At 71.7% G+C, this 57,256-nt stretch carries 47 protein-coding genes and 1 riboswitch (1 of these 48 cut by a window edge); of the genes, 15 read left to right on the forward strand and 32 right to left on the reverse strand.

The annotated features are described in order from the left end of the window. Nucleotides 1-101 precede the first annotated feature (101 nt). Nucleotides 102-953 carry a sulfurtransferase gene (locus ACWGKT_RS38990; protein ID WP_453277392.1) on the reverse strand — a complete coding sequence of 284 codons (852 nt, stop codon included), beginning with the start codon at nt 951-953 and terminating at the stop codon, nt 102-104. Between the two features lie 321 nt (nt 954-1,274). Here ACWGKT_RS38990 and ACWGKT_RS38995 point away from each other — a divergent pair, with 321 nt between their 5' ends. Further along, nucleotides 1,275-2,078 (forward strand): VOC family protein, encoded by an 804-nt coding sequence (locus tag ACWGKT_RS38995; protein WP_235454982.1) that lies wholly within the window; start codon nt 1,275-1,277, stop codon nt 2,076-2,078. Nucleotides 2,079-2,102: 24 nt separating this feature from the next. On the opposite strand, the gene ACWGKT_RS39000 is transcribed toward ACWGKT_RS38995, so the two are convergent. Genes ACWGKT_RS39000 through ACWGKT_RS39020 form a run of 5 tightly spaced genes read right to left on the reverse strand, consistent with a single transcriptional unit; the run spans nt 2,103 to nt 7,792 of the window. Further along, nucleotides 2,103-2,753: a thymidine kinase gene (locus ACWGKT_RS39000; RefSeq protein WP_235454983.1), complete on the reverse strand. Its 651-nt coding sequence runs from the start codon at nt 2,751-2,753 to the stop codon at nt 2,103-2,105. A 58-nt stretch (nt 2,754-2,811) separates the two neighbouring features. Next, nucleotides 2,812-4,056, reverse strand: a complete 1,245-nt coding sequence (locus ACWGKT_RS39005; protein ID WP_453277393.1) for an alkaline phosphatase family protein — start codon at nt 4,054-4,056, stop codon at nt 2,812-2,814. Beyond that, nucleotides 4,056-4,643, reverse strand: a complete 588-nt coding sequence (locus ACWGKT_RS39010) for a DUF5998 family protein (protein WP_356154875.1) — start codon at nt 4,641-4,643, stop codon at nt 4,056-4,058. The genes ACWGKT_RS39005 and ACWGKT_RS39010 overlap by 1 nt, the downstream gene beginning before the upstream one ends. A gap of 10 nt (nt 4,644-4,653) precedes the next feature. Further along, nucleotides 4,654-4,923 (reverse strand): hypothetical protein, encoded by a 270-nt coding sequence (locus ACWGKT_RS39015; RefSeq protein WP_453277394.1) that lies wholly within the window; start codon nt 4,921-4,923, stop codon nt 4,654-4,656. 22 nt (nt 4,924-4,945) lie between these two features. Further along, complete coding sequence (locus tag ACWGKT_RS39020) at nt 4,946-7,792, reverse strand: bifunctional acetate--CoA ligase family protein/GNAT family N-acetyltransferase (RefSeq protein WP_453277395.1); 2,847 nt, start codon at nt 7,790-7,792, stop codon at nt 4,946-4,948. Nucleotides 7,793-7,970: 178 nt separating this feature from the next. On the opposite strand from ACWGKT_RS39020, the gene ACWGKT_RS39025 reads away from it, so the two are divergent. Further along, nucleotides 7,971-8,252, forward strand: coding sequence for an HPr family phosphocarrier protein (locus tag ACWGKT_RS39025; protein WP_235454988.1), 282 nt, complete (start codon nt 7,971-7,973; stop codon nt 8,250-8,252). Between the two features lie 232 nt (nt 8,253-8,484). Here the strand turns inward: ACWGKT_RS39025 and ACWGKT_RS39030 are convergent, their stop codons facing one another. From ACWGKT_RS39030 to ACWGKT_RS39045, 4 genes are all read right to left on the reverse strand, one after another. After that, entirely contained in the window at nt 8,485-9,180 is a 696-nt protein-coding gene (locus ACWGKT_RS39030) for a GntR family transcriptional regulator (RefSeq protein WP_356154867.1), read from the reverse strand. A gap of 209 nt (nt 9,181-9,389) precedes the next feature. Then, nucleotides 9,390-10,145, reverse strand: a complete 756-nt coding sequence (locus tag ACWGKT_RS39035) for a M23 family metallopeptidase (RefSeq protein ID WP_453277396.1) — start codon at nt 10,143-10,145, stop codon at nt 9,390-9,392. A 12-nt stretch (nt 10,146-10,157) separates the two neighbouring features. Then, nucleotides 10,158-10,320: riboswitch (cyclic di-AMP (ydaO/yuaA leader) on the reverse strand. Between the two features lie 201 nt (nt 10,321-10,521). Continuing rightward, nucleotides 10,522-11,907 (reverse strand): M16 family metallopeptidase, encoded by a 1,386-nt coding sequence (locus ACWGKT_RS39040; protein WP_356154862.1) that lies wholly within the window; start codon nt 11,905-11,907, stop codon nt 10,522-10,524. Next, nucleotides 11,904-13,307, reverse strand: a complete 1,404-nt coding sequence (locus ACWGKT_RS39045; RefSeq protein ID WP_453277397.1) for a M16 family metallopeptidase — start codon at nt 13,305-13,307, stop codon at nt 11,904-11,906. The genes ACWGKT_RS39040 and ACWGKT_RS39045 overlap by 4 nt, the downstream gene beginning before the upstream one ends. 332 nt (nt 13,308-13,639) lie before the next feature. Here ACWGKT_RS39045 and ACWGKT_RS39050 point away from each other — a divergent pair, with 332 nt between their 5' ends. Beyond that, nucleotides 13,640-16,099, forward strand: a complete 2,460-nt coding sequence (locus tag ACWGKT_RS39050; RefSeq protein ID WP_453277398.1) for a DNA gyrase/topoisomerase IV subunit A — start codon at nt 13,640-13,642, stop codon at nt 16,097-16,099. On the opposite strand, the gene ACWGKT_RS39055 is transcribed toward ACWGKT_RS39050, so the two are convergent. Continuing rightward, nucleotides 16,100-17,215, reverse strand: a complete 1,116-nt coding sequence (locus tag ACWGKT_RS39055; protein ID WP_453277399.1) for a CobW family GTP-binding protein — start codon at nt 17,213-17,215, stop codon at nt 16,100-16,102. 322 nt (nt 17,216-17,537) lie between these two features. On the opposite strand from ACWGKT_RS39055, the gene ACWGKT_RS39060 reads away from it, so the two are divergent. The 3 genes from ACWGKT_RS39060 to ACWGKT_RS39070 all read left to right on the forward strand — a co-directional run bounded on the left by ACWGKT_RS39060 (nt 17,538) and on the right by ACWGKT_RS39070 (nt 18,594). After that, on the forward strand, nt 17,538-18,092 hold the full coding sequence (locus tag ACWGKT_RS39060; RefSeq protein WP_453277400.1) for a DUF6082 family protein: 555 nt from the start codon (nt 17,538-17,540) through the stop codon (nt 18,090-18,092). 150 nt (nt 18,093-18,242) lie between these two features. Continuing rightward, nucleotides 18,243-18,479, forward strand: coding sequence for a hypothetical protein (locus ACWGKT_RS39065; RefSeq protein ID WP_235454996.1), 237 nt, complete (start codon nt 18,243-18,245; stop codon nt 18,477-18,479). After that, on the forward strand, nt 18,472-18,594 hold the full coding sequence (locus ACWGKT_RS39070; RefSeq protein ID WP_356154847.1) for a hypothetical protein: 123 nt from the start codon (nt 18,472-18,474) through the stop codon (nt 18,592-18,594). The genes ACWGKT_RS39065 and ACWGKT_RS39070 overlap by 8 nt, the downstream gene beginning before the upstream one ends. Nucleotides 18,595-18,638: 44 nt before the next feature. On the opposite strand, the gene ACWGKT_RS39075 is transcribed toward ACWGKT_RS39070, so the two are convergent. Further along, the gene (locus tag ACWGKT_RS39075; RefSeq protein WP_453277401.1) at nt 18,639-19,805 is read right to left on the reverse strand and encodes a citrate synthase; all 1,167 of its coding nucleotides are present in this window, start codon (nt 19,803-19,805) and stop codon (nt 18,639-18,641) included. Nucleotides 19,806-19,917: 112 nt separating this feature from the next. Here ACWGKT_RS39075 and ACWGKT_RS39080 point away from each other — a divergent pair, with 112 nt between their 5' ends. The 4 genes from ACWGKT_RS39080 (at nt 19,918) to ACWGKT_RS39095 (ending at nt 24,653) form a co-directional block, all read left to right on the forward strand. Then, a complete protein-coding gene (locus ACWGKT_RS39080; protein ID WP_453277402.1) occupies nt 19,918-21,174 on the forward strand; it encodes a citrate/2-methylcitrate synthase in 1,257 nt (418 codons plus the stop codon). An 80-nt stretch (nt 21,175-21,254) separates the two neighbouring features. Continuing rightward, entirely contained in the window at nt 21,255-22,193 is a 939-nt protein-coding gene (locus ACWGKT_RS39085) for a sucrase ferredoxin (RefSeq protein ID WP_453277403.1), read from the forward strand. Between the two features lie 112 nt (nt 22,194-22,305). Continuing rightward, nucleotides 22,306-23,976, forward strand: coding sequence for an ATP-binding protein (locus ACWGKT_RS39090; RefSeq protein WP_453277404.1), 1,671 nt, complete (start codon nt 22,306-22,308; stop codon nt 23,974-23,976). After that, the gene (locus tag ACWGKT_RS39095; RefSeq protein ID WP_453277405.1) at nt 23,973-24,653 is read left to right on the forward strand and encodes a response regulator; all 681 of its coding nucleotides are present in this window, start codon (nt 23,973-23,975) and stop codon (nt 24,651-24,653) included. The genes ACWGKT_RS39090 and ACWGKT_RS39095 overlap by 4 nt, the downstream gene beginning before the upstream one ends. Before the next feature lie 40 nt (nt 24,654-24,693). Here ACWGKT_RS39095 and ACWGKT_RS39100 read toward each other — a convergent pair whose 3' ends face one another. The 3 genes from ACWGKT_RS39100 to ACWGKT_RS39110 form a co-directional block, all read right to left on the reverse strand. Beyond that, entirely contained in the window at nt 24,694-25,773 is a 1,080-nt protein-coding gene (locus ACWGKT_RS39100) for an ABC transporter substrate-binding protein (RefSeq protein ID WP_453277406.1), read from the reverse strand. Nucleotides 25,774-25,859: 86 nt separating this feature from the next. Continuing rightward, nucleotides 25,860-26,723, reverse strand: coding sequence for an ABC transporter permease (locus ACWGKT_RS39105; protein WP_356154827.1), 864 nt, complete (start codon nt 26,721-26,723; stop codon nt 25,860-25,862). Continuing rightward, nucleotides 26,713-27,528, reverse strand: a complete 816-nt coding sequence (locus ACWGKT_RS39110; protein WP_356154824.1) for an ABC transporter ATP-binding protein — start codon at nt 27,526-27,528, stop codon at nt 26,713-26,715. The genes ACWGKT_RS39105 and ACWGKT_RS39110 overlap by 11 nt, the downstream gene beginning before the upstream one ends. A 160-nt stretch (nt 27,529-27,688) precedes the next feature. Here ACWGKT_RS39110 and ACWGKT_RS39115 point away from each other — a divergent pair, with 160 nt between their 5' ends. Beyond that, nucleotides 27,689-28,381, forward strand: a complete 693-nt coding sequence (locus ACWGKT_RS39115) for a response regulator (protein WP_453277407.1) — start codon at nt 27,689-27,691, stop codon at nt 28,379-28,381. A gap of 65 nt (nt 28,382-28,446) precedes the next feature. Here ACWGKT_RS39115 and ACWGKT_RS39120 read toward each other — a convergent pair whose 3' ends face one another. The 6 genes from ACWGKT_RS39120 to ACWGKT_RS39145 all read right to left on the reverse strand — a co-directional run bounded on the left by ACWGKT_RS39120 (nt 28,447) and on the right by ACWGKT_RS39145 (nt 35,925). Next, entirely contained in the window at nt 28,447-30,039 is a 1,593-nt protein-coding gene (locus ACWGKT_RS39120) for a solute symporter family protein (protein ID WP_453277408.1), read from the reverse strand. Then, nucleotides 30,036-30,578 (reverse strand): DUF485 domain-containing protein, encoded by a 543-nt coding sequence (locus tag ACWGKT_RS39125; RefSeq protein WP_453277409.1) that lies wholly within the window; start codon nt 30,576-30,578, stop codon nt 30,036-30,038. The genes ACWGKT_RS39120 and ACWGKT_RS39125 overlap by 4 nt, the downstream gene beginning before the upstream one ends. 68 nt (nt 30,579-30,646) lie before the next feature. Then, nucleotides 30,647-31,327: a response regulator gene (locus ACWGKT_RS39130; RefSeq protein ID WP_453277410.1), complete on the reverse strand. Its 681-nt coding sequence runs from the start codon at nt 31,325-31,327 to the stop codon at nt 30,647-30,649. Next, nucleotides 31,324-32,475 carry a histidine kinase gene (locus ACWGKT_RS39135; protein WP_356154809.1) on the reverse strand — a complete coding sequence of 384 codons (1,152 nt, stop codon included), beginning with the start codon at nt 32,473-32,475 and terminating at the stop codon, nt 31,324-31,326. Before ACWGKT_RS39135 ends, ACWGKT_RS39130 begins: the two co-directional genes overlap by 4 nt. After that, nucleotides 32,472-32,996 (reverse strand): DUF1453 domain-containing protein, encoded by a 525-nt coding sequence (locus tag ACWGKT_RS39140; RefSeq protein WP_453277411.1) that lies wholly within the window; start codon nt 32,994-32,996, stop codon nt 32,472-32,474. The genes ACWGKT_RS39135 and ACWGKT_RS39140 overlap by 4 nt, the downstream gene beginning before the upstream one ends. A gap of 805 nt (nt 32,997-33,801) precedes the next feature. Beyond that, on the reverse strand, nt 33,802-35,925 hold the full coding sequence (locus tag ACWGKT_RS39145; RefSeq protein WP_356154802.1) for a DNA gyrase/topoisomerase IV subunit B: 2,124 nt from the start codon (nt 35,923-35,925) through the stop codon (nt 33,802-33,804). 442 nt (nt 35,926-36,367) lie between these two features. On the opposite strand from ACWGKT_RS39145, the gene ACWGKT_RS39150 reads away from it, so the two are divergent. Further along, on the forward strand, nt 36,368-36,598 hold the full coding sequence (locus ACWGKT_RS39150; RefSeq protein ID WP_453277412.1) for a DUF7455 domain-containing protein: 231 nt from the start codon (nt 36,368-36,370) through the stop codon (nt 36,596-36,598). Nucleotides 36,599-36,707: 109 nt separating this feature from the next. Here ACWGKT_RS39150 and ACWGKT_RS39155 read toward each other — a convergent pair whose 3' ends face one another. The 7 genes from ACWGKT_RS39155 to ACWGKT_RS39185 form a co-directional block, all read right to left on the reverse strand. Continuing rightward, on the reverse strand, nt 36,708-37,571 hold the full coding sequence (locus tag ACWGKT_RS39155) for a serine protease (protein WP_453277413.1): 864 nt from the start codon (nt 37,569-37,571) through the stop codon (nt 36,708-36,710). A 121-nt stretch (nt 37,572-37,692) separates the two neighbouring features. Then, nucleotides 37,693-39,243, reverse strand: coding sequence for an RNA polymerase sigma factor (locus ACWGKT_RS39160; protein WP_453277414.1), 1,551 nt, complete (start codon nt 39,241-39,243; stop codon nt 37,693-37,695). Between the two features lie 425 nt (nt 39,244-39,668). Beyond that, nucleotides 39,669-40,556 (reverse strand): FadR/GntR family transcriptional regulator, encoded by an 888-nt coding sequence (locus ACWGKT_RS39165; RefSeq protein ID WP_453277415.1) that lies wholly within the window; start codon nt 40,554-40,556, stop codon nt 39,669-39,671. Between the two features lie 162 nt (nt 40,557-40,718). Then, on the reverse strand, nt 40,719-43,334 hold the full coding sequence (locus ACWGKT_RS39170) for an ATP-binding cassette domain-containing protein (protein WP_453277416.1): 2,616 nt from the start codon (nt 43,332-43,334) through the stop codon (nt 40,719-40,721). A gap of 161 nt (nt 43,335-43,495) precedes the next feature. Then, a complete protein-coding gene (locus tag ACWGKT_RS39175) occupies nt 43,496-44,254 on the reverse strand; it encodes an NUDIX hydrolase (RefSeq protein WP_356156112.1) in 759 nt (252 codons plus the stop codon). A 131-nt stretch (nt 44,255-44,385) separates the two neighbouring features. Then, nucleotides 44,386-46,602, reverse strand: coding sequence for a glycogen debranching N-terminal domain-containing protein (locus ACWGKT_RS39180; RefSeq protein WP_453277417.1), 2,217 nt, complete (start codon nt 46,600-46,602; stop codon nt 44,386-44,388). A 356-nt stretch (nt 46,603-46,958) separates the two neighbouring features. Continuing rightward, complete coding sequence (locus ACWGKT_RS39185) at nt 46,959-48,611, reverse strand: DUF4192 family protein (protein WP_453277418.1); 1,653 nt, start codon at nt 48,609-48,611, stop codon at nt 46,959-46,961. Nucleotides 48,612-48,751: 140 nt separating this feature from the next. Here ACWGKT_RS39185 and ACWGKT_RS39190 point away from each other — a divergent pair, with 140 nt between their 5' ends. Further along, nucleotides 48,752-50,917 (forward strand): RecQ family ATP-dependent DNA helicase, encoded by a 2,166-nt coding sequence (locus ACWGKT_RS39190; protein WP_453277419.1) that lies wholly within the window; start codon nt 48,752-48,754, stop codon nt 50,915-50,917. 283 nt (nt 50,918-51,200) lie between these two features. Beyond that, nucleotides 51,201-51,821 carry a hypothetical protein gene (locus ACWGKT_RS39195; protein WP_356156100.1) on the forward strand — a complete coding sequence of 207 codons (621 nt, stop codon included), beginning with the start codon at nt 51,201-51,203 and terminating at the stop codon, nt 51,819-51,821. Nucleotides 51,822-52,240: 419 nt separating this feature from the next. Here ACWGKT_RS39195 and ACWGKT_RS39200 read toward each other — a convergent pair whose 3' ends face one another. From ACWGKT_RS39200 to ACWGKT_RS39210, 3 genes are all read right to left on the reverse strand, one after another. Continuing rightward, on the reverse strand, nt 52,241-52,873 hold the full coding sequence (locus ACWGKT_RS39200; protein ID WP_453277420.1) for a hypothetical protein: 633 nt from the start codon (nt 52,871-52,873) through the stop codon (nt 52,241-52,243). A 68-nt stretch (nt 52,874-52,941) separates the two neighbouring features. Then, a complete protein-coding gene (locus tag ACWGKT_RS39205) occupies nt 52,942-53,643 on the reverse strand; it encodes a ribonuclease HII (protein ID WP_356156094.1) in 702 nt (233 codons plus the stop codon). Nucleotides 53,644-53,725: 82 nt separating this feature from the next. Continuing rightward, nucleotides 53,726-54,349, reverse strand: coding sequence for a TetR/AcrR family transcriptional regulator (locus ACWGKT_RS39210; RefSeq protein WP_453277421.1), 624 nt, complete (start codon nt 54,347-54,349; stop codon nt 53,726-53,728). Between the two features lie 186 nt (nt 54,350-54,535). Here ACWGKT_RS39210 and ACWGKT_RS39215 point away from each other — a divergent pair, with 186 nt between their 5' ends. Further along, nucleotides 54,536-56,083 (forward strand): MFS transporter, encoded by a 1,548-nt coding sequence (locus tag ACWGKT_RS39215; RefSeq protein ID WP_356156089.1) that lies wholly within the window; start codon nt 54,536-54,538, stop codon nt 56,081-56,083. A 346-nt stretch (nt 56,084-56,429) separates the two neighbouring features. Here ACWGKT_RS39215 and ACWGKT_RS39220 read toward each other — a convergent pair whose 3' ends face one another. Further along, nucleotides 56,430-57,256: the 3' portion of an ADP-ribosylglycohydrolase family protein gene (locus ACWGKT_RS39220; protein ID WP_453277422.1), read on the reverse strand. Its footprint extends 94 nt past the window's final position; 827 of the gene's 921 nt are visible here — the last part of the coding sequence; its start codon lies off the right edge, out of view; the stop codon is at nt 56,430-56,432.

A 57,256-nucleotide genomic window follows, 5' to 3' on the forward strand; every position in this document is an offset into this window, starting at 1 on the left:
CAGACCTTTTCCGCCCCCCCCCCAAACCCCACGGATACCCCGCCTTACCCCCGGTGCGGGGGGGGGGCCCCCCCCGCGGGCGGACCCCCTCCTCGACACTGCTACTGCGGGTCCGGGCCCACGGCCACCGGCCGGGACGGATCCGCGGACCACTCCGACCACGAACCGGCGTACAGCGCCGCCTCGATGCCCGCCACCGCGAGCGCCAGCACCTCGTGGGCTCCCGACACGCCCGAGCCGCAGTACACGCCGACCTCCGTGTCCTGCGCGACGCCGAGCGACTTGAACCGCGTCCTCAGCTCCTGAGCCGGCAGGAACCGCCCGTCCGGCCCCACGTTCTCCGTCGTCGGCGCGGACAGGGCGCCCGGGATGTGCCCGCCCACCGGGTCGATCGGCTCCACATCACCCCGGTAGCGCTCCCCCGCCCGCGCGTCGAGCAGCACGCCGGAGCGGGCCAGCGCGGCGGCCCCGTCGGCGTCGAGGAGCCCCAGGGCGCCCGGCACCGGCACGAAGTCGCCCTCGGCCGGGGCGGGCACCCCCGTCGACAGTGGTCCTTCCCAGGACGGCAACCCGCCGTCCAGGACCCGCACGTCCGGGTGACCCGTCCAGCGCAACAGCCACCAGGCGCGGGCCGCCGCCCAGCCCTGGCCGCCGTCGTACACGACCACGGGGCGATCGGCCCACACGCCCGCGCGGCGCATCGCGGCGCCGAACTCCGCCGTGTCCGGCAGTGGGTGACGGCCGCGCGCGCCGGGGGGCGAGGCCAGTTCGCGGTCCAGGTCGACGAAGACGGCGCCCGGGATGTGCCCGGCCTCGTACTCGGCTCGCCCGTCGAAGGCCGGGGCGCCGGCGGCCTTCGCCAGACTCAACTGCCAGCGGACGTCGAGCAGCACCGGCGGGTCGCCCCCGGTCGAGTCGTGCGCGAGTTGGGCTGCGGTGATGATGGCTTTCATGGCCTCCACTCATACGCCAGGGGTGGCCGCATCGTCCAGGTCCGACTAATCTGCTCCGCCGGACAGCCCCGATCACCAGGCGTACGGGATCGGGCACATGCTGTGCAGCTGATGGACACCCGGCGGCAAACACCCGGAAATGGGTGCGAAACGGCGGACCGGGCATCCTCGCGGCGGTGCCGCGAGGCGGCGGCGCGGTCGCGAGAAAGCAGTGCCACCGAGGTGCGAGCATCGGCACGGGGCGTACCCGCTGCCGCGGCGCACCGGGTCCGGAGAGCGGAAGCGACACGGCCACCGCGAGGGGCCGGGGAGAGAGTGACGATGACCGAGGCACGGGGGTCGGCCGGCCCGAACAGCGGCACGCACGTTCGGCGCGCGCCCGGCACGCCCTGCTGGGTGAGTCTGATGGTGCACGCGCTGGGTGCGACCGAGGAGTTCTACGGAGCGCTGTTCGGCTGGGAGTTCCAGCCCGGGCCCCGGCAACTCGGCCCGTACGTGCGAGCGCTGCTCGACGGGCAGGAGGTGGCGGGCATCGGTCAGCTGCCGCCGGACCGCCATCTGCCGATCGCCTGGACGCCCTACCTCGCCTCGGACGACGTGGACCGCACGGCCGACCGGATCCGGGGCTGCGGCGGGACGGTGGGCGTGGGCCCGCTGGACGCGGCCGAGGCCGGGCGGATGGCGATCGCCTCGGACCCCTCGGGGGCGGTGTTCGGCATCTGGCAGCCCGCACCGCACCTCGGTACGGTCGTCACCGGCCTGCCCGGCACGGCCGCCTGGAACGAACTGCGCACCTTCGAGACGGCGAGCGTGGCCAAGTTCTACGAGTCGGTCTTCGGCTACGAGGAGGAGCCGGTGGTCTCCGCCGACTTCGACTACGTGACCCTGCACGTCGAGGGCCGCCCCGTAGCCGGTATCCACGGCGTGGGCCACTCGCTGCCCCGCGACCGGGGACCGCACTGGCTGACGTACTTCGAGGTCGCCGACACCGACGAGGCGCTGCTGCACGTGGCCGAGCTGGGCGGCCATGTGCTCAAGCCGGCACACGACAGCGCGCACGGCAGGGCGGCGACGGTGGCGGATCCGGAGGGCGCGGTCTTCTCGGTGATCCAGAGCCCGCACTGATCCCAAGGGCCCCGAGGCCGGTCGTCAGGCCGTCGACACCGGCAGGACGTCGGGCGACAGGGCCGCGGCGCGGGCCGACGCTGCCGTCATACGGCGCCGGTGGTGGCGCCGGCACAGCACCTCGTAGCCGATCTCGTCGGCGGACTGGTTGACGTCGCCGACGACCACCTGGGCGCCCTCGACGACCATATGGCCGCCGACCGTGCGCGCGTTGTGGGTCGCGCGGGCGCCGCACCAGCACAGGGCCTCGACCTGGAGCACCTCGACCCGGTCGGCGAGCTCCACCAGCCGCTGGGAGCCGGGGAACAGCTTGGAGCGGAAGTCGGTCGTGATGCCGAAGGCGTAGACGTCGATGTCCAGGTCGTCGACCACGCGCGCGAGCTGGTCGATCTGCTCCGGGGCGAGGAACTGCGCCTCGTCGGCGATCACGTAGTCCGCGCGGCCGCCCCGGGAGAGATGCTCGACGAGGTACGCGTACAGGTCCCGGCCGTCCTCGACCTCCACCGCGTCGGTGACCAGGCCGAGGCGGGAGGACAGCTTGCCCTCGCCCGCCCGGTCGTCGCGGGTGAAGATCATGCCGGCCAGACCGCGCGCGGAGCGGTTGTGCTCGATCTGCAGAGCCAGCGTCGACTTCCCGCAGTCCATCGTTCCGGAGAAGAACACCAGCTCAGGCATGGGAGGTTGAGCACCTTTCGGCGATACGGGGACGGTCGGCGGGCAGGGGTGCGGTACGTCAGGAGCGTACTTCGAGCAGCGGCACCAGCTGCTCGGCAGGGGTCAGCGAGCCGTGGTTGCCGACCATCGCCGACTCCTTGGGCTCCCGCTCCGAGGCGATGATCAGGACGTCGTCGTGCGCGGCCGCCACCACGTCGCCGATCCGGGCGTACACCCGCTCGTCGATGTGCGGGCCGAACCAGCCCGCCTCGATCGCCTCGTCCCGCGAGGCCACCCAGAACTGCTCGCCGAGCACCTCGCGCCAGCAGGTCAGGACGTCGTTCTCGGCGCCCGGCACCGCATAGACATGGCGGGCGCGGCCCTCGCCGCCCAGCAGGGCGACCCCGGCGCGCAGCTCCCAGTCCTCGTCGAAGTCGATGCGGTGCTGCTCGTCGAAGGGCACGTCGACCATGCCGTGGTCGGCGGTGACGTAGAGCGCGGTGCGCGGCGGGAGCTGCTCGGCCAGCCGCTGGACGAGCCGGTCGACGCACATGAGCTGGCCACGCCAGGTGTCGGAGGCGACGCCGTAGCGGTGCCCGGCGCTGTCCAGCTCGGCGTAGTACGTGTACACCAAGGAGCGGTCCCCGGCGGCCAGTTGCTCGGCCGCGAAGTCCATGCGCTCCTCGCCGGTCAGCCGCCCGTGGAACGTGCCGCCGCTGAGCGCGACCTTGGTCAGCGGGGTGTTCGCGAAGGTCGGGGAGGACACCTGGGCGGCGTGCACGCCCGCCTTGGCGGCCAGCTGGAAGACGGTGGGGTACGGCTGCCAGGGACCCGGCTCGGTGTACGGGTGCCAGCGGAGCTGGTTCATCAGCTGGCCGGTCTCGGGGTTGCGGACCGTGTAGCCGGGCAGGCCGTGCGCGCCGGGCGGCAGGCCGGTGCCGACCGAGGCGAGGGAGGTCGCGGTGGTCGCCGGGTAGCCGGCCGTGATCGGGCGTCCGGTGCCGCCGCGCGAGCCGGCGAGGAGCGAGGCCATGAACGGGGCCTCGTCCGGGTGCGCCTTCAGCTGCTCCCAGCCCAGGCCGTCGATCAGGAAGACGCAGTTACGGTCGGCCGCGGTCAGTTCCGTGATCGCGGCGGTCATGCCCGGTACGGCCATGCCGGCGGCCAGGGTGGGCAGCAGGTCGGCGAGCGAGCCGCTGCCGTACTCGGGGAGCGGCGCGCTGCCGAGGGCGAGGGGTTCGGGGTGGTCCCAGTGGGCGGGAGCAGGGGGTGTGAGCGCGGAGCGCTCTCGACCATGGGCGGTGGAGGGAGACGGGTGGGACATCAGCGCGTGATGTCCGCGGTCGCTTCGGAGACGGCCTGCGCGAAGGCGAGCGTCTGGCGCACCGTCTCCGGGCCGTCCCCGGCCTCGCTGACGCGCAGGCTGAGGTCGTCCGCCGTGGAGCTGCCCGTGTAGCCGTGGTCGGCCTCGCAGTTGGGGTCGCCGCAGGCGGCGGGCTCCAGGTCGAGGCGGGAGACGGCGCCCCAGCCGATGGTGAGCACGACCTCGCGCGGCAGCGTGCCCGGCGTGTACTGCTCCGGGTTGGCGACCACACGGCTGACCACGACGGAGGAGATCCGGCCGAGCTTCACGGACTCCGTGGACGTGGTGGCGTACGGCGTCGGGGAGGTGGTGTCGGCGGCCTGCTCGTCGGTGTGGCTGACGATGAAGCGGTTGCCGGTGAGGACGAGCACGGTCACATGCCGCCGCACCTCGTTCTGGTCGAACGTGGTCTCCTGGTGGACCAGGTACGACCGGATGGGCTCGCCGCCCACAGCGGCCTCCACCGCCTCGGCCACGAGGGCCGGGTAGTAGCCGCTGCGCTCGATCGCCGCGCGCAGCCCCTGGGTCGTCGTACTGGTCTTGGCCATGACGTCCATCCTAATCCGTGGGCAAGGGGGGTCCGGGCCAGTCGCGGGCGGCCGGGGCGGTGTGGGCACCCGCGCGCGGGTGCCCAGGGACGAGCCCGGGCAGGATGTCCAGCCGCCGCGCGGCGATCAGACAGGAGACGGGTTCGCTGCCGCCCGCGTCCGCTTCGAACGCGACCACGAGGGGCGGTGTTTCGCCCGGGCGGAGCTGCCCCGCGTCCCGGATGAGCACGTCCCGGTCCCACCGGCTGCCGTCGGGCGGCTCCCGTCCGGCGATCTCCATGCGGTCCCCCTCCCCTGCTCGCTCAGTAGGCCGGCAACGTGCGTGGCCCGAGGTCGTCACGGGCGGGCGGCGGCGCGAGCCGCAGGGTGGCGCCGAGGACGCTCACGCCGTGCGGGGCGACGACGACCGGCTCCAGGGTCACGGCGACCACCTCGGGATGGTCGTCGACCAGCCGGGACACGCGCAGCAGCAGTTCCTCCAGCGCCGGTGTGTCGACCGGCTTGGACCCGCGCCAGCCGAACAGCAGGGGCGCCGTCCTGATCGACCGCACCAGCGAGGTCGCCTCCCGGTCGGTGACCGGGACCAGCCGGTGCGCCGTGTCGTCGAGCAGCTGGGAGGCGGCTCCGGCGAGCCCGAAGGACAGCAGGGCCCCGGCCGCCGGGTCGATCACGGCCCGTACGACCGTGTCGACGCCCCGGGGGGCCATCGCCTGCACCATCGGCCGCAGCTGTTCCGGCTGCCCGAACAGCTCCGTCAACTCGGCGTACGCCCTGAGCAGTTGCTCCTCGTCCGCCAGGTCCAGCCGGACGCCGCCCAGGTCGGCGCGGTGGCGCAGGTGCGGGGCGGTGGCCTTGAGGGCGACCGGGTAGCCGAGGGTACGGGCGGCGTCGGCGGCGGCGTCGGGGCTGGGGGCGGGCAGGGCGCGGCGCACGTCGATCCCGTACATCCCGAGCAGCTCGCAGGTCTCCTCCGCGCCGAGGGTGAGCCCCTGCCCGCGCGCGAGGAGTCCGCGGATCAGCTCGGCGGCGCCCTTCTCTGCGATGTCCTCGTACTCCGGCACCCTGCCGGGCTCGGCGGCCTCGCGCCGCCACTGCGCGTACTTCACGGCCTCGGCGAGGGCCCGCACGGCCCGCTCGGCGGCGGGGTAGGCGGGGATGAGGCGGGAGCAGTTCTGCGGGACGACGGAGGCGGCGCCGTCCGCTCCCGCCGGCACCGGCGGGCGTTCCGCGGGGCGCGAGGGCGGGGTGCCGCCAGGTGTCCTGGCGCTTCCCTGGGGTGCGGTGCTGGTCGCGGCCGACAGCGCCTCCGCGAGTCCCCCGAGCTCCACGTGCACGACGAGCACGGGCTTGCCGGGCGTCGTGGCCGCGGCGGAGTGCAGTGCCGCCGCCAGCTCCGCGTCGTCGGGCGAGCCCTCGCCGATCGCCGCTATGGCGGTGACGACGACGGCGTCGCACGTCTCGTCGGCCAGCGCCCGGGACAGCGCCGCGTGGAAATCGTCCGCCGTGGCCGCCGTCGTCAGGTCCAGCGGCCTCGACGGCCGCAGCCCCTCGGACAGACAGGCGTCGTAGGTCAGCACTCCGAGCGACTCGGAGTTCCCGAGGATCGCCACCCGCGGCCCGGCGGGCAGCGGCTGGCGGGCGAGCAGCAGGCCGGCGTCCACCAGCTCGGTGATCGTGTCGACCCGGATCACCCCGGCCTGCCGCAGCAGCGCGGACACGGTGGCGTGCGGCAGGCGGGTGGCCCGCACCGCGTGCCCCGGCGGAGCGGCGCCCGCGCCCTGCACCACGACCAGCGGCTTCGCCGCGCCCGTGCGCCGGGCGAGGCGGGTGAACTTGCGCGGGTTGCCGATGGACTCCAGGTACATGAGGACGACGTCAGTGTCGGGGTCGTCGTACCAGTACTGGATGACGTCGTTGCCGGAGACGTCCGCGCGGTTGCCGGACGACACGAAGGTGGAGACTCCGGTGACGCCGGTGACCCCGCCCCCGCGCCGGTGCAGCCGGGACAGCAGGGCGATGCCGATGGCGCCGGACTGGGCGAAGATCCCGATCCGGCCGGGGCGTGGCATCTCGGGCGCCAGCGAGGCGTTGAGCCGTACCTCCTCGGAGGTGTTGATGATCCCGAAGGCGTTCGGCCCGATGATCCGCATGCCGTACGAGCGCGCCTGCCGGACCAGCTCCCGCTGGCGCTCCCGCCCTTCGGGCCCGCTCTCCGCGTATCCGGCGGCGAGCACGACGAGCCCCTGTACTCCGTGTTCGCCGCACTCGGCGACCACCTGGGGCACGTGCTCGGCCGGCACGGCGACCACCACGAGGTCCACGGGGCCGTCGATCTCGCGCACCGAGCGGTGCGCGGGCACCCCGTCGACCTCCTTCAGCTCCTCCGGAAAGGCCCGGTTCACCGCGTGCAGGCGGCCGGTGAACCCGGCCTCCCGGAGGTTGCCGAGGACGCTGCGGCCCACCCCGCCGGCGGCACGGCCGACGCCGACCACCGCGACGGAGCCGGGCGCGAGGAGGCGCCGCACCGACCTCCCCTCCGCGCGCTGCTCCCGCGCGCGCTGCACGGCGAGCGAGCGGTCGGTGGGTTCGAGGTCGAACTCCAGGCGTACGACACCGTCCTCGAAGCTGCGCTTCTGGGTGTACCCGGCGTCCGTGAACACCTTGATCATCTTGGTGTTGGCGGGCAGCACCTCGGCGGCGAAGCGGCGGATGCCCCGCTCGCGCGCGACGGCCGCGACATGTTCTAGGAGGGCGGAGGCGACCCCGCGCCCCTGATGCGCGTCCTGCACGAGGAAGGCGACCTCGGCCTCGTCGGCGGGGGCGGAGGCGGGCATTCCGTCGGTGCCGATGCGGTCGTACCGCACGGTGGCGATGAACTCGCCGCCGATCGTGGCGGCGAGGCCCACCCGGTCCACGAAGTCGTGGTGCGTGAAGCGGCGGACGTCCTTGGCGGACAGGCGGGGGTACGGCGCGAAGAAGCGGTAGTACTTCGACTCGTCCGAGACCTGCTCGTAGAAGCTGACCAGGCGGTCGGCGTCATCAACGGTGATGGGCCGGACGCGGGCGGTCCCCCCGTCGCGCAGCACTACGTCCGCTTCCCAGTGAGCGGGGTACTCGTGCCGGTCGTGCCGATCCGCCGAGGTCTGCATGGGCCCCAGAGTACGGCTCGCGTCCGACAACGGCGCGAGGCAGTCTGTGGAGGACGAACGTCGGATCGAGGCCGCGGTCCGGCGCCGGTCCGGAGGGTGGCCGAGGCCCCCTCCGAGCATGCTTCACGATGTGGGAAACTGGTCTAGACAACCCTGAGACAGTGAAGGGCAGCATCACATGGCTGAGCGCCGCGTCAACGTCGGCTGGGCCGAGGGTCTTCACGCCCGCCCCGCCTCCATCTTCGTCCGAGCCGCCACGGCCGCAGGCGTCCCGGTGACGATCTCCAAGGCCGGGGGCAACCCCGTCAACGCGGCCTCCATGCTGGCCGTCCTGGGTCTGGGCGCCCAGGGCGGCGAGGAGATCGTCCTCGCCTCCGAGGCCGAGGGCGCGGACGCGGCCCTGGACCGTCTCGCGAAGCTGGTCGCCGAGGGCCTGGAGGAGCTGCCCGAGACCGTCTGAGCCCCACCGCACAGCGCGCCGGAGCCGCGTCGGCCCTTTTCGGGCGGCGCGGCTTCGCCGTTTCCGCATAACGCCCGACGGGCTTCGCCGTTTTCACGGTACGGTCGGCTTTGGCGCGAAATCAATTTCGGGCACACGTGTGACGCGCCCGCCAAAATTCCGGACGCACGACCATCAGGGCAGCGGAAATACACCGCCGCCGAATAGCCCCTCTTTGTATACGGCGCCCGTGTTAATGCCGCAGACCCGACATGTTTACGGGATGTTGCGAAGTCCTCACGCGGTCCGGGCGATCGGCGCCGCCGGCAAAACGCAGCCGGTGCGCGGTCGTCACCCGCTCGGTGTGCAGCGCCGTGATCGCCCTCGCGCGCTCGCCATCGCCGCGCGCCACCGCGTCCACGATGGCGCCGTGCTCGGCCCAGGAGTCCACGGGGCTGGCGGGCGCCTCCACCGTGTACATCCAGGCGATCTTGTGCCGCAACTGGGTGAGCATGGAGACCAGTGCCTGGCTGCCGGACGCCTGCGCGAGCGTCTCGTGGAACCAGCCCCCCAGGGAGCGCAGGTCGTCGCTGTTGCCCCGCCGGGCCCGGTCCTGGCCCAGCCTGACCAGCCCGCGCAGCACCTTGAGGTGCGCCTCGGTGCGCCGCTGGGCGGCCCGGGAGGCGCCGAGCGGCTCCAGGAGCAGGCGCATCTCCAGCAGGTCGGCGGCCTCCTGCTCGGTCGGTTCGGCCACGCACGCGCCCGCGTGCCGCCGGGTCACCACGAAGCCCTCGGCCTCCAGGGTGCGCAGGGCCTCGCGGACGGGGACGCGGGAGACGCCGTAGCGGCGGGCGAGGACTTCCTCGGTCAGCCGGCCGCCGCGCTCGTAGACACCGGCCACGATGTCCTCCCGGATCGCCGTGCATACCGAGTGCGCCGGAATACGCATGACCGACCTCCGCCTTAATCCCCGTGAAACGTCTCCGATTGACGTGTGTTCGTGACTCTATTGCAATGGCCGGGAATTTCCGACGGCGGGCCGGAATCCATGGATATTTTTTGGACACGGGGGCGTCCGAAACGGCGAAAGCCCCGGCTCGTGAGCCGGGGCTTCGGGAAGCGCTGTGCCGCGCCGTCGGACGTACGCGCCGTCCTGTGTCAGACGTTCACGCCGTGGTTGCGGAGGTAGGCCACGGGGTCGATGTCGGAGCCGTACTCGGAGGTGGTCCGGGCCTCGAAGTGGAGGTGCGGCCCGGTGACGTTGCCGGTCGCCCCGGAGAGGCCGATCTGCTGGCCCGGGGTGACCTTCTGGCCCACCGACACTCCGATGGACGACAGGTGGCCGTACTGGGTGTACATGCCGTCGGCCATGCGGATCACGATCTGGTTGCCGTACGACCCGCCCCAGCCGGTCGAGACGACCGTGCCGGTGCCGACCGCGTGCACGACGGTGCCGCTGGCGGCGTGGAAGTCGATGCCCGTGTGAGAACCGGAGGACCACAGGGACCCGCCGGTCTTGTACCCGGTGGAGACGTACGAGTGGGCGATCGGCACCACGAAGGCGTTGAGCCGCTTGCGCTCGGCCTCGCGGGCGGCGCGCTCCTTGGCCTCGCGCTCCTTCTTGGCGAGCTCGGCGGCCTTCTTGCGCGCGGCCTGCTCGGCGGCCTTCTGCTCGGCGGCCTGCTCCTGGGCGGCGGCCTGGGCGTCGATCTGCTCGGCGACCGAGTCGCCCATGCTGACGACCGGGGTGAGGCCGGTGTCCTCCACGGAGGGCTCGGCGGCGAGGGCCGGAGTGGCCGCGATGGTCCCGATGACGCCGGTGGTGGCGAGGGCCGCGACGCCTGCGGCGCGGGCGGTGGTGCGGTGCATCCGGCTCGGGCGACGGTGCTTCCCGGTGGCGCGGGTGAACGCCATGAAGTGGTGGGTCCTTTCCTTCCCTCTCGCCTACCGGGTTAGCTGACGGGTTCGGAGCAGGAAGGTCTCCTACGGACCCCCTCGCGGCGCGCGGGCGTCCGATTCACCCCAGGGACTACGGTGGGTCCCCGGCTCCCCTGGCTCGCGCCGTACGGGGACTCGGCGATGGCTGCCCGGTGCCGCGGGTGCGGCGTACAGCTGAACGAACAGCCCGGTTGACGCTAAGGGCGCCCGCTTCCAATCCCCAAACGGATCCGGTTCTTTGTAGCGCATCCCACAGGGCAGACAGGCAACCTCCGTACCAATTCGGACATCTGAGGTGAACAGGAAAGGGCCCTGGCGACCCGTCGGTCACCAGGGCCCCACGTGCGCGTGCCTACTCGGCCGCAACGACGGTGACTTCGCCGATGCCGAGGGCCTCCACGGGCTCCTTGATCTGAGCCGCGTCACCGACGAGGACGGTGACCAGCCGGTCCACCGGGAACGCGTTCACGACCGCCGCGGTCGCCTCCACGGTGCCGGTGGCGGCGAGCCGCTGGTACATCGTCGCCTGGAAGTCGTCCGGCAGGTACTGCTCGACCTGGTCGGCCAGCGTGCTCGCGACGGCCGCCGCGGTCTCGTACTTCAGCGGCGCCACGCCGACGAGGTTCTGCACCGCGACGTCGCGCTCGGCGTCCGTCAGACCCTCCTCGGCGAGCGTACGCAGCACCGTCCACAGGTCCTGCAGCGCCGGACCGGTGTTCGGGGTGTCCACGGAGCCGCTGATGGCGAGCATGGAGATGCCGCTGTCAGGCGCGGACCTGAGGACCTGCCCGAAGGAGCGCACCCCGTAGGTGTAGCCCTTCTCCTCGCGCAGGACGCGGTCCAGGCGGGAGGTGAGGGTGCCGCCGAGGCAGTACGTGCCGAGCACCTGGGCCGGCCACACGCGGTCGTGTCGGTCGGCGCCGACGCGACCGATCAGCAGCTGCGTCTGGACGGCTCCGGGGCGGTCCACGATGACGACCCGGCCGGTGTCGTTCGCGGTCACCGACGGCACGGGCCGCGGCTGGGCCGAGGTACCGCTCCAGGCGCCCAGGGTCTCGCCGAGCAGCGCGTCCAGGTCGATGCCGGTGAGGTCGCCGACGACCACGGCGGTGGCCGTGGCGGGCCTCACGTGCCGCTCGTAGAAGCCGCGCACGGCCGCCGCGTCGATCTTCTCGACCGTCTCCTCGGTGCCCTGACGCGGGCGCGACATGCGCGAGGAGGCCGGGAACAGCTCCTTGGAGAGCTCCTTGGCGGCACGGCGGGACGGGTTCGCCAGCTCGTGCGGGATCTCGTCGAGGCGGTTGCGGACCAGCCGCTCGACCTCGCTGTCGGCGAACGCGGGCGCCCGCAGCGCGTCGGCGAGCAGGCCGAGCCCCTTGGCCAGGCGGGAGGCCGGGACTTCGAGGCTCAGGCGCACGCCCGGGTGGTCCGCGTGCGCGTCGAGCGTGGCTCCGCAGCGCTCCAACTCGGCGGCGTACTCCTCGGCGGAGTGCTTGTCGGTGCCCTCGGAGAAGGCCCGCGCCATGATCGTGGCGACGCCGTCGAAGCCGGTCGGCTCGGCGTCCAGCGGGGCGTCGAGGAGGACCTCGACGGCGACGACCTGCTGGCCGGGGCGGTGGCAGCGCAGGACGGTCAGGCCGTTGTCCAGCGTGCCGCGCTCGGGCGCCGGGAAGGCCCACGGCCTGGCCTCGCCCGCCTGGGGCTGCGGGTGGAACTCCATCGCGGCGAGCTCGCTCACTTGGCCGTCTCCTCGTTGTCGTCGCCGGCTTCTACGGTGGCCTCGGACTCCGGGTCCTCCGGGAAGTCCTCGTCCTGGGTGTGCTCCGCGGACTCGGCGGAGAGCGGCTCGTAGACCAGCACGGCGCGGTTGTCCGGGCGCAGCCGGGCCTGGGCGACCTCCTGGACCTCCTGCGGGGTCACCGCGAGGACGCGCTGAACGGCCGTCAGGGCGAGCTGCGGGTCGCCGAACAGGACGGCGTAGCGGCACAGTTCGTCGGCGCGGCCCGCGACCGTGCCGAGCCGGTCCAGCCACTCGCGCTCCAACTGGGCCTGGGCGCGCTCCATCTCCTCGGGCGTGGGGCCCTCCTCGGCGAAGCGGGCGAGCTCCTCGTCGATGGCGGTCTCGATGACCGGCACCTCGACGTCGCCGGAGGTCTTCACGTCCAGCCAGCCGAGGGACGGCGCCCCGGCCAGCCGCAGCATGCCGAAGCCGGCCGCCACGGCCGTACGGTCGCGCCGTACCAGCCGGTTGTAGAGGCGCGAGGACTCGCCGCCGCCGAAGATGGTGAGCGCCACGTCGGCGGCGTCGGCCTCGCGCGTGCCGTCCTGCGGGAGCCGGTAGGCGGCCATCAGCGCGCGGGCCGGGACCTCCTCCACGACGACCTCGCGCAGCTGCTCGCCGATGACCTGCGGCAGCGAGCCGTCGCGGGGCGTCGGCTTGCCGTCGTGGGAGGGGATCGAGCCGAAGTACTTCTCGATCCAGGCGAGGGTCTGCTGGGGGTCGATGTCGCCGACCACGGACAGCACCGCGTTGTTCGGCGCGTAGTACGTGCGGAAGAACTGGCGCGCGTCCTCGAGGGTGGCCGCGTCCAGGTCCGCCATCGAGCCGATCGGCGTGTGGTGGTACGGGTGGCCCTCCGGGTAGACGAGGGCGGTCAGCTTCTCGAACGCGGTGCCGTAGGGCACGTTGTCGTAGCGCTGGCGGCGCTCGTTCTTGACGACGTCCCGCTGGTTCTCCATGGACTCGTCGTCCAGGGCGGTGAGCAGGGAGCCCATGCGGTCGGCCTCCAGCCAGAGAGCGAGCTCCAGCTGGTGGGTGGGCATGGTCTCGAAGTAGTTGGTCCGTTCGAAGCTGGTGGTGCCGTTGAGGGAGCCGCCGGCGCCCTGGACCAGCTCGAAGTGGCCGTTGCCGCTCACCTGCGCGGAGCCCTGGAACATCAAGTGCTCGAAAAGGTGAGCCAGGCCGGTACGGCCCTTGACTTCGTGGCGGGAGCCGACGTCGTACCAGAGGCAGACCGCCGCCACCGGGGTCAGGTGGTCCTCGGAGAGCACCACGCGCAGACCGTTGGCCAGGCGATGCTCGGTCGCTGTCAGGCCCCCGGAGCCTGCCTCGGCTTTGGTCGTGTGACCCATGGGCATGTACGTCCCTTCGCTCGCGGAGGCGGTCGTGAAACCGCGGTCTTCCTGCCGGTCCTGCCACTGTATGCAAGCGGCCGGAGGCTCGGTGAAGTTCCCGCAGGACGTACGCCCACAGCGGATCGCGTAGCCTGCGGGATGTCCCGCCGCGGGGCGGCCCCACGGGCCGGCCGCGGTGCCGGGGCGGACCGCGGGCACCGGGTCCTGGCCCGGGTTGTCAGTGCCGCGGTCCACAATGGTCCGCGTCAGATCCCGCTTCACGCTTCAGCAAGAATGCGCCGAAGGCGACGTGAGCGCCCCGAAGGCGAGCGACCAGAAAAGAGGAGCCGGCAGCGATGGCCCGCCGCAGCACGAAGACCCCGCCGCCCGACGACTCGTACGAGGAGAAGATCCTCGACATCGACGTCGTCGACGAGATGCAGGGCTCCTACCTTGAGTACGCGTATTCGGTGATCTACTCCCGTGCTCTGCCGGACGCCCGCGACGGCCTCAAGCCGGTACACCGCCGCATCGTCTACCAGATGAACGAGATGGGCCTGCGCCCCGACCGCGGCTACGTGAAGTGCGCGCGTGTCGTCGGCGACGTGATGGGCAAGCTGCACCCGCACGGCGACGCGTCGATCTACGACGCGCTGGTGCGCATGGCCCAGCCGTTCTCGATGCGCGTCCCGCTGGTCGACGGCCACGGAAACTTCGGCTCGCTGGGCAACGACGACCCGCCGGCCGCCATGCGGTACACCGAGTGCCGGATGGCCGAGGCCACGAGCCTGATGACCGAGTCCATCGACGAGGACACGGTCGACTTCGCGCCCAACTACGACGGCCAGGAGCGGGAGCCGGTCGCCCTGCCCGCCGCCTTCCCGAACCTGCTGGTGAACGGCACCTCGGGCATCGCCGTCGGCATGGCCACGAACATGCCGCCGCACAACCTCGCCGAGGTCGTCGCCGCCGCCCGGCACCTGATCCGCCACCCGAACGCGGATCTGGACACCCTGATGAAGTTCGTCCCGGGCCCCGACCTGCCCACCGGCGGCCGGATCGTCGGCCTGTCCGGGATCCGCGACGCCTACGAGACCGGCCGCGGCACGTTCAGGATCCGCGCCACGGTCTCGGTGGAGGACGTGACCGCGCGCCGCAAGGGCCTCGTCGTCACCGAGCTGCCCTTCGCGGTCGGGCCGGAGAAGGTCATCTCCAAGATCAAGGACCTGGTCAACGCCAAGAAGCTCCAGGGCATCACCGACGTCAAGGACCTCACCGACCGTGCGCACGGCCTGCGCCTGGTCATCGAGATCAAGAACGGCTTCGTGCCGGAGGCGGTCCTGGAGCAGCTCTACAAGCTGACCCCGATGGAGGAGTCCTTCGGCATCAACAACGTGGCCCTGGTCGACGGCCAGCCGCTCACGCTGGGCCTCAAGGAGCTCCTGGAGGTCTACCTCGACCACCGCTTCGACGTCGTCCGGCGCCGTTCGGAGTTCCGCCGCAGCAAGCGGCGCGACCGGCTGCACCTGGTGGAGGGCCTGCTCACCGCCCTCGTCGACATCGACGAGGTGATCCAGCTGATCCGCTCCAGCGATAACTCCGCGCAGGCGAAGCAGCGCCTGATGGAGCGCTTCTCGCTGTCGGACGTGCAGACGCAGTACATCCTCGACACGCCGCTGCGCCGCCTCACCCGCTTCGACCGGATCGAGCTGGAGGCGGAGCAGGAGCGGCTCACCAACGAGATCGCCGAGCTGACCCGGATCCTGGAGTCGGACGCCGAGCTGCGCAAGCTGGTCTCCGCCGAACTGGCCCAGGTCTCCAAGAAGTTCGGCACCGAGCGGCGCACGGTCCTGCTGGAGGCGGGTGCCTCCCCGGTGGCCGCCGTCCCGCTGCAGGTCGCGGACGACCCGTGCCGGGTGCTCCTGTCCTCGACCGGTCTGCTGGCCCGTACGACGAACGGCGAGCCGTTCCCGCAGGACACCGACGGCCGGCGCGCCAAGCACGACGTGATCGTCTCGGCCGTGCCGGCGACCGCGCGCGGTGAGGTGGGCGCGGTGACCTCGACGGGCCGCCTGCTGCGGGTGAACGTGGTCGACCTCCCGCAGCTGCCGGAGACGGCGTCGGCGCCGAACCTGGCGGGCGGGGCGCCCCTCACGGAGTTCGTCTCCCTGGAGGACGACGAGACGCTGGTCTGCCTGACCACGCTCGACGAGTCCTCCCCCGGCCTGGCGATCGGCACGGAGCAGGGTGTGGTCAAGCGCGTGGTTCCCGACTACCCGTCCAACAAGGACGAGCTGGAGGTCATCACGCTCAAGGAGGGCGACCGGATCGTCGGCGCGATGGAGCTGCGCACCGGCGAGGAGGACCTGGTGTTCATCACGGACGACGCGCAGCTGCTGCGCTACCAGGCGTCCCAGGTCCGCCCGCAGGGCCGCCCGGCCGGCGGTATGGCGGGCATCAAGCTCACCGAGGGCGCGAAGGTGATCTCCTTCACCGCGGTCGACCCGGCGGTGGACGCGGTGGTCTTCACGGTCGCGGGCTCGCGCGGCACGCTGGACGACTCGGTCCAGACGACCGCCAAGCTGACCCCGTTCGACCAGTACCCGCGCAAGGGCCGCGCCACCGGCGGTGTGCGCTGCCAGCGGTTCCTGAAGGGCGAGGACTGCCTGGCCCTGGCCTGGGCGGGCCCGATCCCGGCACGGGCGGCGCAGAAGAACGGCACCCCGGTCGACCTGCCGGAACTCGACCCGCGCCGCGACGGCTCGGGCACGTCCTTGCCGAAGACGGTGTCGGTGGTGGCGGGACCGGTCTTCTAGCTAGACCGGCGGGGCCTCGTCCGCTTCGGGGTCCTGTACGTAGCGCAGGACGCCCCACATGCCGTGCTCGTCGGCGTATGGGGCGTCGTCGCGACACCCCTCCAGTTCCTTGGCGAGGGTGGCGGTGTCGATGCCGGAGCCGATCAGGACGAGCTGCGTGAGCCGGGCGTCGGCGGACCCCCAGGGCTCCGGGTAGAAGCGCAGGAAGCGGCCGACGGCGTGGACGGCGTACCGGTTGCGGATGTCGTTCGGGCCGAAGTCGACGTACCCCTTGATCCGGTAGAGCCCCTCGGGCCGGCTGTCGAGGAACGTCATCAGCCGGCGCGGGTCGAGGGGGACCTCGGAGACGAAGGACAGGCTGTCGTAGGCCGTGTGCAGATGGCCGGCGTGCTCGTCACCGCCGTCACCGCCGTCGCCGGTGCCGTCGCTGTCGTCGCCGCCGTCCCTGTCGTCCCTGCCGTCCTGGTCGTGCAGGTCGTCGAAGGACAGCTGCCCGATGCGCTCCTCGCTCGGCCGGCAGTCGAAGAGGAACTCGGGGTCGATGCGGCCGTAGGTGGCGGGGACGACGGCGGCGCGGTCGGTGAGCGAGCCGACGAGACCGAGGACGCGCTCGGCGTCCGCCGCCCGGTCGAGCTTGTTGACCACGACGAGGTCGGCGAGGGCGAGGTGACGGTCGAGCTCGGGGTGCCGCGCCCGGGTCGCGTCGAACTCGGCGGCGTCGACCACCTCGACGAGCCCGCCGTACACGATCCCGGGATGCTCGCTGGCGAGGACCATCCGTACGAGTTCCTGGGGCTCGGCAAGTCCGCTGGCCTCGATCACGATGACGTCGATACCGGCGGCGGGCGAGGCGAGCCGCTCCAGGTACACGTCGAGCTCGCTCGCGTCGACGGCGCAGCACAGACAGCCGTTGCCCAGGGAGACCGTGGAGTCGCCGAGCGCCCCCGCCACGGCCATCGCGTCGATCTCGATGGCGCCGAAGTCGTTGACGATCGCCCCGATACGGCTGCCACCACTGCGATGGAGGAGGTGGTTGAGCAGCGTGGTCTTCCCGGAGCCCAGGAATCCGGCCAGGACGACGACCGGGATCTGCTGTGGACTGCGGTTCTGCGCCACCGGGCGACCTCTCTCACGCGGAAGCGTGCACCGGCTCACGAACCGGCGCACGGCTGGGAAGCGAATGCCGCCCCAGGATACGAGTGGGAAGAAACCCCGCGAAGTGAACGATTGTTAGCGCCGGTTGCGGGGCAGACGATGTGCAAGGCGCCGGAGTGTGCGACCCTCGCTTCCCTCTGTGCGCCGCCTCTCCGCCTCCCCGCCGATCAGAGCCGCTCGGCACACTCTGGGAGACGGCAAGCGCCGCCCACCGCTCGCCGGTCCCCTCCAGTCGACCCGCACCCCGACGACCGGCGGACGGCCGCCTGAATCGGGGGTTGACATGACCACACGGAAGACCGGGAGGCAGCGGGGGCTGGGCTCCGCGGCCACGGTGGGGCTCGCCTTCGCGGCGGGCGCCCTCGCGGCGTGGACGACACGACAGCGGCAGTACCTGGAATTACGGCTGCGGCTTGCCCAGGCGGAGCAGGCCGAGAACCACCGCGCGAGCCTGGTGGACTACCAGCGGCTGCAGCTCGGCCTTCTCGAACGGGCCATCGACGATCCCGAGCTGGCCGTCGTCCTGAGCACCTTCGAGGCGGAGTCACCGACACAGCTGCGCCAGCACCTGTTCGCCAACGCCCTGTATGCCAACGCCCTGTTCGGCTACCGCATCGGCGTCGCGACGCTGGAGGAGCTGCACGGGCATCTGCGGGTGCTGTGCCGCAGCGCACCCTTCCGCCGGTACTGGGAGAACACACGCCCCCATCGTGCGAGCCTCAAGGAGGGCTCCGAGGAGGGGCGCATCGGCCGGATGGTGGACACCCTCATTCACGATCTGGATGAGGCAGGGGACACCGAGGAGTGGTGGGTCGTGGGCGAACCGCCCACGGAATAAGCCCAGTTGGGCAACGTTTGGCTTCGCAGGACAGAACGAGCGCCAGTGGATACGTCTCACCATGCGGACTCCCACCCGCATCCACCCGCAGCCACGCGTGGCTAACCTGTCCCCCGCCCAACACCCACACCACGAGAATGGGGATCCCCCTTGAGAATCGTGCGTCGCATCGGTGCCTCCCCCCGGGAACGCGGGAGCATGACCGGTGACACCTGTCCCGACATCTTCGAGTTGTCCGACGGCAACTACGCGGTCATCGGCACGGACGCCACCGAGTTGCTCGACCCCCGTCTCCCGTCCGATGCGGCTCGCGCCGACTACGAGCGGATCGTCGTGATCAGCCGCGAGACCCTGCTGCGAGCCAAAGGCGACATTCCCGATGCTTGATATAGCGCTACTCCTGGGGGCCATCGGCGGCGCCCTCAGTGGAGTCGCGGCCGTCGTCAAGATGGTCCGTGACATCCGTCAGGACCGGACCGCCTACCACCACCCGCACGATTGAGGCTCCACCCCGAGCCCGGCACCCGTGGTGCCGGGCTTCGGGCGTCAGGCCACCGCGGGCACCGTGGCCGGCGGCTCCGGGCCCACGTACCGGGCGACCGGGCGGATGATCTTCGGGTCCTCGGCCTGCTCCAGGATGTTGGCACTCCAGCCCACCACGCGGGCCGCGGCGAAGGTGGGGGTGAACATCTCGCGCGGCAGACCGCACAGTTCCATGACCACGCCGGCGTAGAACTCGACGTTGGTGTGCAGTTCGCGGCCGGGCTTCAGTTCGGCGAGGATCGCCTCCACCTGGCGCTCGACCTCGACGGCGAATTCGACGCGTGGGCCGCCGAAGGTCCGGGCGAGGTCACGCAGCATCCGCGAACGGGGGTCCTCCGTACGGTAGATCGCGTGCCCGAAGCCCATGATCCGGTCACCGGCGAGGACGCGTTCCCGGATCCAGCCGTCGATGCGCTCCGGGGTGCCGATGGCGTCCAGGGTCTCCAGCGCACGGCTGGGCGCACCGCCGTGCAGCGGCCCGGACAGCGCTCCCACGGCTCCCACGAGGCATGCCGCCACATCCGCGCCCGTGGACGCGACGACCCGTGCCGTGAAGGTTGACGCATTGAATCCGTGATCAATGGTTGAGATCAAGTACTGCTCGATCGCCCGGGTCCGCGCGGGGTCCGGCTCCGAACCTGTGAGCATGTAGAGGTAGTTCGCCGCGTAGGACAGGTCCTCGCGCGGCTCCACGGGGTCGAGCCCGCGCCCGAGCCGGTACAGGGCGGTGAGCAGCGTCGGTACGGCGGCACAGGCGGCGACGGTGTCCGCGCGGCGCCGATCGGCGTCGATGTCGTACACCGGCCGGAATCCCTTCGCCGCGCCGAGCAGCGACAGCGCCGTGCGCAACCCGGCCGGCGGACCGGAGGCGCGGCTCGCCGCGGCGACGGCGGGCAGGGCGGCCCGGACCTCGGCGGGCAGCCGCCGCAGCGCGGCGGTCTCGGCGGTGAAGGCGGTACGGCGCTCCGCGTCCGGCAGCTCGCCGTGGATCAGGAGATGCCAGACGTCCTCGAAACCGCAGGTCCGCGCGAGTTCGACGGCCGAGTACTGGCGGTAGTGGTAGAAGCCCTCGCGGCCCCGGACGTCACCGATGCCGGTGTCGGTGACGACGACACCCGCGAGTCCGCGCGGCACGTCGACGAGGGTGGCCGCAGCCCTGTTGATGGACATGATTTTCCTCCCTGGACTTGATTCGACTGTCCATGCTTGACTGATTCTCTGTCAATATTGATCCAGTCAATATGAGCCATCAATGCTCCGGGAGGCGGCTACCGTGACCCCCATGCGCGATCAAGAACCCGCTCCCGGCCGCCCCGAGCGGAGGCTGAGCACCAAGGAGACCGCCGAACTGCTCGGCGTGAAGCCGGAGACCGTGTACGCGTACGTGAGCCGCGGTCAGCTCAGCAGCAGGCGCGACCCCGGCGGCCGGGGCAGCACCTTCGACGCCGAGGAGGTGGCTGCCCTCGCCCGGCGCAACAGACGGGAGAGCGCGGGGAGTCCGGGTTCCGGCGGCGAACTGTCCGTCCGCACCCGCATCACGCTCATCGAGCGGGACCGGTACTACTTCCGGGGCGTGGACGCCACGGAGCTCGCCGCGCGGCACTCCTACGAGGAGGTCGCCGAGTGGTTGTGGACCGGCCGGATGCGCCCCGGGGCCACCTTCACCGCGCCCGAGGCCGCCGTCGCCACCGCCCGCCGCGCCGTGAACGCCCTGCCCGAACACACCGCGCCCACCGACCGGCTGCGCGTCGCCGCGATCGCCGCGGCGGCCGAGGACCCGCTGCGCTTCGACCTGTCCGAGGAGGCCGTGCTCGGCACGGCGCGCGTCCTCATCCCCACCCTCGTCGCCGCCCTGCCGCAGCGGGAGTTCGGCCACCTCGCCGAGGGGCCGCTGGCCCACCGCCTGTGGGGCCGGCTGACCGGCCGCGAGGCCGACGAGGCGTCACTGCGCGCCCTGGACACCGCGCTGGCCCTGCTCGTCGACCACGACCTGGCCGCCTCGACGCTCGCGGTGCGGGTCGCCGCCTCGGCCCGGGCGCACGCCTACGCGGCCGTCTCGGCCGGCCTCGGCGTGATCGAGGGCCCGCTGCACGGCGCGGCCAGCGGGCTGGCCCACCGGATGCTGGTCGACGTACTCGACCGGGGCACCGCGGTCCCGGTGATCGCGGACGAGCTCCGCGCGGGCCGCCGCATCCCCGGCCTGGGTCACCGGCTCTACCAGGGCGAGGACCCACGCGCGCGTGCCCTGTTCGCCCTTCTGGGGGAGATCCCGCGCGCGGAGCCCGCCCTGCTCGCGGCCCGTGACGTCGTCGCCACCACCGCCCGTCACGCCCCACTGCACGCCAATGTCGACCTCGCCCTCGCCGTGCTCACCGTCTCCTGCGGCATGCCCGCCACGGCCGGCGAGACGATCTTCGCCGTGGCCCGGACGGCGGGCTGGATCGCCCACGCCCTGGAGGAGTACGGGGAGCGCCCGCTGCGCATGCGCCCCAGCGGCCACTACGTGGGCCCCCGGCCCCCGCAACCACTCCCGGACTAGAACCCGGCACGACCGCTCCCGGACCGGGACACGACCCGGCCGGAAGTCACCCCAAGCAAAGTCAGGTTAGGCTCACCTGTGTGAGTAGGTGTGCGACCGTCTCCCGGAGCCTCGACGAGCCCGTCTCCGGCACGGCGGCCACGGCGACGACGTGGCTGCTGCTGGAACAGCCCGGCCCCTGGGGTGCCAAAGCGCTCACTTCGAGCCACTTGGACCCCGCGCTCGGCCGCGCCCTGGAGGCGGCCGCGCAGGGGACGGGCGTGCGCGTCGCGCTGATCCGCCGCCCCGGCCGGCACGCCGACCCCGGGATGCCCGCCCCGCGCCGGGTGTACGCCGCCCACGTCGTTCCCGGGAACGTCTGGCTGCACGGCGCCACGACCCGCGACCCGGAACAGCTGCTGGGGCTCGATTTCGCCGCCCTCGGCGCCGGCGACCACCGCTCGTTCGACGCCGCGCTGGGCGGGCGCCCGCACACGGACGGCCCGCTCGCGCTCGTGTGCACCAACGGCAAGCGCGACCGCTGCTGTGCCCTGCTCGGCCGCCCCCTCGCGGCCGAACTCGCCGCCTCCGGAGTGCGGGGCGTCTGGGAGGTCACTCATCTGGGTGGCCACCGTTTCTCGCCGACGGTGCTCGTGCTGCCGTACGGATACGCCTACGGTCGCGCCGAGGCGCACGCCGTCAAGGAGGTCCTGCACGGTGTGCGGGAGGGCCGCATCGTCGTCGAGGGGTGCCGGGGGAACTCGGCCTGGGAGCGGCCCGGTCAGGCGGCCGAACTGGCGGTGCGCCGGGCCGCGGGCGAGTACGCGGCGGACGTGCTGAGCGTCGTACGGACGGACGGCGGCGCCCCGCGCTGGGAGGTGACCGTCGCACACGTCGACGGCCGCCACTGGCGCGTCACCGTGGCCCAGGGCGCCTCGCTGCCGCCCCGGCCGGAGAGCTGCGGCACGCAGTTGGGCTCGCCCGTCCGGATGGACGTGGTTGAGGTACGGGAGCTGAGGGCGACGGCGCTGGCGAGCTGACGGCGCCGGGGCCGGGATTTCTCGGCGTGGCCGCACCGTTTCCCGAGGCCGGCCAAGAGATCCCCGCCACACCCCTACGGCAGGCCCCGCCCGCCCACGTACCGTCGTGGGCATGAGCCGCACTCCCCCCGCACGCCGCCTGCGCCTCGGTCTGCCGCGGCGGGTGTTCTCGCAGGTCCTGCTGATGCAGGTGGCGATCGCCGCGGGAGTCGCGGTCCTCGCGACCGGACTGTTCCTGGCCCCGCTGAGCAAGCAGCTGGACAACGAGGCGATGCACCGGGCGCTGGCGATCGCGCAGACCACCGCGCAGGACCCGGAGATCGCCGAGGACGTCCGCCGCACCCCGCCGACCGTCGACGGGCCGGTGCAGACGGCGGCGGAACGCATCCGGCGCATCACGCACGCCGAGTACGTCGTCGTGATGGACCAGCGAGGCGTGCGCTGGTCGCACACCGACCCGCGGCAGATCGGCCGGCACGTCTCGACCGACCCGCGCAAGGCCCTGGCCGGCGAGCAGGTGATGGAGATCGACAGCGGCACGCTGGGCCGCTCCGCACGCGGCAAGGTGCCGCTGTACGACGCCGACCACCGGATCGTCGGGGCGGTCTCGGTGGGCATCGCGTACGACAGCGTGCGCGCCCGCCTGATGAGCGCGATCCCTGGGCTGTTCGCCTACGCGGGCGGCGCACTCGCGGTCGGCGCGCTGGCGGCCTGGCTGATCTCGCGCAGGGTCCAGCGGCAGACCCGGGACCTCGCCTTCTCGGACATCTCGGCGCTGCTCGCGGAGCGCGAGGCGATGCTGCACGGCATCCGCGAGGGCGTCGTCGCCCTCGACCGCGGCGGGCGCATACGCCTGTTCAACGACGAGGCACGGCGGCTGCTGGGCCTCGACGACGAGGCCGTCGGACGGCTGCCCGAAGAGGCGCTGGGCGCGGGTCGTACCACGGACGTCCTGGCGGGCCGGGTGACCGGCACCGACCTGCTCACCGTGCGCGGCCAGCGGGTGCTGGTCGCCAACCGCATGCCCACCGACGACGGCGGCGCCGTGGCCACCCTGCGCGACCGCACCGAACTGGAGCGGCTCGGCCGCGAACTGGACTCCACGCACGGCCTCATCGACGCGCTGCGCGCCCAGGACCACGAGCACGCCAATCGCATGCACACGCTGCTGGGCCTGCTGGAACTGGAGATGTACGAGGACGCCGTGGAGTTCGTCGGCGAGGTGGTGGGCGACCATCGGGTCACCGCGGAGCAGGTCACCGAGAAGATCCAGGACCCGCTGCTCGCCGCCCTGCTGGTCGGCAAGGCGACCGTGGCGGCCGAGCGCGGGGTCGCCCTGTGGGTGTCGGACCGCACCCGGCTCCCGGACCGGCTGATCGACCCCAGGGGCCTGGTCACGATCGTGGGCAACCTGGTGGACAACGCGCTCGACGCCGTCGGGGGGACGCCGCACGCGCGCGTGGAGGTCGAGTTGCGCACCGAGGGACGTACCGCCGTCCTGAGAGTGCGCGACACGGGCCCCGGGGTCCCGGCGGAGCAGCGGGAGGTGGTCTTCGCCGAGGGGTGGTCCACCAAGCAGCCGCCGGCGCACGGCAAGCGCGGCATAGGCCTCTCTCTGGTGCGCCGGCTCGCCGAGCGGCAGGGCGGGAGCGCGACGGTGGGCGAGGCGGACGGCGGGGGCGCCGAGTTCACCGTCGTCCTGCCGGAGGCCCTGACCGAGCCGGGGCTGGAGCCGGCGCTCGCCGCGTCCGTGGACACCGCTGCCGAGGAGGAGGCGCGATGATCGAGGTCCTGGTGGTGGACGACGACACCCGGGTCGCACGGGTCAACGCCGCCTACGTCGAGAAGGTGCCGGGCTTCCATGTGGCGGGCGAGGCGCACAACGCGGCCGAGGCACTGCACCAGTTGGAGACGCTGCCGCGGCTCGACCTGGTCCTCATGGACCACCACCTGCCCGACGAGACGGGTCTCGCCGTCGTCCGGGAGATGCGCCGGCGCGGCCACCAGATCGACGTCATCATGGTCACGGCGGCCCGGGACATGTCGACGGTGCAGGCGGCGATGCGGCAGGGCGCCCTGCAGTACCTGGTGAAGCCGTTCGCCTTCGCGGGCCTGCGGACCAAGCTGGAGGCGTACGCGCGGCTGCGCCGCACCCTGGACGGCGGCGGCGAGGCGGAACAGGCCGAGGTGGACCGCATCTTCGGCGCGCTGTCCGCGCCGTCGGTGCCGGAACTGCCCAAGGGGCACTCCCCCACCACCGCCGAACTGGTCCGCCAGTCCCTGATGAACGCCGCAGGCCCGCTCAGCGCCCAGGAGATCGCCGAACGGACCGGAGTGAGCCGGCAGACGGCCCAGCGCTATCTGAAGCTCCTGGAGCGCGCGGGACGGGCCCGGCTGACCCTCAAATACGGCGACGCGGGCCGCCCGGAACACCGTTACGTGTGGGCGACCCGCGTCTGACCGTGTCCGACGGCGTCCGGTCCGTCCGCTGATCCGTCCGTCAGCCCGAGGACTTCGCGGCCTTCGCGGCCTTGTCGACGAATTCGGTCGTGTACGTCTTGCTCAGGTCCACCTCGGCGTTCTTGATGTTGGGGTTGAACGCCTTGAGGACCTTCTCGACGGTCTCGGGACCGTTCGCCGGCATCACACCGTCGTCGGTGAACATCGGGAGGGTGCTCTTGATCGCCTCGGCGTAGAGCGTCTTGTTGCCCTGGGAGTAGTCGGCGGGCATCTTGGCCGCGATCTCGTCGGCGCTGTGGGTGGACATCCACTTGAGCGTCTTGACGAATGCATTGGCCAACTTCTGGACGGTGTCCTTGTGGCCGTTCACCCAGTCCGTCTGCATGTACAGACTTGACGACGGGTACGGGCCGCCCAGCGCCTTCTCGGAGCCCTCGGGCGTCCGCATGTCGAGGAGGATCTTGCCGACCTTCTTGTCCAGGATCGTGGCGACCGTCGGGTCGGTCGTCATGCCGGCGTCGATCGAGCCCTTCTCCAGGGCGGAGATGAACGTCGGGCCCGCGCCCACGGCGACGGGGGTGAACTCGCTGGTGTTCACGCCGTTCTTGACCGCGAGGTACTTGGTGAGGAAGTCGGTCGAGGCCCCGAGACCGGTGACGCCGAGCTTCTTGCCCTTGAAGTCCTGGGGCGAGGTGATGTCACCCGCCTTCTTGGTGGAGACGACCTCCACCTCGCCGGGGGCGTGCGAGAACTGCACGACGGACTCCACGGCCTTGCCCTTCACCTGGAGATCGAGGGTGTGGTCGTAGAAGCCGACGGCGCCCTGGACCTGGCCGGAGACGAGCGCGGTCTCCGCCTGCACACCGGCGGGCTCGCTGAGCAGTTCCACGTCGAGGCCCTCGGCGTCGAAGTAGCCGAGCCGCTGGGTGAGCATCGCCGGCAGGTAGATGACCTTGTCCAGGCCACCCACCATGATCTTGACCTTGGTCCCCTTGCCGTCGCCCTTGCTTCCGGAGCCGGTGGAGGCGGTGCCGGCCGCGTCATTGGCGCACGCGGTGAGCGAGGAGAGGGCGAGCAGGCCGACGGCGGCGAGCGACGCGTATCTGGCGGTCTTGCGCATGGCGGTTCACGTCCTTGTGAGAGGGCGGGGCGGGGAGAGGGATGTGCGAGGGGCGCGGGCTTGCGACGGCGCCCGGCGGGCCGTGCTCAGTGGTCGGAGTTCGCGGGCTTCCAGCGGAAGATGCGGCGCTCGGCGAAGGTCAGCAGGCCCTCGGCGACGAGTGCGACGACCGCGAGGATGACCATCGCCGCGTACACGCCGGCGGCGTTGAAGGTGCCCTGCGACTGGGCGACGAGCAGGCCGATGCCCTTGGTGGCGCCGATGTACTCGCCGACGATGGCGCCGATGAGGGCGAAGCCGAAGCTGACGTGGAGGCTGGTGAAGATCCAGGATGTGGCCGACGGGATGACCACCTGCAGGGTGACCCGCCGGTCGCTCGCACCGAGGATCCGGGCGTTGGCGACCAGGTTGCGGTCGACCTCGCGGGCGCCCTGGAAGGCGTTGAAGAACACCGGGAAGAACACGAGCACCACGGCCGACGCGACCTTGGAGGCGGGGCCCAGGCCGAACCAGATCACGAAGATCGGGGCGAGGACGATCCTGGGGATCGAGTTGAGCACCTTGATGTACGGACCGAAGACATCGGCCATGAAGGCGATCCGCCCGAGGGCGATACCGAAGACCACACCGGCGACGACACCGATGACCCAGCCGAGCAGCGCCTCGTGGAGCGTGTACCAGATCTGCTCGCCCAGGGAGCCGAGCGCGGTCCCGTGCATGATCCAGGTGTGGATCTGGTCCCAGATCTTCGACGGCATCGAGAAGTTGAACGGATCGATGACCTCGGCCCGGGACAGTGCCTCCCACAGGCCGAGCACGACGACCAGGAGCAGCACTCGTGCGGCGGCCACGACCGCCTTGCGCCTGCGGGCGGCCTGAGCCCGCGACTGTGCGCGGTCCGGTGTCTTGACGGTGTCGGCGACGGGCGTGGTGATGACCTCAGGCGACATGGGCGGCACCTCTTTCGCGGGTGATGCGGACCTCTTCGCCGAGGGACTCCCAGATCTCGCGGTAGATCTCGATGAACCGGGGCTCCAGACGCACCGACTCGACCTTGCGCGGCCGGGGCAGGTCGATGTCGAAGACCTGCTTCACCGTCGCGGGCCCGGCGGTCATCACGACGACCCTGTCGGCCAGCGCGATGGACTCCTCCAGGTCGTGGGTGACGAAGACGACGGAGGCGCCCGTGCCCTCCCACAGCTCCAGGAGCTCGTCCGACATCAGCGCCCTGGTCTGTACGTCGAGCGCGGAGAACGGCTCGTCCATCAGCAGGATCTCGGGGTCGTTGACGAAGGTGGCGGCGAGGGCGACGCGCTTGCGCTGTCCGCCGGAGAGCTGGTGCGGATAGCGGTCCTCGAAGGCGGCGAGCCCGACCCGGGCCAGCCACTCGCGGGCCTTCTCCTTGGCCTCGGCCTTCGGCACGCCCCGGAAGCGCGGGCCCGCCATGACGTTGGACAGGACCGACCGCCAGGGAAAGGTGGCGTCCTGCTGGAAGACGAAGCCGACCTTGTCACCGACGCCGGAGACCGGCTGCCCAGCCACCAGCACCTCGCCCTCGGTGGGCTCCTCCAGCCCGCTGACCAGGGTCAGCGTGGTCGACTTGCCGCAGCCGGTCGGGCCGACGACAGCCACGAACTCACCGCGCCCGATGGTGAGGTCCAGCTCCCGGACGGCCGTGTGCAAACCCCCCGACGGGGTCCTGAAGATCTTGCTCGCGCCCCGCAACTCGATGGCGGGGCTGGTGTCTGCGCTCATGGCCCGGGACGGTAGGTGTGGCCCCGGCCACAGCAGCAGTCTTCTGGGCGCAAGCCGTTCTTTTGCTCGCAAGCACCTGTTGTGCTCTTTTTGCTCGCGCTACAACTGCGGAGCACGAAACACGGGCTTAACGCTCGCCGGCCTTGTAAGGAGAGGCCTGATGATTGACGTCCTGGTCGTGGACGACGACTTCCGCGTCGCCGAGATAAACGCCAAGTACGTGGGAAAGGTTCCCGGCTTCCGGGTGGCCGCCCGCGCGCACAGCGCCGCCCAGGCCCTGGCCACCGTGGAACGCGGGACCATCGACCTGGTGCTGCTCGACCACTACCTGCCGGACCGCACCGGCCTCGAACTCGTCCACCTCATGCGGGAACAGGGCCACGGCACCGACGTCATCATGATCACGGCAGCCAGCGATGTGACGACCGTACAGAAGGCGATGCGCCTGGGCGCCCTGCACTATCTGGTCAAGCCGTTCACCTTCACCGCCCTGCGCAGCCGCCTGGACTCGTACGCCGCCCTGCGCCGCACCGTCGACCGGGTCGGCGGCCGGGGCCTGACGGGCCAGGAACAGGTGGACCGGATCTTCGGCGCGCTGCGCACCGCGCCCGCGCCGACCTCACCCGGCCTGCCCAGCGGTCAATCGGAGCCCACCACGGACCTCATCTGCGGCGTCCTGCACCGCGCCAACCATCCGCTGTCCGCCCACGAGGTCGCCGCCGAGACCGGCCTGAGCCGCTCCACGGCCCAGCGCTACCTGCGCCACCTGGAGCAGGCCGGCCGGCTCCGCCTCTCCCTGAAGTACGGCGACACGGGACGCCCGGAGCACCGGTACGCCTGGGTGGCGCCGTAACGCCTCACCACCCGGGCGCACGGACGGCGCCGCTCCGGTTCGCCGCCCTGGCATGCGGCCCGCACCTACACCGCCCCCGCTCCGGTGAGCGACCGCACCTCGGTCTCCGCGTGTTTGGCCTCGTCCGGCACCTCGTCCGAGGTGACGGTGCCGAGCCAGCCCGCGAGGAAGCCCAGCGGGATGGACACGATGCCGGGGTTCTGCAACGGGAAGTACTGGAAGTCGACGTCCGGGAACAGCGAACCCGGGCTACCGGACACCACCGGGGACAGCAGGACCAGCCCCAGCGCCGGCACGAGCCCTCCGTATACGGCCCACACCGCGCCGCGTGTCGTGAAGCCGCGCCAGAACAGCGAGTAGAGCAGCACGGGCAGGTTCGCCGAGGCGGCCACGGCGAAGGCCAGGCCCACCAGGAACGCCACGTTGAGGTCTCTCGCCAGCAGTCCCAGCGCGATCGCGACCACTCCGATGCCGACCGCCGCGACACGCGCCACCGCCACCTCACTGCGCGGCTCCTTGCGCCCGCGCCGCAGGGAGGCATACAGGTCGTGGGCCACCGACGCGGACGAGGCGAGGGTGATCCCCGCGACCACCGCGAGGATCGTCGCGAAGGCAACGGCCGCGACGACCGCGAACAGAACCGTTCCACCTGTCGAGTCGGCGCCGCCGCCCAGGTCGAGCGCCAGCAACGGAACCGCCGTGTTCCCGGCCGCGTTCGAGCGGCTCACGGCCCCCGGCCCGACGACCGCGGCCGCCCCGAACCCGAGCACGATCGTCATCAGATAGAAGCCGCCGATCAGCCCGATCGCCCACACCACCGAGCGGCGGGCGGCCCGCGCGGTCGGCACGGTGTAGAAGCGGGACAGGATGTGCGGCAGCCCGGCCGTACCCAGTACCAGGGCGAGCCCCAGGCTGATGAAGTCGAACCGCGCGGTCCAGTCCCCGCCGTACTTGAGCCCCGGCACCAGGAACGCGTTCCCGTGCCCGCTGCGCTCGGCCGCCGTGAGCAGCAGCCGGTCGACGTCCCCGTGGAACCGCACCAGGACGAGCACGGTCAGCGCGATCGTCCCGCAGAGCAGCAGGACCGCCTTCACGATCTGGATCCAGGTGGTGGCCCGCATCCCTCCCAACGACACATAGATGACCATGAGCGCGCCGACCCCGATGACGGTCCACGCCTGCGCCGCCTCGCCGGTCCGCCCGAGCAGCAGCGCGACCAGACTGCCCGCCCCGACCATTTGCGCCACCAAATACAGAACGGACACGGTGACCGAGGAAGTTCCCGCCGCGATCCGCACCGGCCGCTCGCTCATCCGCGCGGCCACCACGTCGGCGAGCGTGAACCGCCCGCAGTTGCGCACCAGTTCGGCGACCAGGAACAACACCACCAGCCAGGCGACCTGGAAGCCCACCACATAGAGCAGCCCGTCGTAGCCGAACAGCGCGATGAGCCCGGTCACCCCCAGGAAGGAGGCGGCCGACATGTAGTCACCCGCAATGGCAAAACCATTCTCCATCGGCGAGAACAGCCGACCGCCCGCGTAGAACTCCTCCGCCGAACCGTGGCGGTTGCGGCTCACCCACGTCGTGATCGCCAGCGTGACGGCCACGAATCCGCTGAACAGCACCAGCGCGAGCGCCTGATGACGATCCGTCACGATGCACCGCCTCGCACTCCACGCGTCAGTTCCTGTGTGTCCCAGCGCAGTTCGAGCGCGATCCGGTCCCTGCGCAGCCGCGCGTGCCGGGCGTAGGCCCAGGTGAGCAGAAACGTGGTGAGGAACTGCCCGAGGCCCGCGAGCATCGCCACGTTCACCGCGCCCGCGACGCGTCTGGCCATGAACCCAGGCGCCGCCGTCGCCGTGACCACGTACCCCACGTACCAGGTCAGGAAGACGGCGGCCCCCGGCACCACGAACCGGCGATACCGGCTGCGCACCTCCTGGAAGGCCGCGCTGCGCTGCACCTCCAGATACACGTCCCGCGCGCGAACGGCCTCCCCGCCCTCACGCGCACCCGGTACGGCGGGAGCCGGCACGCCCACACCGTCCAACTCGCCCCAGCCGGAGGCCAGCGCGTCGTACCACGGGTCCTCGTACCTCGCCTCGCGCGGCGGCCGGCTTGGGTCTTCGTGGTTGTCGGCCGAACCCTCGGGAGCGCCTCCGTCTCCGCGAGGACGACCGTTACTTGACTGCATGCCCAAGGATGGACAGATCGGGAAGATCCCCGACTCTTCTTCCCCGGGCACTTCACCCCATCAGGTGACTAATCCGCTGGTGGGCGCACCAGCCCCTTTCCGTACGCATAACGCACCGCTTGCGCACGGTCCTTGAGCCCGGTCTTGCCGAAGAGGTTGTTGATGTGCGTCTTCACGGTCGCGGTGGACACGCACAGCCTGCGGGCGATCTCCTGATTGCTGAGCCCCTCGGCGATCAGCACCAGGACCTCGGTCTCCCGCGCGGTCAGTCCGTCGGGCGCCTCGGTGGCCACCGGCTGAGGCTCGGGCTCCGACAGCCGCTCCAGCAGCCGCCGTTGCACACTCGGCGACAGCCCCGCGTCCCCGGACAGCACGCTCTCCACGGCCCGTACGATCTCGTCGCCGCCGGCGTCCTTGGTCAGGTAACCGCGCGCCCCCGCTCTCAGCGCCGGAAACAGCGACTCGTCGTCCGCGAACGTGGTGAGCACCACCACCTGGGTCCCGGGGTGCTCGGCCCGGATCCGCCGGGTCGCCTCCACACCGTCGCAGCGGGGCATCCGCAGGTCCATCAGGACCACGTCCGGGGCGAGTTCGGCGACCAGCTCGACCGCCTCCTCCCCGTCGGCCCCGGCACCGACGACCTCGATGCCCGGGAGGAGTCCGAGCAGCATCACGATGCCCTCCCGGACCACGGTCTGGTCGTCCACGACGACCACCCGCGCCGGCCGCCTCCCGGCCTCCTCCGTCATACGGGCACCCTCAACGTCACCGCGAAACCCTTCTCGTCCGGCCCGGCCTCCAGTGAGCCGCCCAGCAACTCGGCCCGCTCCCGCATCCCCAGCAGACCGTACCCGGCACCCGCACCGGTGAGCTCGCCCGGCTTCCCGCCCGAATCCCGCACGTCCAGGGTGACTTCGTGCTCGCTGTAGTCCAGGCTCATCCGGACCTTGGCACCGTGGGCGTGCTTGCGGACGTTCGTCAGCGCCTCCTGGGCGACCCGGCGTACGGCCTGTGACGCCTCGGCGGACAGCGGTCTGCGCTCACCCGTGACGGCGACCTCGGCGCCGTCGGCCGTGCTGACGAGCTCGGTCAGGAAGTCCTCCAGCGGGGTCAGCTCGCCGCGCAGCGCGGAGAGCGACTGCCGGGTCTCGGCGAGCCCGTCACGGGCCATCCCCCGCGCCGCCACGACCCGTTCGAGGATCCGCTCCCGGTCCGCGCCCCGCTCGATCAGCAGCCGGGCCGCCTCCAGGTGCACGAGCTGCGCCGAGAGGCTGTGCGCAAGGACGTCGTGGATCTCCCGAGCGATCCTGGCCCGCTCGGCCAGCGCCGCCGACTCCGCCTCGGCCGCGCGGGCGGCCCGCTCCTGGGCGAGCAGACGCTGGGCGCTGCCCCGAGCCTCGGCGTCGAGCCGCAGGACCCAGCCGGCGAGGGCCATGCCCACGACGGTGGCGGCGGTGGTCAGCCACACGTCGTTGTTGAACGCGGCGAACGAGGCGAGCGCCACGGAGGCGACGGGCAGAGCGGCGGCCAGCGGCATGCGTTCCAGGGCGGAGATGCCGCAGCCGCACCAGATCACCAGGGCCGGGCCTCTGAACCCCGTGGCCTGGGCGGCGACCGCGATCGCCAGGAGCACGCTGATGAGCGCCAGGGAGGGCACGAGCCGGTGCGCGTAGGTCGTGTGGAAGAAGGCCCAGGAGACGACGGCGGCCAGGATCACGGTGGCGACGGCGGTAACCGCTCCCCAGGGCGGGACGTGGTTCGCGCTGAAGGCGCCCCACAGCAGTATGGCGAGCACCAGCATGCGCACCGCCCAGGCCAGCATGCGCCGGGAACGGGGGCTTCCCATGCGGCCGAGCGCCTCGCGTGAGGGCCAGCTCGTCCAGAGGTTCTGCGTCACACGTGCTCCTTCCAGGCGGGCCGGACCTCGGTGTCACCGTACGCCGTGGCCTCTGTGGCACGGGCGGTCAGCGGTTGCGCCCGCCAGGCCAGGATTCCGGCGCGGACGAGCAGGGTGCCGGCGAGGGCGAGCATCAGGTCCGAGCTGTCCTGGTGCATGCCGATCAAAACGCCGAGTCCGAAGAGGCCGACGCGCAGGCCGATGCCGACGACCCAGACGATCACGCTCGCCTTGCTGCTCTTGGTCCAGACGACGCCGTCCGACTCCCTCCACACGCGGGTGGTCCAGGCCCAGCCGGCGCCGGTGGCCAGCCCTATGAGCACCTCGGCGGAGAGCAGCAGGGCGGACGCGGTGCGGTGGTGGGCGTCGAGTATGCCGGGCTCACGCAGCGCCAGGAACGCGAGGATCACCGGCACGGCCCACCAGCGCCGGTCGGTGTCGAGCGGGCGGGCGCGGAACTGCCGTACGACCACCAGCACGACGACGGCCACGATCACCAGCGCGTTGACGAGCCCGGACATCAGAGCCTCCGTGAGCGGGAAAGGGGAGCCGGCAGCAAGCACTGCCGACGCCTTCGACGCTACGGAAATTCGCAGGTCAGCAGATCGGAGCGGAGGTGGATCGAGGGTGGATCCAGTCGACGGAGCCCCCTCCACCCACGGGTGGAGACCCTCCCTGCACCCCCAGGTCACGCGGCCCTGGTCCGGCGAGGGGCGGTGGGTGACCCCCGGTCCGGGACCGAGACCTCGGCGCTGGCGCCCCGTGCCCTTACACACCTCGACCTCAGCGGCCGACAGCCATCGGGGCTCGACGGCGGCCTGTGGGTGCGTGCCCTGCGGGTTCGGTTCCCGGCGGCCCGTGCAGCAGGGTGCCCTGGGCTCGCAGGCTGGGTGTGGGGGCACATCGGATTCCGTGCCGTGCTGCTGCCGACGGAGGCGACGGCGTGCCTGGCCGCTCGGCTTTGCCGTGCTTCCTGCTGGGGCCATCGGGGTTGGTCCCTCGGGCTCCGGGCCGTCAGGCGTCGGGCTTCGGAACACAGGGACCAGGGTCGCCGGGTGACGGACCACGGGGACCGAGCGCCAGCCGGCTACGAACTGCAAGCACCGGGGTCACCGGGTCACGGGCCCCCGGTGTCCGGCAGGTGCTGCCGTCCTCGGCCCAGGCACAGCCCAGGCCAGTCCCATCCAGGCCACCCGCGCCCCGACCCGGCCCTGATTCAGCCCTCGCAGCTCAGCACCGAGCCACCAGCCACCAGCAGCCCGGCGGCCGGGCGGCCCGGCTTCGAACCAGCCCCTCCTCAACCCCGGCCAAAGCCCAGCGCAGCGGCTACGCGTCGATCCGCGACCGATCCAACGTAGCCGCCGAGCTGGAGATGAACTCCTTGCGGGGCGCCACGTCGTTGCCCATCAGCAGGTCGAAGACGCGCTCGGCGGCGTCCAGGTCGGAGAGGTTGATCCGGCGCAGGGTGCGGTGACGCGGGTCCATCGTCGTCTCGGCCAGTTGGTCGGCGTCCATCTCGCCCAGACCCTTGTACCGCTGGATGGAGTCCTTGTACCGGACGCCCTTGCTCTGGAACTCCATGAGCTTGTCGCGCAGCTCGCGGTCCGAGTACGTGTAGACGTACTTGTCCTGGCCCTTCTTCGGCTGGACGAGCTCGATGCGGTGCAGCGGGGGCACCGCGGCGAACACCCGGCCGGCCTCGACCATGGGCCGCATGTAGCGCTGGAAGAGCGTGAGCAGCAGGCAGCGGATGTGGGAGCCGTCCACATCGGCGTCGGTCATCATGATGATCTTGCCGTAGCGGGCCGCGTCGAGGTCGAAGGTCCGGCCCGAGCCCGCACCTATGACCTGGATGATCGCGCCGCACTCGACGTTCTTCAGCATGTCCGTCACGGACGACTTCTGAACGTTGAGGATCTTGCCGCGGATCGGCAGCAGCGCCTGGAACTCGGAGTTCCGCGCGAGCTTCGCCGTACCGAGCGCGGAGTCTCCCTCGACGATGAAGAGCTCGCTGCGCTCGACGTCGTCGCTGCGGCAGTCGGCGAGCTTGGCGGGCAGGGAGGAGGACTCCAGGGCCGTCTTCCGGCGCTGCGCGTCCTTGTGCTGGCGGGCCGCGATGCGCGTACGGGCGGCCGCGACGACCTTCTCCATGACGACCCGGGCCTGCGCCGCGGTGTCGCGCTTGGTGGAGGTCAGGAAGGCCTTGAGCTCCTTGTTGACCACGTTGTTCACGATGCGCCGGGCCGCCGAGGTGCCGAGGACCTCCTTGGTCTGGCCCTCGAACTGCGGCTCGGCGAGACGAACGGTGACGACCGCCGTGAGGCCCTCCAGGGCGTCGTCCTTGACGATGTCGTCCTCGGCGACGCGCAGCAGCTTCTTGGCGCGCAGCACCTCGTTCATCGTCTCGCGGACGGCCAGCTCGAAGCCGGCGACGTGCGTACCGCCCTTGGGCGTGGCGATGATGTTGACGAACGACCTGAGGGTCGCGTCGTAGCCGGTCCCCCAGCGCAGCGCCACGTCGACGCCGAGCTCGCGGGTGACCTCCTTCGGGGTCATCTGACCGTGCTCGTCCAGGACCGGGACCGTCTCCTTGAAGGTGCCCTGTCCGCTGAAGCGGAGGACGTCGCAGACCGCCTTGTCCGTGGCGAGGTACTCGCAGAACTCGCTGATTCCGCCGTCGAAGCGGAAGGACTCCTCGCCCTTGCTGCCGCCCTCGCCCAGGCCGTACTCGTCCCGGACGACGATGGTCAGTCCGGGCACCAGGAAAGCGGTCTGGCGGGCGCGCTGGTGCAGCGTCTCCAGGGAGAGCTTGGCGTCCTTGAGGAAGATCTGGCGGTCGGCCCAGTACCGCACGCGCGTGCCGGTGCGGGTCTTGGGGATCTTCTTGGCCTTGGTCAGGCCGCTCTTGGCCTCGAACTTGGCCTCCGGGCCGTTCGCCGCGAAGGCGCCCGGCACGCCGCGCCGGAAGCTGATGGCGTGGGTGTGGCCGCTGCGGTCGACCTCGACGTCGAGGCGGGCGGACAGCGCGTTGACCACGGAGGCGCCGACGCCGTGCAGGCCGCCGGAGGCGGCGTACGAGCCGCCGCCGAACTTGCCGCCGGCGTGCAGCTTGGTCATGACGACCTCGACGCCGGACATGCCGGTCTTGGGCTCGACGTCCACGGGGATGCCGCGGCCGTTGTCCCGCACCTCCACGGAGCCGTCGTCGTGGAGGATCACCTCGATGTGGTCGCAGTAGCCGCCGAGGGCCTCGTCGACGGAGTTGTCGATGATCTCCCAGAGGCAGTGCATCAGGCCTCGACTGTCCGTCGAGCCGATGTACATACCCGGGCGTTTGCGCACGGCTTCGAGGCCCTCAAGGACGAGCAGGTGCCGCGCGGTGTAGTTGGAACCGTCCCGGTCTGCTCCTGCCAGCAGAGCTGTGGACGGCACGGACGTCTCGGCGGTCACGCGGTTCGCTCCTCGCTGAATTTCAGGTGAGCCCCTTTTGGGTAAGGGGCCGGCTTCGGTCGCCGCTCAGAGGGTACCGAGGCCTGGTAGAGCCGATGTAACGCCACCCTCGTCTGAACTCAGACTAGTCCAGAGTCGCATGCGCGTTCGATCCCTCGATGGGGTGAAGTACACATCACGTTCCCTTCGAGGCATGAACCATTTAGGCTCCGGGCACGTCCTCCTGAACAACCGGCAACCCAGCCGGGAGGACTAAGACTGACAGACTGAGCGAACCCGTAAGACACATAAGACACGCTTTACGGCACATTCGCCGCCAACCGGCAGCAGGCAGCCGCCCCGGGAAAGATTCTTTCGAGGAAAAGCCACGAGCGGGAACGTTTTCGGGCTGGTTGGATGTTGACCCTGGTACGACAGCTCGTCGAGCTAGAGAAGAGGCGACGTGACTACTGTTCTGACCCCCGCGAGCCACCTGACGGCCGCCGATCGCTGCGACCGCTGTGGCGCCCAGGCATACCTGCGCGTCCTCTTGCTCAGCGGCGGAGAACTGCTCTTCTGCGCCCACCATGGCCGCAAGTTCGAGCCGGAACTCAAGAAGATCGCCGCTGAGATACAGGACGAGACGGAGCGGCTGACGACCGCTCCCGCATCCGCCTCCGACGAAGAGCGCTGACCTCTCGCATTCCCGACGAGCCAGCACCGGCACAGGCCGGACAAACGGGCGGCCGCTCCTTGCGAGGAGCGGCCGCCCGTCGTCGTCTCACAGGAGCCCTCAGGCGTCCTCAGACGCCTGCGTGCGACCCTCGCGAGCCACTGCCGGCGCTCGGGCCCAGCACCTTCACCACGTCGGACACACGGGTGTAGACCCCCGGGCTCCCCGCCCGCCCACAGCCGCTGCCCCACGACACCAGCCCGATCAGCCGCCCCCCGGCGACCAGCGGGCCCCCGCTGTCCCCCTGGCAGCCGTCGGGGCCGCCCTGGACCTCCCCCGCGCACAGCATGGAGTCCGCCCGGTACGTGCCGTCGACGCTGCCGGGATAGGCCTGTGCGCAGAGGGCGTCGGACAGCACGCTCACGCGTGCGGCGTGCAGCCCTCGCGGGTAGTCGCCCCCACCCGTCAGATCACCCCACCCTGACACCGTGGCGCTCGTTCCCGGCGCGTACGCCGAATCACCCTCGGCGGCCATCGCGATGACCGAACTCTGTGGAAGAGACGTGGCGAGGGTGAGTACGGCGAAGTCCCCGGCGTTGTCGACCGGGTCGTAGCGCGGATTGACCCGGATCCCACTCACCGGGATCTCTTCACCCTCGGATGACAGAAGGTCCGTACGGCCCGCGATGACCTTGAGGTCGCGTGCCTGGCCCGGGAACGTCCCCAGGACCTCCTCGCCCACGCAGTGGGCCGCGGTCAGCACCTTGGTCGGACCGATCACCACTCCACCGCAGAACTGACCCGCCCGCGTACCTCCGAACCGGTCACGGCTGGACAGGGCGACCGTCCAGGGGCTCTGGGACACCTCGATGGGGAACCCGCCCACGACGACGCTGTCGGCTGCCACAGGGGTCGCCTGCGTCAGCGGTATGGCGGCCACGGCGGCCGCCATGACCAGCGGCCGGACCAGTACCCGCGAAAAGGGACGACGCATACACGCTCCTCACACTGAGTGCTCTTGAGACACCCAGAGTGATCCAGGACGCTCCGGTCCGCAGCCCGAAGGCCCGGCCCCCCGAGGGGAGACCGGGCCTTCGGCGTCGTGCGATCGCGACCTAGTCGAGGTAGTCGCGCAGCACCTGCGAACGCGACGGGTGGCGCAGCTTCGACATGGTCTTGGACTCGATCTGGCGGATCCGCTCGCGGGTCACGCCGTACACCTTGCCGATCTCGTCGAGGGTCTTCGGCTGACCGTCGGTGAGACCGAAGCGCATGGAGACGACGCCCGCCTCACGCTCGGACAGGGTGTCGAGCACAGAGTGCAGCTGCTCCTGGAGGAGCGTGAAGCTGACCGCGTCGGCCGGGACGACGGCCTCGGAGTCCTCGATGAGGTCACCGAACTCGCTGTCGCCGTCCTCGCCCAACGGGGTGTGCAGGGAGATGGGCTCGCGGCCGTACTTCTGGACCTCGATGACCTTCTCCGGGGTCATGTCGAGTTCCTTGGCCAGCTCCTCCGGGGTGGGCTCGCGGCCCAGGTCCTGGAGCATCTGGCGCTGCACGCGCGCGAGCTTGTTGATGACCTCGACCATGTGCACCGGGATACGGATGGTGCGGGCCTGATCGGCCATCGCGCGGGTGATGGCCTGACGGATCCACCAGGTGGCGTACGTGGAGAACTTGTAGCCCTTGGTGTAGTCGAACTTCTCGACCGCGCGGATCAGACCGAGGTTGCCCTCCTGGATGAGGTCCAGGAAGAGCATGCCGCGGCCGGTGTAGCGCTTGGCCAGGGAGACCACCAGACGGAGGTTGGCCTCCAAGAGGTGGTTCTTGGCGCGGCGGCCGTCCTCGGCGATGATCTCCAGCTCGCGCTTGAGCTTCGGCGCGAGCTTGTCGGAGTTGGCGAGCTTGTCCTCGGCGAACAGACCGGCCTCGATGCGCTTGGCGAGTTCGACCTCCTGCTCGGCGTTGAGCAGGGGGACCTTGCCGATCTGCTTGAGGTAGTCCTTGACCGGGTCGGCGGTGGCGCCGGCCGCGGCGACCTGCTGCGCGGGCGCGTCGTCCTCGTCCTCGTCGGACAGGACGAAGCCGGCGCTCTCGGCGCCCTCCGGCTCGTCGCCGGGCTTGGTTTCCTCAAGGACCTCTTCGTCGGCCAGCTCGACGTCGTCCTTCTTGCCGGTGGTCTTCTTGGCCGCCGCCGTCGTCTTCTTGGCGACAGTCTTCTTCGCGGCCGCCTTCTTGGCGGTCGTCGCCTTCTTGGCCGCGACCTTCTTTGCGGGTGCGGCTTCCTCGGCGGGGTCGACGGCGGCAGGGTCCGCGGGCGCGGCCGGGGCGGCCGTGGTGGCGGTGGCCTTCCGGGTGGTCACCGTCTTCGCCGCGACCGTCTTGGTGGCGGTGCGCTTGGCCGGACTCTTCGCTGCGACGCTCTTACGGGTGCGCTTGGGCTCCGCGGCACTGACCATCAGCGTCACACCCTCTTCCTCGAGGATCTGGTTGAGGCTGCGCAGTACGTTCTTCCACTGAGTGGCCGGAATCTGGTCAGCTTCGAAGGCCCGACGCACATCGTCGCCGGCGATCTGCCCCTCAGCCTTTCCCCGCTCAATGAGCGCCATGACAGAGACGGACTCGGCGATCTCCGGCGGGAGCGTACGGGATGTGCTGGCCGACACGAACAACCTCTCGGAACGTTGAAAAACGGCTTCCGGCCCCGTCCACAGCGGACAGGAGCCGACCGCCGGCTTGGGGATGGGCCGACGGCGCGGGCAGGGGCCGGGAAGATTCACAGCGCCTTGAACGGCGTCCGTATTCCCTCCGCGGCTGTCACCTCTTAGGTCATCGCGCTGATCCCACGAGCGTTACGCCCAATCTGCGTGGCCCGAGTCACACCCCGCAAGCAATCAAAAAGGGTCAAATGCGGACAATCGAGCTCACCGATGGTCTTGACCGAGGCCGTTCCGACGATATGCCGCCTTCTCGCACCACCGGACCCCGCCGGACCCCAGGGGATCCCGCGGGGTCCGGCGGCAGACGGGTCCGAGTCCGGCGCCGTCACGAGGACGCGACACGCTCCGACCGCACCGGCCACGGGGCGGTGTCAGTGCTCGCGCGGGGCGGGCACCACGCGCTCCACCTCGGGATGCACGGTGAGGAGCTGACGCATGGCCGCCTCGGCCGTGGCGCCGTCACCCGTGCCCAGGGCGTCGACGATCCGCGCGTGCTGGGCCAGGGACGTCTCGTTCGGCCGGTCGCAGCCGGTGACGGGGCCGCCGGAGACCTGGAGGGCGGCCGAGACGATGCCCGAGAGGTGCTCCAGCATGCGGTTGCCGGCGATCTGGATGAGCAGCGAGTGGAACTCGGAGTCGGCGCGGGAGAAGGTGAGTGCGTCGCCCTGCGCCATCGCATGACTCATGATCTCGACCATGTCCGAGAGGCGCTGCTGGACGTCCTCGCGCCCGTGCCCGGCGGCGAGCCGGGCGGCGAGAGGCTCGATCGTCCAGCGTAGCTCGCTCAGCTCACGGCGCTGGTCGTCGCGCTGCGGCCCGAAGGCCCGCCACTCGATGATGTCCGGGTCCAGGAGGTTCCAGTCGCTGACGGGACGCACGCGCGTGCCCACGTTCGGACGGGCGCTGACCAGTCCCTTGGCCTCCAGGACGCGGAGGGACTCACGGACGACGGTGCGGGAGACCTCGAAGCGCTGGCCGATCTCCTCGGGCACGAGCGGGCGGTCCGCGCCCAGATCGCCCGAGACGATCATCTGGCCCAGCTGCTGGACGAGTTGGCCGTGCAGTCCGCGGCCGCGACTGCCCGCGGCACGTCGGCCCGCCCGGCCCAGCTCGGGGTCCACGCCCTCCCAGGCGGGCACGCCGACGCGGTCGGGGGTGGGGGACTCGGCGTAGGGGTACCGGTCGAGTTCGCCCGGGCCGACGAGACCAGAGTCTGCGGAGCGGGCGGCGGTCATCATGGTGTGCGCAAGGGTACTCACGGATCCTTTGTCGGCGCCGTCTCCAACTCCCTTGAGGTCTTTGGTGAAAAGCACACGAAAGGGTGATCGCTCACCGCGTCGCAATTGACGCCTTATCGGAAAGAAATGGGCTTTCTCCGGGGAGTTGTGTACACGACGGGATCGGAAGCGGGCGGACGGTCGTCATCGGACCCTGCTGCGCAGGGTCGTGAGCACATACGCGCAGAGCAGGGCGGTGAGCGACAACGACAGCGCACCGCCCACGGGTTGGGCGACCACCCGGACGACTCCGGCCAGATATCGCTCGCCCCCGAAGGGCCACTCCGGCAAAAAGACCTCCCTCATCCGCAGCTGAATCCCGGCCGCCGCTCGCACACCAGGCCCCTGCAGCGCCTTCTGTACGAGGGGTACGACGACGACGGGTACGGCGAGCACCGCGGCGAGCCCGGCCGTGGTGGACCGGAAGACGCCCGCCGCCAGCACTCCGGCCCAGGCGCACCCGACCACCAGGCCGAACCAACTCGCGCTCAACGAAAGCCAGTCCGCGGGAACCTGCGCGAGCTCCCGTCCGTAGACGAGATAGAGCGCTTCGGCGTCGCAGCCCAGGGTGAGGAAGGCCAGCAGCAGCGCCGTGGCCCCGGAGACGAGGAGCTTCGCGGTCAGCAGCCCCAGCCGGCGAGGCACGGTGCCGCGGTCCGCCGCCAGGGCGGGGTGGCGGAACTCGTCGCCGAAGGACAGCGCGCCCAGCAGTCCCGCACCGAGCGCCGCGGGCGGCAGCGGCAGCTGCGCGGGCCAGGCCGCGAACAGGCGTTCCTGCGGGGTGTGGCCGAGGCGGGCGAGCAGTACGGCGGTGAGCGCGGACACCGCGAGCACGGCACCGCTGGTGCCCCAGCCCGTCCCGATCCCGGCGGCACGGCGGAGTTCGTAGCGGAGGGGGCGGAGGGGGCTGGGGGCGGGGCGGACGGAGATGGGGGGCGGGAGGGGAGACAGGGAGTCCGGTGTGCGCGCTTCCGTGGCGCGTGGGGAGCCGGCCTTGTGCTGCGCGCCGTCGGCGTCGCGGGGATGCGTGGAGGCTGCGCGGGGCGCGCGGCCGGTCGTGGCCGCCGGGGCGTGCGAGGGATGTGTGGCGGTGGGTGCTTGGGTTTCCTCCGGGGCTTGTGCGGGGGTCGGCGCGTGGGCGTCTTGTGGTGCGTCGGCCGGCGTCTGGGGTGCATGGGGGGCTTGCGATGAAAGTGGCGTCGCGGGCGTGTGACGGTCGGGCGGTGCGGTGACGGGGGAGGGTGCGATGGGCGGAGTCGCGCGGTCGGGTTCGGGGCTGTCACCGGTCGTCCGAGCCGCCGCCGCGGAATCAGCGGTATGGCCGTCGTAGGCGTCGGCCTCCGGTCCCCCCGCGCAATGCGTGTCGCCCGGCAGCATCGTCGACGCCGCGGTCGGTGATGCGTCCGTGGCGGACCGGCCGTCGGCGGCTCGCGGTTGATCTGCCGCCCGTGACTCCGCGGGGTGCGCCTGAGCCGACTCGGCACCGCCCTGGAGGGGCTGCGGGCGATCCGCTGCCGCCGTTTCACCGGAGACCAGCGGCCACTCCCCCGGCGCACCCGACTTCCTCGGCCGATCCGCAGTCAGCCCGTCGTCGTGAACCGTCGGCCGCTCTCGCGCCGGCGCGTCGTCAGGGTTCCTCGGCCGCGCCCCTCCCGCTGCCCCTCCGAGCGCCTCGGACCACTCCATCAACAGCGCGTCCTCAGGGTTGCGCGGCCGGCCGACCACACGCGGCCCCTCGAACACCTCCGACCGTTCCGGCACCACCTGGTCGGCAAGTACCTCCGGTCGACTCGCCATCGGCGGCTCGTCGACGGCTTCGGGGCGCTCCTCCCGTGCCGTCTCGCCAACGGTGCGGTGGCCGTTCAGCGGAAACGCTTCAGCACCGGGTCCCATGTCGCCCGTCTCGTCGGCGAGTTGGTGGACGAGGATGCCGTGCCGAAAGGCGATCTCACCGACGGCGGCGGTGGTACTGCCATACACCGAGAGACGGTTGCCCTCCTCTCGTACGACCTCGACGGAGCGCTGGGCCGCCCGGGCCTCCTTGGTCAGCAGAGCCGCGAGACGGGCCGCGTGCGGGCTCCGGACGGCCACGCGGGGGCGCAGCCGGGTGCGGGCGAAACCGGCGGCTTCCTGGTCGGCGACGAGCCTGCCGCTCTCCAGGGTGACGACCCGGTCGGCGGTGCGTGCGGCTTCCTTCGGGTCGGCCGTGGTGAGCAGAACCGTCCCGCCCTGGCTCGCGTGGGCCCGAAGCACGCCGTGCAACCAGCGGCCCTCGCGAGCGGACAGCCCCTGCGTGGGGTCGTCCAGCACGAGTGTGTGCGGGTCGGACAGGAGGGCGCAGGCCAGCCCGAACCGACGGTCCATGCCGCGCGACAGGGTGCCCAGTCGCTCCTCGCGCAGGCTGACCAGGCCGACCACTTCGAGAACCTGGTCGGCGCGGCGGGCCGGGACGCCCGCGGCGGCGCACAGCATGCGCAGATGTCCCCGGACCGTGCGCGCCGGATGCCCGGGTACGTCGCCGAGGAGCACGCCGACTTCGCGCGCGGGGTGGGCGATGCGGTGGAGGGGCCGGCCTCTGAAGTAGGTGATCCCACGGCCTTGTTGGAGTTCGAGCATCAGACGTAGCGCCGTGGTCTTGCCGGCGCCCGGCGCTCCGAGGAGCACGGTGACATGACCCGCGGGCGCCTCGAAGGAGACGTCGTCGAGGGCGGGCGGGTGCGCCTTGCGGGGATTGCTGGTCAGTCCGAAGGCTTGGATCACCTGCAGCAAGATAGCGTGCTGTGTCCTATTTTTCGCGTATAACCCGATCTGTTCCGTATGAGGTGCCCGCAAATGTCCGACCCTTGTTCGCGGTTCCCCGGTTCAGGTCGGCTCGCGATCCGACCCCACACCTCCCCCACGCCTTCGCGGCAAAAGCGGTGTCACACCTCGGGGCGCAGCATCGGGGGGTTGAGAAGAGTGGCGCCGCCGGCACGGAAGAGCTGGGCCGGGCGGCCCCCCTGGCGGGTGGTCGTGCCACCGGTGGGAACGAGGAAGCCGGGAGTGCCGGTCACCTTGCGGTGGAAGTTGCGCGGATCGAGGGCCACGCCCCAGACGGCCTCGTAGACGCGGCGCAGCTCGCCGACGGTGAACTCGGGCGGGCAGAATGCGGTGGCCAGCGACGAGTACTCGATCTTGGATCGGGCCCGCTCCACCCCGTCGGCCAGGATCTGGTGGTGGTCGAAGGCGAGCGGTGCCATGGGCTCGCCGTCACGGCCGTATCCACCCTGCTGCAACAGTTCCTCGACCGGCGCCCAGCGGGCGTTGCTGGCGTCGCCGCCCGCCCGAGGAGCGGGCAGATCGGGGGCGAGGGCGAGGTGGGCGACGCTGACCACGCGCATGCGCGGGTCGCGCTTGGGGTCGCCGTAGGTCGCGAGCTGCTCCAGGTGGGCGCCGTTGTCCTGGGCGGGGACGGAGGGGTCGTGGGCGTGCAGCCCGGTCTCCTCGGCGAGCTCGCGCGCCGCAGCCTGTGCCAGATCCTCGTCGGCCCGTACGAAACCGCCGGGCAGTGCCCAGCGCCCCTGGAAGGGAGGCTCGCCCCTGCGCACCGCCAGCGCGCACAGGGCATGGCGGCGCACGGTCAGCACGACCAGGTCCACGGTGACGGCGAAGGGCGGAAAGGCTGACGGGTCGTAGGGCATGCGGCGATCATAGTCGTCTGCCTGACGATAAACACTCCCCTCATCGGTGGCATCGACGGCTGATCCACTTCGTCGCGGTATGAGACCTCCGGGTCGGCACGCGCTCTTGGTGCCGGTCACGTCGTACAAGGTCACGCTCCCAATTGCAGACCGTCCGCCGCCTCCTCGACCATGGCGAGCCCGAGTCGGCTGACCCGTACCGAGAAGGGGCCGCCCGCGATCCGCAGCCCGGTCAGGCCGATCTCGCCGAGAGGCGGGCCGGGCACGGGGCGCAGGGTCACGGTCCCGGCCGGAACATCGGGGCGGATGCCCACGAGGGCGGTCAGGAGCAGCACCCCGGAGGCGGCCGCCATGGCTGCCGGACGGCAGGCCGCCGGGTGGGGAACGGGGACGCTCCAGCCTGAGCGCTGCTCCCCTGCGTACATCTCGGGCAGCCGGTACCCGAAGTGCTCGGCAGCCGCCAGTACACCCCGCAGCAGGCTGCTCGCCTCCTTCTCAAAACCCGCGGCGGCCAGGCCCGCGACGGCGAGCGCCGTCTCCGGGACACGTACGGCTCCGGAGCGGTGGCCGAACGGGTTGTGTCCGGCCTCCTTCCTACCCAGGCCGCGCAGTCCCCAGCCCGAGTCCAGGGCGGGGCCTCCGAGCAGCCGGGCGAGTTGTTCGGTCCGCACCCTGTCGAGCAGGCCCGGGGCGAGTTCGCCCCCACCGAGCAGGCCGGTGTCGAGGAGGTGGACGGCGGTGGCGCCGAGGTGCGGAAGGAGGTGCCCGCCCGGGGTCCGGGCAGCCACCGGGCGGCCTCCCCCCGGGGTCTCGATCCAGAAGTCCTGGCGGAACGCGTCGCGCAGTGCTCGTGCCCATTGCCGCAGTTCGACGCCGCCCGGTCTGCCGTAGGCGTCGAGGAGGTCGGCGCCGAGCAGTGCCGCGCGGTGTGCGTGGGCCTGCGTCTCACAGCGGGCGGGGCCGCCCGGCTGTGGGTCGCACAGGTACGTGCCGTCGCCCACCGTGGCCCGCAGCCAGGCCAGACACCGCTCGGCCGTGGGCAGCAGCTCCTCGGTGTCCTGCTCCGGGAGCCCCCAGCGGCGGGCCTCCGCGAGCAGGGCGGGGAACAGCAGTGTGGCCTCCGTACCCGTGCAGCCCGGCGCCAGATACCGGCCGGCGTCGCGTCTCGGTCCGGGGATCAGGCCTTCCCGCGGCCCCGGGTCCGGGACTTGGGTGTGCGCGAGGGCGCGCAGGGTGCCCGCGGCGAGACGCGTACCGAGGGGCAGTGTCATCCGGGCGGCGGCGAGCGCCTCGGCCGGTGCCATGCCGCAGCGCCAGGGCACCCCTGCCGCGAGATAGGTGTCCGAGGGGCGGGCCGGGTCACGCAGGAGCAAGGCCTGGAGGTCCTCGACGCTCGTCCGCATGAGCGCCGGAACTCTGGGATCGTCACCTGCCGCCCGGGCGTGGGCCAGAGGGCTCGACGCGGCGCGCCCCACGGCCCACGGCGGTCCCGCTGCGTCCTGTCGCACCCGCAGTTCCACACTCGCCGTGCCGCCCGGCGGCAGCTCGAACTCCCAGCGCAGCAGCCCCGCCGAGGCCAGGGCGTCCGCGGGCGACGGCTCGGCCGTGACGGAGGACTTCGCGCCGGCACGGGCCCAGCGCAGACCCGAGTCGTGGACGCTGGCCGACGCCTCGGGGCCCGCGCTGCCGGAGGCGATGGCACCCAGGTCGGCAAGGTCCGTGCCGAGGGCCACCTCGACCGGCAGACGCAGGGAACGGGAAGCGGAACTGTGGAAGGTGATCCGCTCGGTTCCGTCCGCGTGCCGGATCCGCTCGACGACCACGTCCGGGTCCGGGCCGATGCCCGGGGTGGCCCGCAGCGTCCCCACGAAGCGCGCCTGGTCAGCCGCGATCATCCTGGCCTGCACGGCGAGCGGCTCGCGTCCGGCCACCCTGACCTGGCAGCGCGAGAGCAACCGCCGGCCGCCCCGGTAGAACCCCTCCAGCCCCTGCCCGGTCAGCTGTCCCTGATCCGTGGAGATGACGAGGCCCGGCAGGGCGACGCAGATCAGGGTCGCGTGGGTGGGCGGGATGTCGGCGGGGTGGCGTGGGGGCGGGAGCGGGGCGCGTGCGCCGGCCGCTTGTGCTGAGAAAGCGGGTGGTCGGCGGGGCGGGCCGGCGGACGTCGGCGACGGCGACGGCGACGGCGACGGCGACGGCGACGGCGACCAGGCTTGCGGGGTCGAGGGGCGTGCCGGTTCGCCCGTGCCTTCCGGCCGTGAAGAGCTGGTGCCGCCCGGTGGGAGGGGTGCGGGACTGCCCGGGGTTGGGCAGTCGGCGACGGTGGAAGGCGGAGTCGGCTGATGCATCGGGCGATTTCTTCTGCGCTCTGTGCGCCTCGGCCGCACTCGGCGCCAGGCGGAGGGACAACTGACGTGCGGCGGCCCGGCCCGTCCGGGCGATCCGCCACACAGGTGAACGGAACGGGACTCTTCCTGGTCACGCCTCCCTTCGGGGGAGCCGACCAAATGGCCGTCACACGGAAGGGCTCCTGTGCCCTTCGTGCCGGTCCGTCGTCGCCGCAGGAGTGACAGCGGGCCGCCCGCGACACATCGGGCCCACGGGATCAGGATTTGGGCCCACGGAGCGAAGCGTCGGGCCCACGGGGTCCGAGGTCCTGGACACCACCCGATCCGGTGGACGCCAGGTGCCGAGCCACCGTGGCTCATACGTCCCCCGCGGTGCCGTCACTGCCGGATCGGGCGCCTCCCGATGCGGTGTCTCCACGCCGCTTCTCGCCCTTCTCCCCCGCTCGCGTGCGGGAGCCGCTCGGTTTTCCGGAACCGGGGCGTGGACGACCCGCGGCGGGGGTGCGCGGATGCCTGCGGCCCGTCCGGGGCGGCCGGTCCTCCTCTCCTTCCGGTCGGAGACGGCCGGCGGCGCCCTCGGTGGGTCGTACACGGCGCCTTCGGCGGGGGCCGGGCTCCGAGGCACACGGCCGAGTCGGGGCGACGGCCTCCTTGCTTCCGGTCTCGCCTTCGGACTCCTGCCCGGTCTCCTCTTCGGGCCCGGCGTCAGCGCGGCCCGCGCGTTCAGCTCGCAGGCAGCGGCGAATCGCCTCGGGGTCCAGGCCTTCGTTGCAGGCCTGGTGGAGGAGGCGGGCGAAGAGGTAGTCCGGGTCCGCGCCGAGCGCCATCGCCAGGGCCTCCCTGGCTTCCAGGTCGTCGCCGGTCGACCAGGCGACCCAGCCCGCCAGGGTGAGCGGCGCGGCGGCGTGTTCGCCGTACGGTCCGACGCAGCGGCGGGCCAGGGCACGCCACAGGCGCAGGGCCGGACCTGCTTCGTCTTCCTCCATCCACGCGGCGGCCCGGTCCCGCGTCGTACGGTCCTGCAGGCCGAGGATGAGCCTTGCCGCCTCCTCGTGCGTGAGCAGTCCGTCGTCGCGGAGGTCCAACGGGAGCGTGCCGGACACGGGCGGCGCGGCGGCGAACCGGCTCAGGGCCTGTTCGGCGAGGGCGAGGGTTTCCCGGGCCACGTCGGCACGGGTCGCATCGTCGAGGATCCGGGGCACCATGGCCATGCCGACGGTGTCCAGGGCGATCTCCTGCTCCAGCGCGGCGGAGATCTCCCAGGGGAGCAGCCTGGCCCGCAACTCACGCAGCGTGCCGCGCACCTGGACACCGGCGTAGGTGGCCGCGGCCGCCAGTACGGAGGTGCCGGGCAGGCCCATCGGCGCTCCGTCGTCCGGGCAGCATCCCTTGCTCGGGCAGCAGTACGACCAGAATCGACCGTCCGAGATGCACAGTGCCTCGACGACCGGTACGTCGAGGTGGCCGCACTCGGTGCGCAGCAGTTGGGCGAGCGGGCGCAGACGCCGCATGACGTCCTGGCCGGACTCGCCCCGCGCCGGTTCCGAGCAGACGTAGGCGACCATCTGCTCGGGCCGGGCGCCCCTGCGCTCGCTGCCGGACACCAGGCCTTGTGCCAGCTGCCGGGCGGCCGATTCCCAGTCGTCCGCGCTCGTGGGGATGCCGAGCCGGGCACGGCCGCCGAACCGGCCGCGTCCGCCATGATCGTGGAGGGCTACCAGCACGATGCTGTCCTCGGGGCGGTACCCGAGCAGATACGGCAGCGCGTCGGCCAGTTCGGCCGGGGTGCGCAGGGTGACCTGGTTCTCGTGCACGGCCTGCGGGCCCGGCAGGACCGGCCCGACGCCCGCGACGTTCCGGGGGTCGGCCCCATGCCCGGTGTCCGCGGCACGCCGGGCGTCAGGCCCGTGTCCGGCGCCCTCGACGTGCCCGTTGTGCGCGTCGTGTACGTCACGTCCCGCGATGTCGCCGTTTTCGGAGGGTCCAGTGGTTTCGCCGTGATTCGTCATGCGGAGACGATCTCGCGGACGCCAAGATTCCGCTTGAGCCTGTGGATAAGTCCGATCAAGGACACGACAACCGGGCCGCCGAGCCCGCTCTCCGTGCCACGGGCGCCCGGATGTCAGTCCCGTCCTGTTGGATGGAACGCATGGAGCACACGAGCAACGCGGACCTCCGGGCACAGGCCGACTCCGTCCTCGCCCGTCTCGTCGGGGACGCCACGGGCACGGCCCGGCTGCGGGAGGACCAGTGGCGGGCGATCGAGGCGCTGGTCGCCGACCGGCGCCGGGCCCTGGTCGTCCAGCGCACGGGCTGGGGCAAGTCCGCGGTCTACTTCGTGGCGACCTCGCTGCTGCGGAGCCGGGGCAGCGGGCCCACGGTGATCGTCTCGCCGCTCCTCGCGCTGATGCGCAACCAGGTGGAGGCCGCCGCCCGCGCCGGAATCCACGCCCGCACCATCAACTCCTCCAACACCGAGGAGTGGGACACCATCCAGGCGGAGATCGCGGCCGGCGACGTCGACGTCCTGCTCGTGAGCCCGGAGCGCCTGAACAACCCTGACTTCCGCGACCAGGTCCTGCCCAAGCTGGCCGCCGCGACCGGACTGCTCGTCGTGGACGAGGCGCACTGCATCTCCGACTGGGGCCACGACTTCCGCCCCGACTACCGGCGGCTGCGCACCATGCTCACCGACCTGCCGCCGGGCGTGCCCGTACTGGCCACCACCGCCACGGCCAACGCCCGCGTGACCGCCGATGTCGCGGAGCAGCTCGGCACCGGCGGCGCGTCGGACGCGCTGGTGCTGCGCGGCCCGCTGGACCGGGAGAGCCTGAGCCTGGCCGTGCTGCGGCTGCCGGACGCCGCGCACCGCATGGCGTGGCTCGCCGATCACCTCGACGAGCTGCCGGGCTCCGGGATCGTCTACACGCTCACGGTCGCCGCCGCCGAGGAGGTCACCGCCTTCCTCCGGCAACGCGGGCACACCGTCGCGTCGTACACGGGAAAGACGGAGAACGCCGAGCGGCAGCAGGCGGAGGAGGACCTCCTCGCCAACCGGGTCAAGGCCCTGGTGGCCACCTCGGCACTCGGTATGGGCTTCGACAAGCCCGACCTCGGTTTCGTGGTGCACCTCGGCTCGCCCTCCTCCCCCATCGCCTACTACCAGCAGGTGGGCCGCGCCGGGCGCGGCGTCGAGCACGCCGAGGTGCTGCTCCTGCCGGGCAAGGAGGACGAGGCGATCTGGGAGTACTTCGCCTCGCTCGCCTTCCCGTCCGAGGACCTGGTGCGCCGCACGCTCGATGTCCTGGGCCGGGCGGACGGTCCCCTGTCGCTGCCCGCCCTGGAACCTCTGGTGGAGCTGCGTCGTTCACGTCTGGAGACCATGCTGAAGGTCCTCGACGTGGACGGGGCGGTTCGGCGCGTCAAGGGCGGCTGGGTCGCGACCGGACAGCCGTGGGCATACGAGGCCGAGCGGTACGAGTGGGTGGCGCGGCAGCGGAAGACCGAGCAGCAGGCGATGCGCGCGTACGCGTCCACGACGGACTGCCGCATGGAATTCCTCCAGCGGCAGTTGGACGACGAGGGTGCCAAGCCCTGCGGGCGCTGCGACAACTGCGCGGGGGCGCGCTTCTCGGCGGACGCGTCCACGGCCGCGCTGGACGCCGCGCGGATCGATCTGGGCCGGGCGGGCGTGGAGGTGGAGCCGCGCCGCATGTGGCCGACGGGCCTACCGGCGATCGGCATTGATCTCAAGGGCCGCATTCCGGCCGGTGAACAGGCTTCGCCGGGACGTGCGTTGGGGCGACTGTCGGACATCGGCTGGGGAAACCGTCTGCGCCCGATGTTCGCGCCGCAGGCGCCGGACGCACCGGTGCCCGACGATGTGGCGCAGGCCGTGGTGGGCGTGTTGGCCGACTGGGCCAAGGGGCCCGGCGGCTGGGCCTCCGGCGCGGACGACGCGCAGCCCCGTCCGGTGGGCGTGGTCACCATCGCCTCGCGCACGAGGCCGCGACTGATCCATTCCCTGGGGGCGCGCATCGCGGAGATCGGCCGGCTGCCGCTGCTCGGCTCCGTGGACTACGCCGGTGAGGTGTCGCGGGTCTCGCGCAGCAACAGCGCGCAGCGGCTGAAGGCGCTCGACGGCGCGTTGACCGTCCCGCCGTCCCTCGTCACCGCGCTCTCCGAGGCCCGCGGGCCCGTGCTGCTCGTGGACGACTTCACCGAGACCGGCTGGACCCTGGCCGTCGCGGCCCGCCTGCTCAGGAAGTCCGGGGCGCAGGGGGTGTTGCCGCTGGTCCTGGCGGTCCAGGGTTGATCCCGTGCCGCGCGTCGGCGCCGCCCCGCAACCTGCGGACGAACGTGTCCCGCTCGAACGTCTCATGTGTCCTGAGGCGCCACACTGGGGAGGGATATAAGCCACGCACCACCAGATAACAGTCGGTGGCCCCAATTGCTCGTTGCCGCATCCAAGTTCGACAGGAAGAATTGAGGTCCGCTCCCCGCACGGCTTGTCCGTGATCCGGTTGGGCTCTGCTGCGGTGCGCGTCCCCTGAATCCGACCCCGCCCGCAGTATGGGCGCGTAGCCGAAGGGAGGAACGTGACCTTCGGATTCGCTCCGTCCTCGGCGGCATCGTTGTCGATGTCCGCGTCCGCCGTTTCCGCCAGCCGCCTGCTTGAGCCCGCCGAGTGGGCCGCCGCCGGGATCCCGCTGCTGCGCAACCCCCGTGAGGTCGTCAGCGGCCTGCACACCCGGCACCTTCCCCGGCCCGCGACCGCGGTCGTGGCCGTACTCGATCCCGAAGAACGACTGTTGGCCAGCGCGTCGTTCACCCGCCGCACCGCGCCGGCCGACGGCTGGATGTTCCGCAACGCGCTGCTCGCCCAACTGCGCCGGGTCATTCCGCACGATCTGCGGCGCCGCACACCGATCCGCACCGCCGTACTGCTCTACTGCCGCGAGGGGGACGCGCGTTGGACGGAGGAGGACGGGGCGTGGATGTGGGGGCTGCGTGACGCCTGCACGCTGCACGGGCTGCGCTGCGGGGCGTACATCACGCTGACCCATGACGGCTGGCAGGTGCTCGGCGAGGGCCGGGGCGGCCGCCGCCCGAACGTGGACTCGGCACCGGAGCCCTTCTCCACCTCGGAGGCCCCGCCCCCGCCGCTGCGCACCGGCGGCGCCGCCTCGGACGTCCTGCGCCGCGTGGCGGCCCGCTGACGATCGCCCACGTGCGCTCACCCCGGCCCGGACGACCGTCCCAGCCGGGTGAGGGCATGCGTCACCGCGGACCCGAAGCCGACACACCGGCCGGAGTGCGCCGAAGCAACGCCCCGCCCCTCCGGACAGCCTGGCCGGGCAGGTTCCTGCGACGCCGTCGATCGCGACTGAGCACGCGGCGGCCGCGGCACGTACACAAGGTCATGGGGTACGACCCCGGGCCCTGACTCTCGACAACGGCGCCGGGACCAGGGCCGGTCGCACACGGCGACCGAGCGGCAGCCCGCCGCACGACCGCCGCTCCGCACCGGAGAACGGCTCCCGCACTTTGTGCGGGCATGCCAAAGGTCCCACCGTGCTGGTGCCGCCGTGGCGGCGCCTTCGTCACCCCCGGTGCCCCCGGAGGTGCCGGACACGGCTCAGACGCCCGCGCCCAGCACCGAGTTGATCTGCTGCGGGTCGCCGCAGACGATCAGCAGTGCACCGGCCCGGGTGTGGGCCAGCGGGAGGGTGGTGGCGGCAGCGGCGTCGGGACCGCCGTTGACGGCGACCACGACCACGGGACGGGACGCGGCACGGGAGGCCATGTCGGCGCCCGTGTAGAACACGTCGTCGCCCGCCTCGTGCTGCGCCCAGTAGGCGGCTTCACCGAAGGACAGCTCGTGGGTGGCCCACGGATGCTGTTCGCCGGTGGTGATCACCAACACGTCACCGGGGGCACGGCCGGACTCCAGAAGCAGGTCCACTGCTTCCTCGGCGGCGTCGAGCGCGCCCTCGGCCGAGGCCGGGATCAGCTGAATCTGCGGGCCCGCCGCGGCTGCGGCAGGAGCGGCCGGGCCCGTCGGGTCCGGCTTGGTCGCGGCCACGTCCCGCGCAACCCGTTGCACCGGTGCCGTCGGCCGCGGGGGGCCTGGACGACCGGGGCGCACGGGAGCCGCGGGGCGGGGGCCGGGTACGGGACGAGGGGTCGGCGCGGTACGGCCACTGGCCGAAGTGGCGCGGGGACCCTGGGCACTCTCGTGAATCTGAGGCTCCTCGGGAATGAGAGGCATGAGCTGTTATTTATCAAACGTTGGTGCGGCTCGCGTGACCGGGTGGCACAACAGTGCGAGCGGAGTCGTCAGAAATCGAAGCCGAGCTGGCCCTCGATCTCCGGAACGCTTCCGTCCGCCCAGCTACGGACCTTCTTGAGGTGCCGCCACTGGGGCAGCGCATCAAGATACGCCCACGACAAGCGGTGGTACGGGGTGGGGCCCCGCTCCTCCAGTGCGGCCTTGTGCACGGGCGAGGGATACCCGGCATTGTCCGCAAAACCGAAGTCTGCATGGTCGATACCCAGTTCGGCCATCATTTTGTCGCGCTGAACCTTGGCGAGCACCGAGGCCGCCGCCACCACGACGCACGACCTGTCGCCCTTGATCACCGTTCGGACCTTCCAGGGGGCACCGAGGTAGTCGTGCTTCCCGTCGAGGATCACCACGTCCGGGCGGACCGGCAGGGCATCCAGGGCGCGCATTGCCGCGAGTCGCAGCGCCGCCGTCATCCCCAGGTCGTCGATCTCCTCCGGAGAGGCATGACCCAGGGCGTAGGCCGTCACCCACTTGCGCAGTTCCTCGGCCAGCTGCGTCCGCCGCCTGACGGTGAGCAGCTTGGAGTCGGTGAGTCCCTCGGGGGGCCTGCGAAGACCGGTGACCGCCGCGCAGACGGTGACGGGGCCGGCCCACGCACCCCGCCCCACCTCGTCGACACCGGCGATGACCTTCGCTCCGGTCGTGGCGCGAAGGGAGCGCTCGACGGTGTGAGTAGGTGGTTCGTACGGCATGGCGCCCTTAGCCTACGCCGCCGCGATCCCCGAGCGACACCCCGGCTTGCCCGACCGGTCCCGGGGTCGTCGCACGGCTCGTTCACGGGCGGACGGGGCGCAGCAGCGGCACCATCAACTGGTCGATCAGCCCTTCGAGATCGCGATCGCTCCATTCACTGGCGCACATCTTGCTGCGGTACATCATCATCGCCGGAATGGCGTCGAAGACATAGCCGTTCGCGGCGTCGGAGCGGACCTCTCCTCGGTCTATCCCGCGCGTGATGACCTCGCGCAGGAGCTTGATGGTCGGCTCCACGACCCCTTCGAAGATCACACCGTGGAAGCGCTCGGCCTGCATTGGATCGCATTCGTGAATCACCGCGCGGAGCGCGAAACCGGGCCGCGAGAACATCGCCCGGCGCACCTGGCGGCACAGCTCCAGCAGGTCCTCGCGCACGGTCCCGAGATCGGGTGCCTCCTCCAGACGCGGCAGTCCGGCCTGCAGGGCGTCGGCGACGAGGTCCTCCTTGGACGGCCAGCGGCGATAGACCGCCGCCTTGCCGGTCTGGGCGCCGGCGGCGACACCCTCCATCGTGAGGCCCTTCCAGCCGACGGTGCTGAGCTGCTCCAGGGCGGCATCCAGGATCGCGCGTTCGAGTACGGCGCCGCGCCGGCGAAGGGAGGCCGTCGGAGCGGGCGCGGCCGTCCAGCGCGAGGTAACCATCTGACGTTCTCCAGCGGAACAGGGGGAAGCGGGGATTCCAAGGCGAGGGGCACGTCGCGCGGCAGCAAGGGGGACGCGACACACGACGGCCAGTTAAGTGAACGCTTGCGTTCTCTGTTGGGGACTCACTACCTTTGACGGGACAGTGAACGCGAGCGTTCACTAACTCCTTTGTGGGGGACCATAGTGACAACCTCTCAGCTGATCCAAGACGAGAAACCACGCACGGCCCGCCGGGAAGGACACCCCGGCATCGCGCTCACCGTCATCGCGGCCTGCCAACTCATGGTGGTACTGGACGCGACGATTGTGAACATCGCACTCCCGCACATTCAAGACGCGCTCAAGTTCAGCACGACGGACCTCACATGGGTGGTCAGCGCCTACACCCTCACCTTCGGAGGCCTGCTCCTGCTCGGTGCGCGAGCCGGTGACATCCTCGGTCGGCGCCGGGTGTTCATGAGCGGCATCCTGCTGTTCACCTTCGCCTCGCTGCTCGGCGGGCTGGCCCAGGAACCCTGGCAACTCCTCGCCGCACGCGCCCTGCAGGGCGTGGGAGGCGCGATAGCGTCCCCGGCCTCGCTGGCGCTCATCGCCACCACCTTCCCCGAAGGCCCGGAACGGAACCGGGCCTTCGGCGTCTTCGCGGCCGTGTCCGCGGGCGGTGGAGCCATCGGCCTGCTCGCCGGCGGCATGCTCACCGACTGGCTCGACTGGCGCTGGGTGCTCTTCGTCAACGTGCCCATCGGCATCCTCATCGCCACGCTCACGCCGCTCTACATCAACGAGTCCGAGCGGCACCCCGGGCGGTTCGACATCGCGGGCGCCCTGACCTCCACCCTGGGCATGGCCTCGCTCGTGTACGGCTTCATCCGGGCCTCCGAGGACGGCTGGCGCGACAGCCTGACCCTCGGATCCTTCGGCGCCGCGGTGGTCCTGCTGCTGGCCTTCGTGTTCATCGAGAAACGGGCCAAGGAGCCGATCACCCCGCTGAAGATGTTCGCCGACCGCAACCGGTCCGGCACCTACGTGATCATGCTGAGCCTGGCCGCCGCGATGTTCGGCATGTTCTTCTACATCGTCCTGTTCGTGCAGAACGTGCTGGGCTACAGCCCGATCAAGGCCGGTGTGGCCTTCCTTCCGGTCACGGCCGCGATCGCCGTCGGCGCGGGTCTGTCGCAGCGGTTCCTGCCCACGCTCGGCCCCAAGCCGTTCATGATGGCCGGCTCGGCGCTCGTCGTGGTCGGGCTCACCTGGCAGGCCTTCATCACGCCCGACAGCTCCTACGTCGGCGGAGTGCTCGGCCCGATGCTGGTGTTCGGGTTCGGCATGGGCCTGAACTTCGTGACGGTGACCGTGACGGCGGTCTCGGGTGTCGCCCAGCACGAGGCGGGTGCGGCGTCCGGCCTGCTCAACGCCACGCAGCAGGTGGGCGGTTCGCTGGGGCTGTCCATCCTGACCACGGTCTTCGGCACGGCCAGCAGGGACGAGGCGAAGACGCAGCTGCCGAAGTTCCTGGCCAACGGCACGCCGGAGCAGAAGGCGGAGTTCGCCAAGACGCACCAACTGCCCGCGCCCTGGGGGCACGAGGTGCTCGCCCACGGCATCTCTACAGCATTCATCCCGGCCGCCGCGATGGCCGTACTCGCCCTGACCACCGCCTGGCTGGTGATCAAGGTCCGCAAGAGCGACCTCGAAGCGCTCGCCGGGTCGGTGGGCGCGGGAATCGGCTGACCCGACCGGGTCCGCGCAGAACCGCGGACGGCCGGATCGTGCCCCGAGGGCAGCCAGCGGGGGCAACGGTCCGGCCATCCGCACGTCGGCCACCAAGACCGACCGCAAGACAACCGACAGCCGCAACCACAGTGGTGACGCCACCCTCACCAGCACCAGCACCAGAACCAGGACCAGGAACGACATCACCACACCCCCTGCCCCGAGCGAACCCTCTCCCCTGCGCGCGCCACCCACGGGCCGCACAGCCGATGCACGAAAAACGGGCAACTATCACGCAGAGTTCCCGACGGACACGGAGAGTTTCAAAGGCGTGGCGAGCAGCCCACCTTCGGCAGAGCGAGCGTCATCCGCCCGCAGCCACCCAGCCCGGCAGCGCCTCGGTCCGCTCCACCCACTCGGTGGGCGGCGTCCCGGCCTTGCCGGCCGCGAGCACGCCGCCCACGATCGCGCAGGTGGTGTCCACGTCACCGCCGACCTGGGAGGTCGTCCAGAACGCCGTCTCGTAGTCACCGAGGGCGCGTGCGGCCGACCAGAGGGCGAAGGGGACGGTGTCATGGGCGCTCGTACGCCGACCGCAGCCCAGGACGGCCGCGACGGTGCCGGCGTCGCCGTAGTCGAGCATGTCCCGGGCGCGTCGCAGGCCCGCGCCCACGGCGCTCTTCGGCACCAGCGCGACGACCCCGTCGAGGAGAGCCTCGGCGCTCGGCGGGCCACCGGGGGCCGCGGCCAGCGCGGCGGCCGCGGCGACGGCCATGGCGCCGACGACGGCCTCGCGGTGCTGGTGCGTGGGGTACGCCGAGATTTCCGCCTGGTGGGTCGCCTGCTCCGGGTCGTCCGCGTACCAGGCGCCCAGCGGCGCGATCCGCATCGCGGCACCGTTGCCCCAGGACCCCTGGCCCTTGAACAGGGCGGAGGCCAGCTCACGCCAGTCGCCGCCTTCCCGGACGAGCCGCAGCAGCCGGTTGACCGCCGGGCCGTAGCCCCGGTCGAAGTCGTGGTGCTCGGCGAACGAGAGGGCCAGCGCGTCCTGGTCGATGCGGTGGTGGGCGGCCAGGACGGCGACCACGGAACAGGCCATTTCCGTGTCGTCCGTCCACTGCCAGGAGCCGGACGGCAGCTCGCGCCGCTTCAGCAGCGGGTAGTTCGCCGGGACGAAGAACTGGGAGCCGA

It is taken from the genome of Streptomyces sp. NPDC054794, from assembly GCF_053611585.1.

Excerpts from the sequence above, each read along its gene's own strand:
- ACWGKT_RS39110 (WP_356154824.1), bottom strand. The coding sequence starts at position 27,528 with ATGAGCGCAGACACCAGCCCCGCCATCGAGTTGCGGGGCGCGAGCAAG.
- ACWGKT_RS39140 (WP_453277411.1), bottom strand. The coding sequence starts at position 32,996 with ATGTCCGGGCTCGTCAACGCGCTGGTGATCGTGGCCGTCGTCGTGCTG.
- ACWGKT_RS39070 (WP_356154847.1), top strand. The coding sequence starts at position 18,472 with ATGCTTGATATAGCGCTACTCCTGGGGGCCATCGGCGGCGCCCTCAGT.
- ACWGKT_RS38995 (WP_235454982.1), top strand. The coding sequence starts at position 1,275 with ATGACCGAGGCACGGGGGTCGGCCGGCCCGAACAGCGGCACGCACGTT.
- ACWGKT_RS39080 (WP_453277402.1), top strand. The coding sequence starts at position 19,918 with ATGCGCGATCAAGAACCCGCTCCCGGCCGCCCCGAGCGGAGGCTGAGC.
- ACWGKT_RS39100 (WP_453277406.1), bottom strand. The coding sequence starts at position 25,773 with ATGCGCAAGACCGCCAGATACGCGTCGCTCGCCGCCGTCGGCCTGCTC.
- ACWGKT_RS39095 (WP_453277405.1), top strand. The coding sequence starts at position 23,973 with ATGATCGAGGTCCTGGTGGTGGACGACGACACCCGGGTCGCACGGGTC.
- ACWGKT_RS39205 (WP_356156094.1), bottom strand. The coding sequence starts at position 53,643 with ATGCCGTACGAACCACCTACTCACACCGTCGAGCGCTCCCTTCGCGCC.
- ACWGKT_RS39060 (WP_453277400.1), top strand. The coding sequence starts at position 17,538 with ATGACCACACGGAAGACCGGGAGGCAGCGGGGGCTGGGCTCCGCGGCC.
- ACWGKT_RS39105 (WP_356154827.1), bottom strand. The coding sequence starts at position 26,723 with ATGTCGCCTGAGGTCATCACCACGCCCGTCGCCGACACCGTCAAGACA.
- ACWGKT_RS39075 (WP_453277401.1), bottom strand. The coding sequence starts at position 19,805 with ATGTCCATCAACAGGGCTGCGGCCACCCTCGTCGACGTGCCGCGCGGA.
- ACWGKT_RS39180 (WP_453277417.1), bottom strand. The coding sequence starts at position 46,602 with ATGCATCAGCCGACTCCGCCTTCCACCGTCGCCGACTGCCCAACCCCG.
- ACWGKT_RS39125 (WP_453277409.1), bottom strand. The coding sequence starts at position 30,578 with ATGCAGTCAAGTAACGGTCGTCCTCGCGGAGACGGAGGCGCTCCCGAG.
- ACWGKT_RS39015 (WP_453277394.1), bottom strand. The coding sequence starts at position 4,923 with ATGGAGATCGCCGGACGGGAGCCGCCCGACGGCAGCCGGTGGGACCGG.
- ACWGKT_RS39035 (WP_453277396.1), bottom strand. The coding sequence starts at position 10,145 with ATGGCGTTCACCCGCGCCACCGGGAAGCACCGTCGCCCGAGCCGGATG.
- ACWGKT_RS39020 (WP_453277395.1), bottom strand. The coding sequence starts at position 7,792 with ATGCAGACCTCGGCGGATCGGCACGACCGGCACGAGTACCCCGCTCAC.
- ACWGKT_RS39190 (WP_453277419.1), top strand. The coding sequence starts at position 48,752 with ATGGAGCACACGAGCAACGCGGACCTCCGGGCACAGGCCGACTCCGTC.
- ACWGKT_RS39030 (WP_356154867.1), bottom strand. The coding sequence starts at position 9,180 with ATGCGTATTCCGGCGCACTCGGTATGCACGGCGATCCGGGAGGACATC.
- ACWGKT_RS39210 (WP_453277421.1), bottom strand. The coding sequence starts at position 54,349 with ATGGTTACCTCGCGCTGGACGGCCGCGCCCGCTCCGACGGCCTCCCTT.
- ACWGKT_RS39025 (WP_235454988.1), top strand. The coding sequence starts at position 7,971 with ATGGCTGAGCGCCGCGTCAACGTCGGCTGGGCCGAGGGTCTTCACGCC.
- ACWGKT_RS39010 (WP_356154875.1), bottom strand. The coding sequence starts at position 4,643 with ATGGCCAAGACCAGTACGACGACCCAGGGGCTGCGCGCGGCGATCGAG.
- ACWGKT_RS39200 (WP_453277420.1), bottom strand. The coding sequence starts at position 52,873 with ATGCCTCTCATTCCCGAGGAGCCTCAGATTCACGAGAGTGCCCAGGGT.
- ACWGKT_RS39155 (WP_453277413.1), bottom strand. The coding sequence starts at position 37,571 with ATGCGTCGTCCCTTTTCGCGGGTACTGGTCCGGCCGCTGGTCATGGCG.
- ACWGKT_RS38990 (WP_453277392.1), bottom strand. The coding sequence starts at position 953 with ATGAAAGCCATCATCACCGCAGCCCAACTCGCGCACGACTCGACCGGG.
- ACWGKT_RS39115 (WP_453277407.1), top strand. The coding sequence starts at position 27,689 with ATGATTGACGTCCTGGTCGTGGACGACGACTTCCGCGTCGCCGAGATA.
- ACWGKT_RS39130 (WP_453277410.1), bottom strand. The coding sequence starts at position 31,327 with ATGACGGAGGAGGCCGGGAGGCGGCCGGCGCGGGTGGTCGTCGTGGAC.
- ACWGKT_RS39175 (WP_356156112.1), bottom strand. The coding sequence starts at position 44,254 with ATGCCCTACGACCCGTCAGCCTTTCCGCCCTTCGCCGTCACCGTGGAC.
- ACWGKT_RS39005 (WP_453277393.1), bottom strand. The coding sequence starts at position 4,056 with ATGTCCCACCCGTCTCCCTCCACCGCCCATGGTCGAGAGCGCTCCGCG.
- ACWGKT_RS39185 (WP_453277418.1), bottom strand. The coding sequence starts at position 48,611 with ATGACGAATCACGGCGAAACCACTGGACCCTCCGAAAACGGCGACATC.
- ACWGKT_RS39050 (WP_453277398.1), top strand. The coding sequence starts at position 13,640 with ATGGCCCGCCGCAGCACGAAGACCCCGCCGCCCGACGACTCGTACGAG.
- ACWGKT_RS39090 (WP_453277404.1), top strand. The coding sequence starts at position 22,306 with ATGAGCCGCACTCCCCCCGCACGCCGCCTGCGCCTCGGTCTGCCGCGG.
- ACWGKT_RS39045 (WP_453277397.1), bottom strand. The coding sequence starts at position 13,307 with ATGCCCATGGGTCACACGACCAAAGCCGAGGCAGGCTCCGGGGGCCTG.
- ACWGKT_RS39000 (WP_235454983.1), bottom strand. The coding sequence starts at position 2,753 with ATGCCTGAGCTGGTGTTCTTCTCCGGAACGATGGACTGCGGGAAGTCG.